The 52,888-nt window shown below is 69.5% G+C and carries 49 protein-coding genes and 5 pseudogenes (1 of these 54 running past the window's edge); 24 read left to right on the top strand and 30 right to left on the bottom strand.

The features are described from left to right. Positions 1–394: 394 nt before the first annotated feature. Positions 395–1,399, bottom strand: coding sequence for a DMT family transporter (locus tag ADL29_RS18855; protein ID WP_211274348.1), 1,005 nt, complete (start codon positions 1,397–1,399; stop codon positions 395–397). A gap of 74 nt (positions 1,400–1,473) precedes the next feature. Between ADL29_RS18855 and ADL29_RS18850 the strand changes: the two genes are divergently transcribed. Then, positions 1,474–2,385: a LysR family transcriptional regulator gene (locus tag ADL29_RS18850; RefSeq protein WP_053924820.1), complete on the top strand. Its 912-nt coding sequence runs from the start codon at positions 1,474–1,476 to the stop codon at positions 2,383–2,385. A gap of 172 nt (positions 2,386–2,557) precedes the next feature. Here ADL29_RS18850 and ADL29_RS18845 read toward each other — a convergent pair whose 3' ends face one another. From ADL29_RS18845 to ADL29_RS18835, 3 genes are all read right to left on the bottom strand, one after another. Beyond that, positions 2,558–3,955 (bottom strand): carboxyl transferase domain-containing protein, encoded by a 1,398-nt coding sequence (locus tag ADL29_RS18845; RefSeq protein WP_245689512.1) that lies wholly within the window; start codon positions 3,953–3,955, stop codon positions 2,558–2,560. Further along, positions 3,948–5,408 (bottom strand): acyl-CoA synthetase, encoded by a 1,461-nt coding sequence (locus ADL29_RS18840; RefSeq protein WP_053924818.1) that lies wholly within the window; start codon positions 5,406–5,408, stop codon positions 3,948–3,950. The genes ADL29_RS18845 and ADL29_RS18840 overlap by 8 nt, the downstream gene beginning before the upstream one ends. 192 nt (positions 5,409–5,600) lie before the next feature. Further along, positions 5,601–6,065, bottom strand: coding sequence for a pyridoxamine 5'-phosphate oxidase family protein (locus tag ADL29_RS18835; protein WP_053924817.1), 465 nt, complete (start codon positions 6,063–6,065; stop codon positions 5,601–5,603). Positions 6,066–6,185: 120 nt separating this feature from the next. Here ADL29_RS18835 and ADL29_RS18830 point away from each other — a divergent pair, with 120 nt between their 5' ends. The 3 genes from ADL29_RS18830 (at position 6,186) to ADL29_RS18820 (ending at position 9,064) form a co-directional block, all read left to right on the top strand. Beyond that, positions 6,186–6,830: a cysteine hydrolase family protein gene (locus ADL29_RS18830; RefSeq protein WP_053924816.1), complete on the top strand. Its 645-nt coding sequence runs from the start codon at positions 6,186–6,188 to the stop codon at positions 6,828–6,830. Positions 6,831–7,633: 803 nt separating this feature from the next. After that, a complete protein-coding gene (locus ADL29_RS18825) occupies positions 7,634–8,134 on the top strand; it encodes an RICIN domain-containing protein (protein WP_053924815.1) in 501 nt (166 codons plus the stop codon). Positions 8,135–8,323: 189 nt separating this feature from the next. After that, entirely contained in the window at positions 8,324–9,064 is a 741-nt protein-coding gene (locus ADL29_RS18820) for a class I SAM-dependent DNA methyltransferase (RefSeq protein ID WP_053924814.1), read from the top strand. Positions 9,065–9,106: 42 nt separating this feature from the next. Here the strand turns inward: ADL29_RS18820 and ADL29_RS18815 are convergent, their stop codons facing one another. From ADL29_RS18815 to ADL29_RS43545, 3 genes are all read right to left on the bottom strand, one after another. After that, positions 9,107–9,550 (bottom strand): Rieske (2Fe-2S) protein, encoded by a 444-nt coding sequence (locus ADL29_RS18815; RefSeq protein ID WP_078971115.1) that lies wholly within the window; start codon positions 9,548–9,550, stop codon positions 9,107–9,109. A 119-nt stretch (positions 9,551–9,669) separates the two neighbouring features. After that, entirely contained in the window at positions 9,670–11,790 is a 2,121-nt protein-coding gene (locus ADL29_RS18810) for a S9 family peptidase (protein WP_053924812.1), read from the bottom strand. Positions 11,791–12,027: 237 nt separating this feature from the next. Beyond that, positions 12,028–13,008: an SCO2400 family protein gene (locus ADL29_RS43545; RefSeq protein ID WP_157878536.1), complete on the bottom strand. Its 981-nt coding sequence runs from the start codon at positions 13,006–13,008 to the stop codon at positions 12,028–12,030. 274 nt (positions 13,009–13,282) lie between these two features. Between ADL29_RS43545 and ADL29_RS43540 the strand changes: the two are divergent. After that, positions 13,283–13,396 (top strand): annotated as a pseudogene (locus ADL29_RS43540) (HipA family kinase); the annotation flags it as partial. A 65-nt stretch (positions 13,397–13,461) separates the two neighbouring features. On the opposite strand, the gene ADL29_RS18800 reads toward ADL29_RS43540, so the two are convergent. The 7 genes from ADL29_RS18800 to ADL29_RS18780 form a co-directional block, all read right to left on the bottom strand. Beyond that, the gene (locus ADL29_RS18800) at positions 13,462–14,235 is read right to left on the bottom strand and encodes an ABC transporter ATP-binding protein (RefSeq protein WP_053924810.1); all 774 of its coding nucleotides are present in this window, start codon (positions 14,233–14,235) and stop codon (positions 13,462–13,464) included. A gap of 24 nt (positions 14,236–14,259) precedes the next feature. Beyond that, the gene (locus ADL29_RS18795) at positions 14,260–15,600 is read right to left on the bottom strand and encodes an MFS transporter (protein WP_157878534.1); all 1,341 of its coding nucleotides are present in this window, start codon (positions 15,598–15,600) and stop codon (positions 14,260–14,262) included. 5 nt (positions 15,601–15,605) lie between these two features. Next, the gene (locus ADL29_RS18790; protein WP_053924808.1) at positions 15,606–17,558 is read right to left on the bottom strand and encodes an FtsX-like permease family protein; all 1,953 of its coding nucleotides are present in this window, start codon (positions 17,556–17,558) and stop codon (positions 15,606–15,608) included. A 97-nt stretch (positions 17,559–17,655) separates the two neighbouring features. After that, complete coding sequence (locus tag ADL29_RS44585) at positions 17,656–17,748, bottom strand: class III lanthipeptide (protein ID WP_211274347.1); 93 nt, start codon at positions 17,746–17,748, stop codon at positions 17,656–17,658. A gap of 52 nt (positions 17,749–17,800) precedes the next feature. Then, positions 17,801–17,893 (bottom strand): class III lanthipeptide, encoded by a 93-nt coding sequence (locus ADL29_RS44580; RefSeq protein ID WP_206740163.1) that lies wholly within the window; start codon positions 17,891–17,893, stop codon positions 17,801–17,803. A gap of 61 nt (positions 17,894–17,954) precedes the next feature. Further along, positions 17,955–20,570 (bottom strand): class III lanthionine synthetase LanKC, encoded by a 2,616-nt coding sequence (gene lanKC, locus ADL29_RS18785; protein ID WP_078971114.1) that lies wholly within the window; start codon positions 20,568–20,570, stop codon positions 17,955–17,957. Positions 20,571–20,613: 43 nt separating this feature from the next. Then, entirely contained in the window at positions 20,614–21,672 is a 1,059-nt protein-coding gene (locus ADL29_RS18780; RefSeq protein ID WP_078971113.1) for an ArsR/SmtB family transcription factor, read from the bottom strand. Positions 21,673–23,466: 1,794 nt separating this feature from the next. Between ADL29_RS18780 and ADL29_RS46635 the strand changes: the two are divergent. Next, positions 23,467–23,577 (top strand): annotated as a pseudogene (locus ADL29_RS46635) (HipA family kinase); the annotation flags it as partial. An 896-nt stretch (positions 23,578–24,473) separates the two neighbouring features. Here ADL29_RS46635 and ADL29_RS18775 read toward each other — a convergent pair. Then, positions 24,474–25,607 (bottom strand): tyrosine-type recombinase/integrase, encoded by a 1,134-nt coding sequence (locus ADL29_RS18775; protein WP_245689510.1) that lies wholly within the window; start codon positions 25,605–25,607, stop codon positions 24,474–24,476. A 634-nt stretch (positions 25,608–26,241) separates the two neighbouring features. Between ADL29_RS18775 and ADL29_RS18770 the strand changes: the two are divergent. Both ADL29_RS18770 and ADL29_RS18765 read left to right on the top strand, forming a co-directional pair. Continuing rightward, a pseudogene (locus tag ADL29_RS18770) lies at positions 26,242–26,397 on the top strand (DUF6445 family protein); the annotation flags it as partial. A gap of 311 nt (positions 26,398–26,708) precedes the next feature. Then, positions 26,709–27,077, top strand: a complete 369-nt coding sequence (locus ADL29_RS18765) for a type III PLP-dependent enzyme domain-containing protein (RefSeq protein ID WP_245689509.1) — start codon at positions 26,709–26,711, stop codon at positions 27,075–27,077. A gap of 110 nt (positions 27,078–27,187) precedes the next feature. Here ADL29_RS18765 and ADL29_RS18760 read toward each other — a convergent pair whose 3' ends face one another. Further along, positions 27,188–27,781 carry a TetR/AcrR family transcriptional regulator gene (locus ADL29_RS18760; RefSeq protein WP_053924802.1) on the bottom strand — a complete coding sequence of 198 codons (594 nt, stop codon included), beginning with the start codon at positions 27,779–27,781 and terminating at the stop codon, positions 27,188–27,190. Between the two features lie 136 nt (positions 27,782–27,917). On the opposite strand from ADL29_RS18760, the gene ADL29_RS18755 reads away from it, so the two are divergent. From ADL29_RS18755 to ADL29_RS18735, 5 genes are all read left to right on the top strand, one after another. After that, entirely contained in the window at positions 27,918–28,661 is a 744-nt protein-coding gene (locus ADL29_RS18755) for an SDR family NAD(P)-dependent oxidoreductase (protein ID WP_053924801.1), read from the top strand. A 28-nt stretch (positions 28,662–28,689) separates the two neighbouring features. Further along, entirely contained in the window at positions 28,690–29,133 is a 444-nt protein-coding gene (locus ADL29_RS18750) for a VOC family protein (RefSeq protein WP_053924800.1), read from the top strand. Further along, positions 29,130–29,876, top strand: a complete 747-nt coding sequence (locus ADL29_RS18745) for an SDR family NAD(P)-dependent oxidoreductase (protein WP_053924799.1) — start codon at positions 29,130–29,132, stop codon at positions 29,874–29,876. Before ADL29_RS18750 ends, ADL29_RS18745 begins: the two co-directional genes overlap by 4 nt. Before the next feature lie 49 nt (positions 29,877–29,925). Beyond that, entirely contained in the window at positions 29,926–30,222 is a 297-nt protein-coding gene (locus tag ADL29_RS46325; protein WP_053924798.1) for an alpha/beta fold hydrolase, read from the top strand. Between the two features lie 299 nt (positions 30,223–30,521). Continuing rightward, a complete protein-coding gene (locus tag ADL29_RS18735; protein ID WP_053924797.1) occupies positions 30,522–30,923 on the top strand; it encodes a nuclear transport factor 2 family protein in 402 nt (133 codons plus the stop codon). Here the strand turns inward: ADL29_RS18735 and ADL29_RS46055 are convergent. Then, positions 30,846–31,133 (bottom strand): MmyB family transcriptional regulator, encoded by a 288-nt coding sequence (locus ADL29_RS46055; RefSeq protein WP_157878532.1) that lies wholly within the window; start codon positions 31,131–31,133, stop codon positions 30,846–30,848. The two genes, ADL29_RS18735 and ADL29_RS46055, sit on opposite strands and share 78 nt — an antisense overlap. 269 nt (positions 31,134–31,402) lie before the next feature. Between ADL29_RS46055 and ADL29_RS46050 the strand changes: the two genes are divergently transcribed. The 4 genes from ADL29_RS46050 (at position 31,403) to ADL29_RS18715 (ending at position 34,520) form a co-directional block, all read left to right on the top strand. Further along, entirely contained in the window at positions 31,403–31,528 is a 126-nt protein-coding gene (locus ADL29_RS46050; protein ID WP_281181886.1) for a hypothetical protein, read from the top strand. A gap of 262 nt (positions 31,529–31,790) precedes the next feature. Beyond that, positions 31,791–32,765, top strand: coding sequence for a zinc-dependent alcohol dehydrogenase family protein (locus ADL29_RS18725; protein WP_053924795.1), 975 nt, complete (start codon positions 31,791–31,793; stop codon positions 32,763–32,765). Positions 32,766–32,837: 72 nt separating this feature from the next. After that, complete coding sequence (locus tag ADL29_RS18720) at positions 32,838–33,455, top strand: NADPH-dependent F420 reductase (protein ID WP_053924794.1); 618 nt, start codon at positions 32,838–32,840, stop codon at positions 33,453–33,455. 57 nt (positions 33,456–33,512) lie between these two features. Continuing rightward, positions 33,513–34,520: a zinc-binding dehydrogenase gene (locus tag ADL29_RS18715; RefSeq protein ID WP_053924793.1), complete on the top strand. Its 1,008-nt coding sequence runs from the start codon at positions 33,513–33,515 to the stop codon at positions 34,518–34,520. Positions 34,521–34,621: 101 nt separating this feature from the next. On the opposite strand, the gene ADL29_RS18710 is transcribed toward ADL29_RS18715, so the two are convergent. Beyond that, positions 34,622–35,338: a TetR/AcrR family transcriptional regulator gene (locus ADL29_RS18710; RefSeq protein WP_053924792.1), complete on the bottom strand. Its 717-nt coding sequence runs from the start codon at positions 35,336–35,338 to the stop codon at positions 34,622–34,624. A gap of 116 nt (positions 35,339–35,454) precedes the next feature. On the opposite strand from ADL29_RS18710, the gene ADL29_RS18705 reads away from it, so the two are divergent. Further along, on the top strand, positions 35,455–36,162 hold the full coding sequence (locus ADL29_RS18705) for an NAD(P)-dependent oxidoreductase (RefSeq protein ID WP_053924791.1): 708 nt from the start codon (positions 35,455–35,457) through the stop codon (positions 36,160–36,162). Positions 36,163–36,957: 795 nt separating this feature from the next. Here the strand turns inward: ADL29_RS18705 and ADL29_RS18700 are convergent. The 7 genes and pseudogenes from ADL29_RS18700 to ADL29_RS43530 all read right to left on the bottom strand — a co-directional run bounded on the left by ADL29_RS18700 (position 36,958) and on the right by ADL29_RS43530 (position 43,582). Continuing rightward, positions 36,958–37,161 (bottom strand): hypothetical protein, encoded by a 204-nt coding sequence (locus tag ADL29_RS18700; protein WP_053924790.1) that lies wholly within the window; start codon positions 37,159–37,161, stop codon positions 36,958–36,960. A 29-nt stretch (positions 37,162–37,190) separates the two neighbouring features. Further along, positions 37,191–38,369: pseudogene (locus ADL29_RS18695) on the bottom strand (PP2C family protein-serine/threonine phosphatase); the annotation flags it as partial. Positions 38,370–39,063: 694 nt separating this feature from the next. Then, positions 39,064–39,675, bottom strand: coding sequence for a carbamoyltransferase C-terminal domain-containing protein (locus ADL29_RS18685; protein WP_053924788.1), 612 nt, complete (start codon positions 39,673–39,675; stop codon positions 39,064–39,066). A gap of 110 nt (positions 39,676–39,785) precedes the next feature. Further along, a complete protein-coding gene (locus ADL29_RS18680) occupies positions 39,786–40,136 on the bottom strand; it encodes a UBP-type zinc finger domain-containing protein (protein WP_053924787.1) in 351 nt (116 codons plus the stop codon). Next, on the bottom strand, positions 40,133–41,593 hold the full coding sequence (locus ADL29_RS18675; protein WP_053924786.1) for an ATP-binding protein: 1,461 nt from the start codon (positions 41,591–41,593) through the stop codon (positions 40,133–40,135). Before ADL29_RS18675 ends, ADL29_RS18680 begins: the two co-directional genes overlap by 4 nt. Then, positions 41,590–43,266: an NAD(P)/FAD-dependent oxidoreductase gene (locus tag ADL29_RS18670; RefSeq protein ID WP_053924785.1), complete on the bottom strand. Its 1,677-nt coding sequence runs from the start codon at positions 43,264–43,266 to the stop codon at positions 41,590–41,592. The genes ADL29_RS18675 and ADL29_RS18670 overlap by 4 nt, the downstream gene beginning before the upstream one ends. A 142-nt stretch (positions 43,267–43,408) precedes the next feature. Further along, complete coding sequence (locus tag ADL29_RS43530) at positions 43,409–43,582, bottom strand: hypothetical protein (protein WP_157878531.1); 174 nt, start codon at positions 43,580–43,582, stop codon at positions 43,409–43,411. A gap of 222 nt (positions 43,583–43,804) precedes the next feature. On the opposite strand from ADL29_RS43530, the gene ADL29_RS46630 reads away from it, so the two are divergent. Further along, the gene (locus ADL29_RS46630; RefSeq protein WP_053924784.1) at positions 43,805–43,996 is read left to right on the top strand and encodes a hypothetical protein; all 192 of its coding nucleotides are present in this window, start codon (positions 43,805–43,807) and stop codon (positions 43,994–43,996) included. A 305-nt stretch (positions 43,997–44,301) separates the two neighbouring features. On the opposite strand, the gene ADL29_RS41185 is transcribed toward ADL29_RS46630, so the two are convergent. The 3 genes and pseudogenes from ADL29_RS41185 to ADL29_RS18655 all read right to left on the bottom strand — a co-directional run bounded on the left by ADL29_RS41185 (position 44,302) and on the right by ADL29_RS18655 (position 46,277). Then, positions 44,302–45,018, bottom strand: coding sequence for a phosphatase PAP2 family protein (locus ADL29_RS41185; protein ID WP_078971110.1), 717 nt, complete (start codon positions 45,016–45,018; stop codon positions 44,302–44,304). Beyond that, on the bottom strand, positions 45,015–45,617 hold the full coding sequence (locus tag ADL29_RS18660; protein ID WP_245689508.1) for a phosphatase PAP2 family protein: 603 nt from the start codon (positions 45,615–45,617) through the stop codon (positions 45,015–45,017). The genes ADL29_RS41185 and ADL29_RS18660 overlap by 4 nt, the downstream gene beginning before the upstream one ends. Next, positions 45,614–46,277 (bottom strand): annotated as a pseudogene (locus tag ADL29_RS18655) (DedA family protein). The gene ADL29_RS18660 and the pseudogene ADL29_RS18655 overlap by 4 nt, the downstream one beginning before the upstream one ends. A 134-nt stretch (positions 46,278–46,411) precedes the next feature. Between ADL29_RS18655 and ADL29_RS18650 the strand changes: the two are divergent. The 4 genes from ADL29_RS18650 to ADL29_RS18635 all read left to right on the top strand — a co-directional run bounded on the left by ADL29_RS18650 (position 46,412) and on the right by ADL29_RS18635 (position 50,274). Beyond that, complete coding sequence (locus ADL29_RS18650; protein WP_053924782.1) at positions 46,412–46,792, top strand: BlaI/MecI/CopY family transcriptional regulator; 381 nt, start codon at positions 46,412–46,414, stop codon at positions 46,790–46,792. Then, positions 46,789–47,736 (top strand): M56 family metallopeptidase, encoded by a 948-nt coding sequence (locus ADL29_RS18645; protein WP_053924781.1) that lies wholly within the window; start codon positions 46,789–46,791, stop codon positions 47,734–47,736. The genes ADL29_RS18650 and ADL29_RS18645 overlap by 4 nt, the downstream gene beginning before the upstream one ends. Positions 47,737–48,223: 487 nt before the next feature. Further along, positions 48,224–48,886, top strand: coding sequence for a response regulator transcription factor (locus tag ADL29_RS18640; RefSeq protein ID WP_053924780.1), 663 nt, complete (start codon positions 48,224–48,226; stop codon positions 48,884–48,886). Beyond that, positions 48,883–50,274 (top strand): sensor histidine kinase, encoded by a 1,392-nt coding sequence (locus ADL29_RS18635; RefSeq protein WP_053924779.1) that lies wholly within the window; start codon positions 48,883–48,885, stop codon positions 50,272–50,274. Before ADL29_RS18640 ends, ADL29_RS18635 begins: the two co-directional genes overlap by 4 nt. A 16-nt stretch (positions 50,275–50,290) precedes the next feature. Here the strand turns inward: ADL29_RS18635 and ADL29_RS18630 are convergent, their stop codons facing one another. Beyond that, positions 50,291–51,169 carry a COG4705 family protein gene (locus tag ADL29_RS18630; protein WP_211274345.1) on the bottom strand — a complete coding sequence of 293 codons (879 nt, stop codon included), beginning with the start codon at positions 51,167–51,169 and terminating at the stop codon, positions 50,291–50,293. 255 nt (positions 51,170–51,424) lie between these two features. Next, positions 51,425–52,267 (bottom strand): COG4705 family protein, encoded by an 843-nt coding sequence (locus ADL29_RS18625; protein ID WP_053924832.1) that lies wholly within the window; start codon positions 52,265–52,267, stop codon positions 51,425–51,427. A 163-nt stretch (positions 52,268–52,430) separates the two neighbouring features. On the opposite strand from ADL29_RS18625, the gene ADL29_RS18620 reads away from it, so the two are divergent. After that, positions 52,431–52,888, top strand: partial view of a bile acid:sodium symporter family protein gene (locus ADL29_RS18620; RefSeq protein WP_053924778.1) — the 5' end (the start) only. 586 nt of this gene lie beyond the right edge of the window; only the first 458 of its 1,044 coding nucleotides appear in the window; it begins with the start codon at positions 52,431–52,433; its stop codon lies beyond the right edge, outside the window.

Genomic DNA, 52,888 nt, shown 5'->3' with positions numbered 1-52,888 from the left:
GCCAGCAGCAGCTGCGTGCCGGTCATGGCGAGGGGGGAGACGGGGGAGGCCTGTTCGTAGTGCCGGTGCCGCGTGAGTGCTGACCTCGCTGGGGCGCTGCCGAGGGCCAAGAGCCGACGGCTCGATGTCGTCACCGGCCCGTTGAAGTGCTGTACCTGCCGGGCGACTTCCGCTTCGGGGCTGGGGTCGGGGTGACGACGGTCGATCCCGTGGCGCCCCCCCCGCGGCTTTCGCCGTACGGCGGTGGCGGTGGGGCGCCGGTGTCTCGTACGCCGGAGGGCAGGGGCCAGTGGCCCGGCCTCGTGTCCTCGAGTGAGGAGCGAAGGTGACGAACGGCAGGGGAAAGCCCCCGAGTTGGGGCTCGGGGGCTCTCCAGGGGAGTGGCTTGGCGGGGTCAGGACGTGCGTCGGGGTTTGCTCTGGGTGAGAGCGGCGCCGGCGAGGACGATCAGGGCACCGACCGGGGTGTTCCAGCTCAGCTGTTCGTCCAGGAGGGCCACGCCGGCGGCGGTGGCGATCACCGGGATGAAGTAGGTGCACATCATGGCCGTGGTGGGGCCGACCTCGGCGACCAGGCCGTACTGGAGGACGAAGGCGAAGCCGGTGCCCAGGGCGCCGAGCGCCAGGCAGGACAGCAGCGGAGCGAGGGGGAAGGAGGTCGGCATGGAGGTGAACAGGGGGGTCACCACGGCCAGTTGGAGAGTGGCCAGCAGCAGCTGCGTGCCGGTCATGGCGAGGGGGGAGTGCTCGCCGTCGGCCAGCGTACGGCGGACGTAGATCCAGCCGATGGCGTAGCAGAGCGAGGCACCCAGGGCCATCGCGGTGCCCGCCATGTCCGTACCGGCGAAGCCCTGCCATGCGCCGAGGACGGTGAGCACGCCCAGGAATCCGACGCCCAGTCCCGCCACACGGCGCCGGGTGGGCCGGTCCTCGGAGAGTGCGACGAGCGACAGCACCATGCCCCACAGCGGGGAGGTCGCGTTGCAGATGCCGGCCAGGGTGGAGGGGATGGTGGTCTCGGCGTAGGCGTAGAGGGTGAAGGGGAGGACGTTGAGGATGAACGCGGCGACCGTCAGATGTCCCCAGATCCGGGCGGGGCGCGGCAGCCGCTCACGCTTGACCGCGAGGACCAGCAACAGGACGAGCGCACCGCAGGCCAGCCGGCCCAGTGTGAACTGCAGCGGGTTGAAGCCCTCGGTGCCCACCTTGATGAACAGGAAGCTGAATCCCCAGACCAGGCAGAGAACGGCGAAGCGGATCGGCCAGCCGATGACGCGGCGGGCGGCGCCCTCCCGGACCTCTGCGGAGACCGGGGCATCGGAGACCGGGGCATCGGGGGCCGTGGGCGAGGGGGACGCGGTGCGGGTGGCGGCGGTGGGGCGGCCGGTGGCGGTGCTCATGCCCTCTACGATGCTGAGCTCGACTTCGTAGCACAAGAGAGAATTCGTGGGGGGTATCGCGTAGCATTGCTTATGTGTTGAATCTTGATCGCCTTCGGACGCTGAGCGCCATCGCCCGCCACGGCTCGGTGAGCGCGGCCGCCGAGGGGCTGCATGTCACCACCTCGGCCGTTTCGCAGCAGATCGCCAAGCTGGAGCGGGAGACCGGGCAGCAGCTGCTGGCGAAGAACGGCCGCGGGGTACGGCTGACGGATGCCGGACGGCTGCTGGCCGATCATGCGGCGCGCATCCTCTCCCAGGTCGAGCTGGCGCAGGCCGAGCTGGAGGCGCACCGCGGCCAGGCCGTGGGTGAACTGCGGCTCGGCGCGTTCCCCACCGCCGCCCGGGGGCTCCTCCCGGCCGCGCTGGTCGCCCTGCGCGCGGAGTATCCCCAACTCCGCGCCCGGCTACGGGAGTTGGAGCCAGACGATTCGGTACGGGGCGTGGTGCGCGGCGACCTCGACCTGGCGGTCGTCCTGGACTGGTACAACCGGCCGCTGCCGTTGCCGGACGGGCTGGCGAAGGCCCCGCTGCTCGACGATCCGGCGGATGTGGCGATGCCGTCGGATCACCGGCTCGCCCACCGTGACACCGTCGACCTGGAGGAATTCGCCGATGACGAGTGGATCTCCTGGCCGCAGGCCGAGTTCTGCCATGACTGGCTGATGTTCACCCTGCGCAGCAGCGGAGTGGAGCCCCGTATCGCGCATATGGCGGAGGAGCATCACACCCAGCTCGCCCTGATCGCGGCCGGGCTGGGCGTCGCGGTCGCCCCGCGCCTGGGCCGGGGCCCGGTCCCCGAGGGCGTGAGCGTGGTGCCCGTACGGCATACGATGCGCCGTCATGTCTATGCCATCTGGCGCGCGGACGCCGACCGCCGGCCCTCGATCCGGGCCGCCGTGGCGGCGCTCCAGGAGGCGGGCAAGGGCGTGGCGGGGGACCGCTGAGCCGAGGGCCCGTCCCGGGATCCGGGCGGACGATCCCGGAGAGACGCGACCAGGGCGGTCGTGACTCAGGCGGTCGTGACTCAGGCGGTCGTGACTCAGGCCGGGGCGCACCGCAGGCCGTCGCTACTCAGGCCGGTGCACTGCAGGCCGGCGCGGCTCCAGCCGACGCGGCTCAGGCGCCCGTGTCCCGGGCCGGCGGCACGATGTCGCGGATGATGCCCAGGGCCAGCAGGTCCTGCGGCCGGACGCGGAGCTGGTCGGCGGTGTGGTGCACCTCCTGGGGGTCGCGTTTGAGGATGGCGGCGGCCAGTTCCGGGGCGATCACGGAGAAGTAGCTGTCGGGTGTCGCCCACAGGCGGCCGGGTGCGGCGAGGGCCAGCGCCCCGCCGGAGCCGCCCTCGCCGATGAGCAGGGACGTGACCGGCACCCGGGCCGAGGCCAGCGCGGCAAAGGCTTCGGCGAGCGCCGCCCCGGCGCCCGCCCGCTCGGCCTCCGCGCCATTGGCGGCGCCCGGCGTGTCCACCAGGGTGAGCACCGGGATGCCGAGCCGGTCCGCGAGCCCGACCAGCCGGGCCGCGGTACGGAATCCGGCCGGGCGGGTGGCCGTACCGCACTGCGCCGCGAAGGCGATGGTGCGGCCGTCGCGCCGGCCGAATCCGCAGCGTATGCCGTCGTCGACACCGCCGCAGCGGTCGCCGCGGAGCTCCTCCCAGTCGTCGAAGTACGCGCGCAGATAGGCCTCGGCGCGCGGGCGCCGGGCATCGCGGGCACGGACCACCGCCCGCCAGCCGGTCTCCGGCAGACCGGACCCGCCGAGCGCGGCCGGCGGCACCGGATCGGGCGCGGCCGCTCCCGGCTCCCGTACGCCGCCCAGGAGCCGCAGCCACCGCTGCAGTGTGCCGCGCAGCCGGTCGGGCGGGACGACGGCGTCGATCTGCCCGGCCGCGAGCTGGCCCTCGGCGGAGTAGGCCACCGGATCGGCATCCGCCGGGCGCACCCGCGAGCCGGCGAAACCGATCTGTGCACCGGGCAGGGCGAGGAGCACATCGGCGCCCGCGCCGAGCGTCGCCCAGCCGCCCCCGGTGGTCGGATCGCGCAGCACGGCGATATGCGCCAGCCCCGCGGCGCGGTTCCGCGCCGCCTGCCCGGCCACCCGCTGGAGCTGGGTCAGCGCGCGCATCCCCTCCTGCATCCGGCTGCCGCCCGTGGCGATCAGCGACACCAGCGGCAGCCGGCGCTCGCGGGCCTCGGTGTATGCGGCCTCCAGGCGGTCGCCGGTGCGTTCGCCGAGGGAGCCGCCCAGATAGCCGAACTCGAAGGACAGCAGGACGGCTTCGGTGCCGCCTATCGTCGCCAGGGCGGTGACGACCGACTCGTCCTCGCCGGTGCGGGCGTGGGCGCGGGCCCGCGCCGCGTCGTAGCCCTGCCAGCCGAGCGGCCCGTCCGGTCTGCCGGGCCCCGGGTGCTGCGGCGGCGGCAGCTCGACGTAGGAGTCCGTCACCGCCGCCATGGCCTGGCGGGCCGTCAGCCGCATGCTCGGCATCGGGGCCGAGCGCTCGGGATCATGCATGGAGGTCTCGCTTGAGGATCTTGCCCATGTCGTTGCGCGGCAGGGCGTCCAGGAAGTGCACGACACGGGGGCGTTTGTGCGGCGCCAGCTGGCGGGCGACGTGGTCGGCGAGCTCCTGGCCACTGGGGGGCGGCCCGGCGTCCGGGCCGGTCTCGGCCACGACCCAGGCGACGATCCGCTCGCCGAGGTCCTCGTCCGGCTCCCCGGTGACGGCCGCCTCGGCGACGCCGGGGTGCGCCAGGAGGGCGTTCTCGATCTCGCCCGCGCCGATTTTGTAGCCGCCGCTCTTGATCAGGTCGGTGGCCTTACGGCCGACGATGCGGTAGTTCCCCGCGGCGTCGCGGATCGCCATATCGCCCGTACGGAACCAGCCGCCGTCGAACGCCGCGGCCGTGGCATCGGGGCGGTTGAGGTACTCGGTGAACACATTCGGCCCGCGGACCTGGATCTCGCCCACCGTCTCGTCGTCGCTCGCCTCGATGGCCTGCCCGGTCTCGTCCACCAGACGGACGTACACCCCGGGCAGCGGCACCCCGACCGTCCCGGCGGCATCCGGCCCGTCCGCCCGCACACTGGTGTTCATCAGCGTCTCCGTCATGCCGTACCGCTCGATCACCCGCCGCCCGGAGGCCGCCGCGATCCGCTCATGATCGGTCAGCGGCAGCGCGGCCGAACCGGAGACCAGCAGCCGCGCCTGGGAGAGCGCCTTGGCGAGGGCGGGGTTGTGCCCGGCCTCGACGGCCAGCCGGTGGTACATCGTCGGCACCCCGAACAGCATCGTGCCGTCCGCGGACAGCTCCCGGGCGACCCCTTCCGTGCTGAAGCGCCCCAGGTGGTGAACGCTGCCACCGCGGCGCAGCGGGCCCAGGATGCCGAGGATCAGGCCATGGACGTGGAACAGCGGCAGGGCGTGGACCAGCACGTCGTCGGCGGTCCACTGCCAGGCGTCCTCCAGCGCGTCGAGGGTGCGGGCGATGGCGCGCCGGGGCAGGACCACGCCCTTGGGCGGCCCGGTCGTGCCGGAGGTGTAGACGATCAGGGCCGGGGCCTCGTCGACCGGTTCGTGCGGCAGCGGGGCCGGCTCGGCGTCGGCCTCGGGCCCGTCCACCTCGACGTCCGTCCGGGGGAGCGCGGCGAGCGCCGCCGGCAGCTTCTCGCCCGGCGCGGCCAGTACGCGCGAGGGCGCGCTGTCCGCCACGATGTGCGCCAGCTCGCGCTCGCCGATCCTGGGATTCACCGGCACCGCGGCCACCCCGGCGAGCAGCGCGGCGACGGCGCCGACCGCGGTCTCCAGCGTCGGCGTCGCCCAGAGCGCCACACGGCTCTCACCGCTGATCCGCCCGGCGAGCGGCACCGCCACCGCGGCCAGTTGGCGGTAGCTGAGCGCGCGGTCGCCGAAGCGCAGCGCGGGGGCGGGCGACGCCTCGTGCAGCGCGGGGAAGAGCACGTTCACCGGGTCTCCTTCGTCCTGGTCGGCGCCCGGCCCGTGACGGCCGGATCGCCCGCCCCCGCGCCCGTGACGGCGCGGAACGGGCTGACTCCACCACTCTCGCAGAGACCACTGACAATCACCGACACGGCGATCCGAAGAGGCGATCCGACGAGGCGATCCGGAGAGGTGACCCGGCCAGGCGGTCCCGGCCCCTCAGCCCGGGATCTTGCGGAAGTCCCAGGAGACGACGGAGTCCGGCGTCAGCCGCAGCCACGCATGCCGGCCGTCGTGCGGCACCGCGTCCATCCCGAAGTACTTCGCCGCGAACAGCCGCTCCGGGCCGTCCAGTTCGGGGCACGGCCCGCCCGTACGGGGCGCCTCGCCGACGCACACCGCCTCGCCCGCCAGCTCGACGCCGCGCAGCTCGCCGTACTCGTGCCCGTCGTCGACGACCACCGCGATCCGCGGGTCCTTGCGCAGCTGTGCCCACCGCTTGCTGCGGGTGATGGAGTACAGCCACAGGGCCGTGCCGTCCCAGGCGAACCACAGTGCCCCGACATGCGGTGCGCCGTCGCCGCCGACCGTCGCGACCCGGCAGGTCCGCTGCGCCGCCAGGAACGCGTCGAGCTCGTCCTGCGTCATCATGATCCGGCGCCCGCGCCGCTGAGTGTCCGCCATCGGTCGTCCCCTCCGTTGCCGCACATCCCGTATCTGACTAGTCGTCAGAAATCATGGGGGCTCTTCCTGACGGGCGCAATGGCGGCTAGCCTCGCGCTTCTGGCAGAGGAGGAGATCGCCATGCCGTCGGACGTGCGACTCGCCGGGCAACTGGACCCGGCCGGCACGGTGCTGCTCACCGTCGAATGCCAGCGGGGTGTGGTCGGCACGGACAGTGCGCTGCCCGAACTCGCCGATGCCGCCCGCACGTCGGGAGCACTGGCCAATATCGCCCGTCTGGTGGCGGCCGCCCACGGGGCCGGCGTCCAGGTGCTGCACGCCATCGCCGAACGCCGTCCCGACGGGCGCGGCGCCAGTCGCAACGCCCGGCTGTTCGCGGCGGCCGAGCGGCTGCCCGTCCAGCAGATCACCGGATCCACCGCGGTACGCGTCGCCGACCCGATCCCGGTCTCGGACGAGGACCTGGTGGTGCGCAGACTGCACGGTCTGTCCCCGATAGCGGGCACCGAAACCGACGCCCTGCTCCGCAACGTCGGCTGCCGGACGCTGGTGGTCACCGGGGTCTCGGCGAACGTGGCGATTCCCAACGCGGTGTTCGACGCGGTCAATCTGGGCTATACGGCCGTCGTCCCCGCGGACGCCATCGCGGGGGTGCCCGTCGAATACACCCCTGCGATGGTCCGCAACACCCTCGCCCTGGTGGCCACCATCGCCACCACCGACGACGTGCTGGCCTGCTGGAAACGGCCCCGCCGCGCCCGCTGATCCGGGGGCGGGGAGGCCGGTCGGCCGAGGGTGGCCGAGCCGCCCCTGACGCCCGCATGGCCCGGCGCCCCCATCCGGGTGTGACAGAGCCCGGCTGCAGCGCCCGCCCGCACCTGCCGACGAGCAGCACCTCGCTCTCGGCCGGGTCGTCACCCGGTTGTTCCTGCAGCGGCACGTCGATGCCGAGTCCCCTGGAGCAGCGCCCCCCACTCGAAGATCTCCATGCGGCCCATGCCGGCAGCCGGCAGCCGGCACTGACATCGGATCGGCACCGCCGTCCCGGCAGCGGGTGAAGTGATGGATCTGTGGGGATCCTGTGGAGATTCAGCCATGCGGCGGCGCGCTCAATCGCGCCGAAGTGCCGGGTGAGCAGGAGGGGAGACGTGGCCTGATGTGGAGAACGGGGGATGGGCGGCCGTGCCCCGGAGGTACGGCCCGGCCCTTCTGCCGCCCTGTGTCCGCCACCGTTCGTCACAGCCCCCTATCGGCGTCCCGGCGTACCCCTCTACTGACGCGCAGGTAATGGCGGGAAGTCCCGGATCTTTGGCCGGACCCCCTCGGTCATTTACGGACACCGCGTAAGCGGTCTCATTGGTTGCTTGACCGCGGCTCGATCCTGCGGGAATGCAAATCCCTTGAAAACCCATAACGTCCGGGTCTGTGCAGCGTCCGGATTCCACCTTCCAGAGGGATATGGCCGGTCGTAGGTTGCTTTGCGAGGCACACGCCTCGGAGAAGTGCAACGACATTGCACAGTCAACTTCTTCTGTGGCGTCCAGACGTCACAAAGCCAGGAGGAGATCGTGGCAACTCGCAAGGCCATCGCTGCCGTTCTGTCCGTATCGGCCCTGCTGGGCACGGGGCTGCTGACCAGCGGCAGTGCCCAAGCGGCGTCCCCCGCAACATTCCGTCCGGACGTGCGGTACACATTCCAGAACGTCGGGAGCGACCGGAATCTCGACGCGTTTGGAAACGACACCGTCAAAGCCTGGTCGGCGGACGCCTCCGGAACTCAGGACTTCTACCTGCGAGTCGGAAGATTCCCGGGTTACCAACTGGAGAGCGCGCATCACGCCGGCCGGTGTGTGACGGCCAAGGGCATAGGGCAGCAGGTGACGCTGGAAAACTGCAACACTGCCGTTCAGGCGCAGTACTGGGACTACGCCAACAGGGACGAGGGCTCCACGTTCATCAGCCGTAAGTACGCCCGGGGCTGCATTGCCGATGAAGGCGAGCGCAATAGCGTGGCGCTCGCGCGGTGCTCCGGGTCCGACGGCCAGCGGTGGATTCCGCTGATCGGTTAGGCAGCAGAGCCCGGCAGGCAGGCGGAAACCGCCGGATCCGCCGGCGGTGAACGCGCAGACGGGCAGGAGCAGTAGGCAGTGGGCAGGGGTGGGCCCCGGGTCGGCGTCGGCTCGGGGCCTGCCTCGGTGCCGTGCCGCCGGGGTAAATCAGTCGACAGCGCCCCACGACGCCCGGCAGGGTGGCGGACCGTGACGAGCAGTGAGCCGTGGACACGTGCGACCGCCGACCGCTACGACGCCGAAGAGAGCGAGAGGTTCTCGGCCCCCGTTCTCGTACCGACCGTCGCCTTCCTCGCCGAACTCGCCGGAGACGGCCCGGCGCTGGAGTTCGCCATCGGCACCGGACGAGTGGGCATCCCGCTACGGCAACGCGGCGTGCCGGTAGCGGGCATCGAACTGTCCGAGCACATGGCAGCCGTCCTGCGCCACAAGATCGACGAGGACACGCTCCCGGTCGCCATCGGGGACATGGCCACGACCACCGTTCCCGGCGAGTTCACCCTGGTCTATCTCGTCTACAACACCATCACGAACCTCCTCACGCAGGACGAACAGGTCGAGTGCTTCCGAAACGCCGCACGCCACCTGACGCCCGGCGGCCGATTCGTCATCGAGCTGGGCGTGCCGCCGTTGCGGTTCCTGCCGCCCGGACAGGTCGCGGTGCCGTTCGACGTCTCCGAAGGGCATCTCGGCTTCGACACCTTCGACCTGGTCGGGCAGATTCTCGTCTCGCACCACCTCACGCGCGACGGCGACGACGGTCGCTACCGCCGGGGCAGGTCCCGGCACCGGTACGCGTGGCCTGCGGAGCTCGACCTGATGGCACGGATCGCCGGGCTCGAACTGGAACGGCGCGTCGCGGACTGGGACGGGGCGCCGTTCACCCAGGACTCCGCGAAGCACATCTCCGTGTGGCGCAAGCCGGCCTGAGGTCAGCCATTCAACGGAGTCGCCCGGCAGGCGGCCGGGCCCTCATCCGAGGGTGACCGAACCGCCCTTGACGTTCACCTTGGCGGGCTCCAGCGGCTTGGTGGCGGGACCGTCCTCCACGCTGCCGTCGGTGATGTCGAACTTGCTGCCATGGCACAGGCAGTTGATGGTGCCGCCGGCGACCTCTCCGACGATGCAGCCCGCGTGCGTGCAGACCGCGGAGAAGGCCTTGAACTGCCCGTCCTCCGGCTGCGTCACCACCACCTGCTCCGCCTTGAAGATCTTGCCGCCGCCCTTGGGTATCTCGGAGGCCTTCCCGAGGACGCCGCCCCCGCCGGACCGGCCGCCTGCGCCGCACGCCGTCAGGGCGGCGGTCAGCCCGGCCGCGCCCGCCGCCACGACGACGGTCCGCCGCGCGGTCCCGGGCGTCCGCCCTGCTGCCGTCCGCTCCGCTGCCGCCTGCTCCGTTGTTTCCCGTCGAGCCATGGTGTGCCTCCGGTTCCGGTGCGCTCGGTGGCCCCCGTGTTCCATACGGCTGTACGGACGGGCCACCGCCCCCGTTCAACTCCCTTCGCCCCCCGTTCACACCCCGTCGCGCCCCCGGCTCAATTCCTTGGCCCGGCACCCAGCGCATCGAGCAGGAAATCGCGCTGGAACCGCAGCAGGTTCTCGTTGACCACGTCGTCGGACGGGGCATGGGTGGCGCCCGGCAGCGGCAGGACGGAGTGCGGTCTGCCCGCCGCGAGCAGCTCCGCCGAGAAGCGCAGGGTGTTCGCGACCGCCACGTTGTCGTCGGCGAGCCCGTGGATGAGGAGGAGCGGGCGGCGCAGCCGGTGGCCGTGGCCGACCAGAGAGGAGCGCGCGTAGTTCTCCGGATGCTCGTCCGGGTGGCCCAGGAAGCGCTCCTTCCAGTAGGTGTCGTACAGCCGCTGGTCGGTGGGCGGGGCGCCGGCCACCGCCGCGTGGAAGACCTCGGGCCGGTGCAGCACGGCGGCCGCCGCCAGGAACCCGCCGAACGACCAGCCGCGGATCCCCACCCGCTCGAGATCCAGATCGGCGAAGCGCTCCCCGGCGGCCCGCAGCGCGTCCACCTGGTCCTCGAGGACGGGCCGGAGCAGGTCACCGTGCACGGCCTTCTCCCAGGCGGGCCCCCGCCCCGGTGTCCCGCGCCCGTCGACAACGAGGACCGCGAACCCCTGCTCCGCGAACCACTGCGACACACACGAGGGCCAGCCGCGGTCCCGTCCCACCATCTGCAGGCCCGGCCCGCCGTACGGGTCGAGCAGCACCGGCAGCTTCCCCGCCCCCTCCGTGTGCCAGGACGGGAGGTGGAGGGCGGCGCGCAACTCCCGTTTGCCGAGGGTGAGAGGGGACGCGCGCGGGGCGATCACCGGTTCCTCGGCCAGCGAGGCGACGGCCTGAGGGGACGCGTCCGCACCGGCCTCGCCGCGTACGACCGTCACCTCGGGGCCCCGCGCTGTGACGCCCGCCAGGACGAGCGTGCCGCCCCGCGCCGCGCCCCCGTACCTGCCGGGCTCCCGGCTCAGCCGGCGGCTGCCGCGGCCGGGCTCGTAACGCCACACATGGGTCTCGAGGGGGTCGTCGCCCGCCGTGAACAGCACCCGTTCGCCCTCGACGCCGAGGACCGCGCGCACCTGCAGTCCATCGGGGGTGACCCGGAGGCCGCCGACGGTCAGATAGCGGGTGTCGGCCGAGTCCTCGGGCAGCACCAGGGCCCCCGATGCGGTCCGGGCCGGTGTTCCGGCCATGAGCTCCACCCAGGCGTGGTCCGTCCGCTCGTGCAGCACCTCGGTGGCGCCGGTCGCCGGATCCACTGCGAGTGTCCGCACCGTCCGCTGGTCACGGTTCTGTACGGCGAGGAACGGACCGTGCGCGTCCCAGCCCGCGGCGACCAGATACTCGTACGCCGCCCGGTCCCACACCACGTCCACCCGCTTGCCGTCCAGCGCGAGCAGCTGCACGGTGACCTCCGCATTCGCGGTGCCCGCCACCGGATAGCGGATCGCGCGCGGCGGCTTCGCCGGGTCGGCGGGGTCGCTGATGTAACGCCGTTCCACGGGGGAGGTGTCGACCCGGGTCACCAGGAGACGGCGGCCGTCCGGCGCCCACCAGTAGCCGCGCGGCCGGCCGATGGACTCGGCGGCCGTGTAGTCGGACAGCCCGTAGGCGATCTCCGGCCCTTCGCTGCGGGCCACCTGCCGGTCATTGCCGTCCAGGTCGGTGACGTGCAACGACCGTTGGCTGACATAGGCGATATGCCGCCCGTCGGGGGAGGGGCGGGGGTCGACCACCGGGCCGGCGGCCGGTACGGGGAACGGCGCGCCGCCCTCCGTACGCACCGCCCACAGCGCCCCGGACAGCGCGAAGGCCACCAGGCCGACGGCGGCGTCGGCGGCGTACGACACCACCCCCACCGAGCGCTCGCGCGCCCGCTCCCGCCGCAGCCGCTCCTCTTCGGGCACCGCCTCCGCACCGGTCCCCACCAGCGCCACGGGGTCCGCCAACAGCCGTTCCGCGCCGTCCTCGTGCTGCCACAGCCGGCCGACGGGGTCCGAGCCCGACCCCGTACGGACGAAGAGCACCCGGCGGCCGTCGGGGGAGACGGTGAAGTGCCTCGGCACGCCGAGCGAGAACCGGCGGGTGCGGGCGAACTGCCGGGGAAAGTCATCGGAGTTCGGGGCGGCGGCTGCCGTGGTGCGGTCCAAAGCGGTCCTCCGGTGCTGTCGTGAGCCTGTGATCCTCCAAGGCTGTATAGGCACAAAGGAACGCGGAGCGAAAGGGGTCCTGTCGCACGACCGACGACCGACGACCGACGACCGACGACCGGCATCCGACGACCGACGAGCGACCGACGAGCGAAGGCCCGCCGGCCGTAGGTGTACGGCGGCGGGCCTGTCCCCGTCAGCGTGGTCGGGCGCCGCTGTGCGGCGCCGGCGGAGCGATCAGCCCACGCACACAACTCCCAGGAGGCACAGGTTCGCCGGCGAGGTCGGCTCTGCAGACGGTGCCGCCGGTCCGGACTGCGCGGGCGAGGTGCCGCTGCCGGAGTCCTGGGAGGAAGCGGGGGCGGTCTTCGCCGGAGCGGTGGTGTCGGCGGTGTCGGCAGAGTCGGCGGGTGTCCGCTGGGCCGGTGCGTGCGCGGTGTGCGACCCCGCGCTCGGTGCCGTGCTCGGGGCCGCGAGGGTGTGCGCCGGGGCGGCGGTCTCGGGCTGCTGGTTCGTCGTCGCCTGTCGGTGGGTGGCGGCGGGTGCGGCGTCGGTGGTGTGCCGCTGTCGGTCGGCTCTCACGGGCGGGCGCATGCCGTGATGCTGCGAAGCCCGTTCGTCCGGCTGCTCCGCGGGTGTCTTGGAGGGCGACGTCCGGGCCGTGTTCTCGGTCTCCGGGTCCTTCGGCGCCGCGGCCGCGTGCGTCTGGTCGGTGGACGGCTTGTTCGGCAGCAGGGCCACCGTCAGGGCGCCACCGGCAAGCGCAAAGGCCGTTGCGGCCGCGGCCCGGCGCCGGTGCTTCTTCCACCGCGCCAGCTGCCGCCGCCGCGCCGCCCGTCCCTGCCCCGTGGCGGCGCCGCTCTTGGAGTCAGCGGACGAAGCCGCGCCCGGCGTATCGGTCACCGCCTCGGCGGCCGCGTCACCGTCGGCCGCCGCCGCGCCGCGATGCGCGCCACGGCGAACCCCGGGAGCGGGCGCCTCCGCCGGCTGCCACGGATCCCATGCCGTCGCGTCGGCGGCCGCCGCGCCGCGGTGGTGCTGGGCGGGCGGGGCTATGTCCGGAGCGTAGTCACCGCACCCGGGGCACACGAGGGCACCGTTGAGGTTCCGGCGGCACGACGAGCAGTAGTCCATCTGCGATCTTTCTGTGCTGTCTGCGCCGCCAGGGGTGCCGGCGACCTGATGCGCGTACGCGCGCGGGATCGAGCGGCCAGTCACGCTAACGGCCTCCACCGAGGTCGGCACGGAGATCGTGTGATGCTTCGGTGAAGATTCCCTGATGAACGCCCGAGCACTCTGGACATGTCGCGACGAATACGCTGATGGGCCGCCGCACCCGGCGGAGCTCTCCGTGCTCCGCGCGCCGACTCATCGTGACGCCGCCCGGCATGCGGCAAGCGCGGCCCGGGAAGGATCTCAGGTCGTCGGCAGGCGGGCGGGAGCCCGAAAAATCCTTTGATCTCCCCTCTCGGGTGCCCGTTAACCCAGGGAAATGCTGACCGAAGTGATAGCGACCCGCTATGTCACGCCCTTGCGTGAGGGCGGATCGCTTCCGGGAATCGTCGAGGCCGGCGATTTCGGTACGTACATCATGGAGTTTCCGGGTACTTCCCTTGACCTGCGGTGTGGCGCCTGAGCAGGCCACTGACCGGCACGGCCTGGGCTGCTGCTTCAGGCGTCGCCCATGGGGTCGAACATCCGCATACAGTCCAGCACCCGGTCCGCCGTTGGCTGCTGCAGTTCGTCGACGATCCTGCCGTCGGCGAGGAACACCACGCGGTCGGCGTAGGAGGCGGCCACCGGGTCATGAGTGACCATGACAATGCTCTGCCCGAGCTGTCGGACCGACTCCTGAAGCAGCCGCAGCACCTCGGCGCCTGCCCGGGAATCGAGGTTCCCGGTGGGCTCGTCCGCGAAGATGATCTCCGGCTGGTTCAGCAGCGCGCGGGCGCAGGCGACTCGCTGCTGCTGACCGCCGGACAGCTGCGGGGGCCGGTGGGCCAGCCGGTCCCGCAGGCCCAGCGTGACGATCACTTCGGTGAGCCACCGCTGGTCCGGGCGCTTCCCGGCGAGGGTCATCGGCAGCGTGATGTTCTCCATGACGGTCAGGGTCGGCAGCAGATGGAACGCCTGGAAGATGAAGCCGATCCGGTCCCGGCGCATCAGCGTCAGCTGCCGGTCCGACAGTTCGGCGAGATTCACCTCGCCGATCCAGGCCGCACCGGAGGACGGGGAGTCCAGCCCGGCCAGACAGTGCATCAGGGTGGACTTGCCGGAGCCCGAGGGGCCCATGATGGCGGTGAAGTGCCCTTGGTGGACGTCTAAGGACACTCGGTCCAGCGCGGTCACCTGGTGGCCGCCCATGTCGTGGATCTTGGTCAGGTCGCGGGCAGTGGCTGCCGGGTGATGGCCGGGGCGGCCCAGCGGGGGGTGCGCCGGGATCATGTGCGGCTCCTCATCTGTAGTTCCTTACCGTCGGTTTCTGATCGCAGGCTCCGAGCTGCCGACCCGTCGCTGCTGCCGACCCGTCGCTGTTGGCTCGGCGTCGTCGGTTCCACGGGCGTCAGCCCTGTCTGCACCGGCTCCGTCGGCCGCGGCGCGTCCACCCGTGGCCGGGGGTGAGACATGGAGGTGGCGGGCGGCGACGGCGCCGCCGACGAGGGCGAGGAGCACCACCAGCAGCGCGGCTCCCAGCACGGTCGGGAAGAGTCCGAAGGCGTGGGTGCACACGGCCACGAGGGTGGGCCCCAGCGGGGAAACGGCCTGGGCGAGGAAACCGGTCCCGCTGTTCACCCGCCCCTGGAGCTCAGCCGGTGTCATCCGCATCTGCGCGGTGGCCAGCAGGACGGTGACCACCGGTCCACAAGCGGAGGCGAGAGCGAGCAGGAACGCGGCAGCCCCGCTGTCGTGGACGGTTGCAAAACCCACCAGCGCCACAGCGACCACACCGGTGGACAGGGCGATGCCACGCGCCGCTGGGAAACGCCGGGCCGCCGGAGCGGCGATCAGGGAGCCCCCCAGGGCTCCGGCCCCGATCGCCGCGGTCTGCGCCCCAATGCCCAGTCCGGCCTGCGCCCCGCCATCAGCCGAGGCGATGACGACGATCAGCAGGCCGTTGAAGACCAGGTTGAGGACGGCTGCGTTGACCGCCGCGTACCGCAGGAACGGCGAGCGCCACAGGAAGCGGACGCCCTCGCAGGCGGCCTTCAGTGTGGGCTGCCCGTCGCCGACGGGGCCCGCCCCCGACGGCAGGGCCGCCATACAGACGGCTGCGACGAGATACGTGGCGGCGTCGAGGGCGAAGACCCACACCGGTTCCGTGGCGAGCAGCGCGCCGCCGGCCGCCGGCCCGGCGATCAGGGCCGCGGCCGTCCGCGCCTGGATCAACGACAGTGCCCTGGCGAGGAGATCGGGGTGGACGAAGCTCCGGACGGCGACGTTCTCGGCCGGGGACAACATGCTGCCGACCATGCCCAGAAGCAGCGCGGCAAGTGTCAGCACGGGCAGGGAAAGGGCATCCCACGCCTGGAGCAGCGCCAGAGTTCCCAGAATTGCTGCGCCGACCAGATTGCCGCCGAGCAGCAGTGCCCGGCGGTCGAAACGGTCCGCAAACACCCCGGCAGGCAGCCGGGCCAGGAGAACGCCCGCGGACAACGCCGTACTCGCCAGCCCCGCTTCTCGTACGTCCCCGGATGCCTGCAACGCCACCACCGGCAGCGCGACGATCGAGGCGGACGTCCCGAATGCCGATGCCGCCTCCCCGCCGAACAACAGCCAGAACGGTCTGCCCAGAGCCGGCCTCGACGGCACCGGCGTCACTGCCCTCTCCGGGCGAACTGCCGCTGGACGGCGAGCAGCGGATGGGCGGTCATGGCCGCGGGAACGCCGAGCGTCAGAATGGCACCCGCCAGTACGCCTACGGTCCACGGGCCGTCGAACGTGGGCAGCGGGCCGAGTCCGAGCGTCACGGACAGTGGGACCAGGCACACCACGGCGACGAGGCCGGACAACACCACCCCGATCGCTCCCGCGCCCAGTGCCTCGTAGAGCACACAGCGCAGCATCTGGAACCGACTGAGCCCCAGGGCCCGCAGATGGGCGCGCTGCGCCACCCGGTCACGCTGCGCCAGAGCACTGGTATTGGCCGCCGCCAACAGCGCGTACGCCGCGACCACCGCCACTATCAGGCGAGTGGCCAGATCGTCGGCGGGACTGCGGGTGAAGGTCTGCGCGTAGTCGTCGCGCGAGGCGACGGTCTGGCCTTCTGTCACTGGCCAGGCGCTGCTCGGTCCGGTGAGGAAAATGCGGTCGGCGGTGGGAGATGCGGTGTGCGCGAGTGCGGTGGCGCGCGGGAGAATCATGTGGGGAAAGGCCAGGTCGCGCGTGTAGATCGCGACGAGAGTGAGCCGCTGTGGCGTCCCGTCGGCCAGGGTCAGTTTCACGGACTGGCCGACCTTCCACTTCCCCTGGTCCGCGAGTTCCGCGCCCGCGGCGAAGGTGCCCTCGGTCATCTTCGTGATGTCGCCCTCTCGCTCGGAAAGGTCCAGCACTCGCGACAGCACACGTCCGTCCACCCCCCAGGCACGGGTCGGCTTGGGCGGTGAACGGCGTTTGGGGCCGGGCACGGTGGCCTTGGTGGCTATCACAGGGGTGGCGGTGGCTCCGGAGAGCGGGCGAGGGGTGGCAGGAAGCCGGGGGCCGGGTTCCGCGCTGATCACAGCGTCGGCTCGGAGCGCCACCTCGACCTCGTGCTGGGTCGCGTGCCCCATCGTGGTTCCGGCGCCGAGCAGGCAGGCGGTGACTCCCGCGGACAGCAGGACGGGAACGGCCAGGGCCGTGGTGCGCGCGGGCGTTGCCCGCAGGCCGGCGGCGGCGATGGTGCCCACGCGTCGGTCCAGTGCGCGTAGAACCGCACACACCGGGCCTGTCAATGGCGGGATGACCCATGGGGCCAGCACGGCCAGGGTGGGGATGACGAAGAGGGCCAGCCCGGGGGCGACGCCGGCGCGTACCTTCGGAGGCAGCCCCGGGAATGCCATGACGAGCAGCAGAGGGGCGCAGAACAGCACCGCCATGCACAGACCGGTGATCAGCCGGGCCCGGCTGCGCCTGGTCCCCGGCGCACCCTCGTGGTCCTTGAGGAGATCGATCGCGTTGACCCGCCCGGCGACCCGCACACTCAGCAGCGCGGCGAGCACGCTGATGCCGACGGTTCCCAGGCACACGGCGGCGCAGGCGCCCCAGGTCTGGGCGGGCGGCGGCAGCTCGGTGGCGGCGGGGAACAACTTCTGCTCGATGAGGATGTGGCGTCCGAGTGCTGCCAGCGGCAGTGCCCCGGCCGCGGCGCCGACAGCAGCCGAGACGAGGGCCAGGCGCGCCACGTCCATGGCCACCATGCGCCGCAGCCGTGCAGCGGTCATCCCCAGGGCCCTGAGGACGGCGAACTGCCGCAGCCGCTGCCCGGTCCATAGTGAGACGGTGGAGCCGATGACCAGTACCGCGCACATCAGCAGCAGGGACATCAGCAGTGCCATGATGTTCTGGGTGCTTTCGGCGGCGGCCGCTTCGGGAGAGTTCACCGGGTGGTCGGCAAGGCTCGCGCCCAGGAGCAGAAGTAGGCAGGCCCCGACGCCCGCCGCGGTGGCGCAGCATGCTGCCGCCGCGCCGATGACCCGCCCGGGGTAGGCCCGCACCTCCGACAAGAGGAGGCGGGTGGGGGTGGCGCGGGTGATGGTCGGTGGGGGCGAGGTGGGGAGCGCTGCAGACACGGATTTCTGTCCTCCACAGGGCGATACGCTGGAGACAGTGCGGGGAGGCCACCCTCATTGTGGCCTCCCCGCACGTGTCTCTCATGAATGAGAGCTATCAGGTGTCGCAGGCAATGAAGCTGATGGTGCTCGGCATCTCCTCGAGGCGAGTCTCCTCGGCAAGCTCCTGCAGCGCGAGAACATTCGTCATAATCAGTCACCTCCCTCCGCTTTTAGGCGAGTTGCAGCCACTCAGTGGTGGCTCAGGTGTCGCAGCCGATGAAGCTGATGGTGCTCGGCATCTCCTCGAGGCGAGTCTCCTCGGCAAGCTCCTGCAGCGCGAGAACGTTCGTCATGGTCGGTCACCTCCTTTCAGGGTGTCGGTGAGTGGGCCCGGCGGACCGCTTCGTCCGGTGCTCACCCCTGATCGGGATGGGCGCCGGGGAGCAGACGCCCGCCGGAAGTCTTGGCTGCCTCCATTGCCAGCAGGAGACCGGCGGAGCCGGTGGCCAGGTCGGCAGACAGGCGCAGGAGTTGGTCACCGTAAAGGACCTGTTCGCCGCCGTGGTCGGCCACATGCACTGACAGGAGGCGCAGCTGGTGCTCGGCCCACGAGCGCGCTTGCGGGACGTGCGCCGCGGCGTGGGAGAGGAAGTAGACGTTCCCGGCCCGGCCGTTGAACAGGCCGCCCTGGACCACGGTTTGGACTGCTGTGGCGCGCGCCGCCCCCGCCACGATGTCGTCGGCGCCGATCGCGGTGGCTTGGGCCTCGGGGAGCGCCATGGCCGCCAGGGCGACTCCGGCCGAGCCCTCGGCGAGGTAGGGGAGCAGCCGCTGGGAACTGCTCATCTGGAGTGTTCCGTCCAGCTGCCGTGCATGCCTGAGGTCGGCGCGTACGGCGAGCGCGGCAGCCTCGGCCCAGTCGCCGTCGCCGGTCAGCCGGGAGCAGCGGGCGAGCAGTACGGCCGGTCCGGACCAGCCGTACATCAGGCCGGGGCGGTCCAACACTCCCTCTTCGCCGATGCGTTCACGGACGGCCGCGGCCAGCTTGAGTGCTTCGTCGCGTTTGCCGGCGTCCAATAGGAGATGGGCGATGCCGGTCAGGCCGTTGAACAGGCCGGGAGAGGAGGGAAGTTGGCTGGAGAGGATACGGTCGATGAGCTCCTCGCCCAGTGGGTTGTCGAGTCGGTGCAGCAGCCATGCCGTGCCGGCCAGCCCGTCGTACAGGCCGAGCGGGGTGCGGGCCGGGGCCCGGCGGGCTGCGTGCTCCAGCCACGCGAGGTGTTCGGGGTCCACGGAGGAGCCTGCGCTCAGCTGGGCCAGGAGGATCCCAGGGGTTCCGTAGGCGAGCCCCAGCGTCGCGCCTTCCCGATGCCCGGCGATGTCGCCGGGGAAGAGGCGGTCGGTGCGAGTGGTGTCGGCGGACCGGCCGATGCCCCGCAGCAGGGAGTCGGCGCGCGGGGGCGCGAGCGTGGGCACCGCGTCGGACCGATGTCCGGGTAGGTGGGGACGCACGCTTGGGGACAGCGCCAGGCGCTCTACCATCCGCTCGACGTACGCCGCAGGCAGTGCGGGGAAGGCGGTGGTGGCCATCTCGATCAGGTGGCCGATGACCGCCGGAGTGCGCTGTACCAGACCGGTGAGCGGCACGAACGCGGAGAGTTGGCAACAGCCCAGGGAGAACAGATCGCTATCGCGGGCGTTGGTGAGCGACAGGTCGATGAAACCGGGGGCGCCGAGCACAGCGGTGCGCTCGGTATCGACAGCCGTGGCGATCTCGAAGTCCACCAGGGCGACGGTGCCGTCGTCACGGATGAGGATGTTGTGCGGGTGAAGGTCGCCGAAGGCCATCCCCGCCTTGTGCAGGGTCTCGATCGCGGCCTCCGCCTGCCCAAGGTGGTCAAGGGCCAGCGTGGTGTACTCGGCGCGTGCCCGCTCGTCCGGTGCGTGGCGGGTGAGGGGATAGTCACGGCCCATCCACGTGCTGAGGGACTGCCCCTGGATGTGCTCCATGGCCAGGTAGTGATGCTCCCACGCGGTGAAGTACTCGATGGGGCGCGGGACGAACGGCAGGTGGCCGACGGTTTTCAGGGCCGACCATTCGTTGCGCAGCCGGTCCACCGCGTCAGCACCGCCCGCGTCCAGGCCCGCGTGCGGCCGTGCCTCCTTCAGGACGACCTGAGTGCCGTCGGATGCCTTGGCCAGGTACACGCCGCCGCCGTTGGAGAAGTGCAGGGCTTTGAGGACCGTGTAACCGTTGAGTGTGGCGGCGGTGTCCTCGTCCGCGGCGGCGAGGCTGGCGGCGAGGAACTCCGGGGTCTCGGCCCACTCGGGAACGGTGAAAGCCGGCCGTCGCCGGTCGGGAACAGCGTTGCCCTGCGGATCGCGCAGTGCCGGCACCCGGGAGCCGTCGGGCAGTTCGCACCACATGAGTGCGAACGCCCCGTACCGGACCGACACCGGCCCCTTGTTCCAGCGGTGGTCGGAGAGGACGTACGGGCCGGGTCGGCCACCGAGTACCGCATCGAGTTCGGTGAGGGCGGTGTGCAGCTCTTCCGCGTCGCGCGGGTAGACGGTGACGACCTTGCCGCTGGCGGCGCGGTTGGCGTACTTGCTGTTGAGTACGGTCGCGATGCGGCGGCTGCGCAGGAACTTCCAGGGGAGGTTCAACCGTCGGCACACTGCCCAGGTCTGCTCGATAACTTCCTCGGCGGTATCGGGCGTGGCAGTGATGTGAATCTTCCAGCCCTGTTCGGGTAACTGCTGCCCGCCGATGGGAGCGAGGACTTCCCAGACGCCGTACTGGCCCCGTTTCCATTCAACGGGCAATTCCCGATTGGCTAAAGAGAACTGCGAGGCGGCATCGTCACAGCGCTCCAGTGGCTCGTACCAATTGGAATCGGCAACGATATACGGCCCATACTTCGGGTCCACTTCCCCCCCATTGTCCCTTGCCCGTGGGGAGTCTTCGTTCAATGGCGCGCTGGGCGCCAAGTGAGCTCGGACTCCCGTGCCCCTATCGACATAGCTCATGATTCAGGTCGATTCTGCGGAAGACAACCTTTTTAGGTTCAGCTTAAGCGGAGCGGGGCATTACGGGTGTCGGCGTACGTATGGCATCGGGGGTGAGGGGGCAAGGCGCGCCACTCGGAAACGAATGGCCTGTCGCGTGAGGGCCGGTTGCCGCGTGGCCGCGCAGCTCGGCGGACTCCGGTCCGTCGCGCAGCAAGTGGCGGCCGAGCGCGGTGACGGTGTGCACGACCTGGCTGCCGCTACGGCGGGTCGAGATCAGTCCGGCATTCCGCAGTGTGGCGGTGTGCTGGCTCACCGCTGCCGGGGTGACCCCCAGCTTCTCGGCGAGTTCACCGTTGCTACAGCCGTCCCGCAAGCCATTGAGGACCGCTGCCCGGGTCCTGCCCATCAAGGCGGCCAGGTTCTCCTGCGACCGGCGGGTCGCGGCAGGCATGGACAGGAGGCCCTCGTCCGAGAGCAAGCCGCAGTGGTCATGGGGACGGTCGGGGAAGACCAGGACTGGACTGCCCTCCACTGTCCCCGGAGGCGACGGGACCAACACGCCGGCGTCCTGCAGGAAGAGTGAAGGAGACAGCAGCAGCCCGCGCCCGTTCGGCTCGACATACGGGGTGCCCTCGGAGTCGATTGTCAGTACGGGCGCGTGCCACCGTATTCCCGGACCAAGACTGTTCAGCAGGGCCTCGATTCCGTCGCCGCACATGATATCCCGACGGAAATTCTGAGCCGAGGCGAGATGGGAGTAGACGCGACTCCAATATGGCTGAACGGCCACCTGGCACATCTCGTCAACGGCAGCCAATAACTGCGACTGGCGCAGCCCGGGGATACTGAAGCGGGCCGTATCCGACGTTTCTGTGCCACCCGACCACGCACGCAGGATCTCCCGGGCACCACCGCGCACCCTCACCAGTCGCCGAACCCCATCGAGCCCATTGACTGAACGTGACATTCTCGCAATGACTCTTCGGCGCCAGGTCCGGAATAATTCGCTCTTCGTGTTGCGTAAGGCATCAACGGCGAAAATTGCCTCGGCGTACCGACCGAGGGGGCCGGCGATTCTGATACGTGCCAGGTCGTCAGCGCAAAGGATTATGCGTTGCATGAGTGACACTTCCGTTCTGTCTTGTAAGAATTAGACATGGAAGGAGATGGAAAAGGTTTGCTTTTCTCTCGCCGAAGGGGCTGAGGGGGTGCGCCTTCAGTATTTGTGTCATGCCGCTCTGGCTTAGATGGCAAGCGCTTCACGAAGACGCGAACCTGCACTTGATATGGCTTGCCTTCCGCACATGACCAAGACCTCGCCGAATTACGCAGATCGCCAGCGCAGCCTAGGGTCACAGATCACCGGCTCGACTGAATCCACCAGGAAGGTCACCTCGGGCGATGCACCGATTCCCTGTAATGCATACAGCTCCACCCCGCCTGCCTCCGTGCGCTCCCATTTTCGGAGACCTCTGTAATGAGCCGTTAATACTTCCACAGGCGCATTGCGGCAGTCGACGCCATGAGAAGAGAAGCGTCTGATCCGACGTGGCCTGAACCGATGCGTGTCAAAGACGCCCGGAAGCCACTTGAACATCCATGAAGCGGAGCGGAATGCTCCCATTCGACTATTACTTGGCCACACTACTCAGAGTGGTCAAGCCGTGGCGAATCCTTTCTTTGGCGCCCCCTTGAACTAGGGTGCATTCAGGTCACGCGTCCAGGGAGCCTCGTTGGGCGTGAGTGATCAACGTGGCTCGAAAGTTCGTTTCATCCGCATGGGTCAGCCGGTGTGGGTTCCGCGGGCGGAGCGTCGACGGCGAAGCTGCTGCCGCAGTTCGCGGAGCCGGCGGACGAAAGGGCCAGGCAAGGGTCTGGGGTCGTACGCCTCCGTCATTGCCTGATAGGGCAACCCACCCGCCCCGCACCGCAACCGACCGATGACGCAGGCCGCCTGAGGCCGCTGTTCATGGAGCGGATACAGGGTCTTGCTCCGGGCTGGTCAGCCGCCGCCCCGGGGATGGGTCAGACCGCCCAACTGGCCTTTCTGGCCAAGCATGTTGTGCCACAGCAGGCCGCCCGAGCTGTGCGCTCCAGGCGCCGCCCCTTCGCCCCTACAGCCATCGAGCCCCGCACTGAGCGGCGTATCGTTCCGTATTTGGGTCAGTTGCCGCTCAGGAACAACACCTCAGCCGAACTTCCCGCGTGCACAGCGAAGTTGGCTTCCACCATCTCCTCGGTCGATTACCGGCGCGGCGTCCTGTCCGAGTTGTCCAGCATTCTGGAGGCTGCCGTTGATGACAAGCGGCTCGCCCGGAATCCTGTGCATGCGAAGTCTCTGAGTCCGCAGGACATCGACTTTGCGAGAGGCGTACTGCACGTCCGTCGTCAAGTCCAGTCGGCCAACGGGAAGTTGCACTTCGCCCTTCCAGAAGCACGGAGGAAGCTCTCCCTTCGGCTTACCGCGCGACTCGGTAACGCTGTGGCTGCGAACACATGGAACACCTGCACCTGGAAGCCGGCGCAGTCCGAGGCCGACATCATCCCTCCGCGTCCCAAGGGGGCGAAGTCATGGCAGCGGGAGGCAGCACCGAAGGACGGCTTCCACGTGCTGCGGCACACCTACGCCTCGATCATGCTGGAGGCGGGGGGGGGGGGCCGTGGTGACTGTGGCGCGGTGGCCCGGGCACTCCTCGCCGGCTGTCACGCTCGGTTACTACGCTCACTTCATACCGGAGGCTGGAGGCAAGGGGCGCACCGCCGTTGACGGATTGCTCGAGACGATGAGGGATCCACCGTGCCGGTAGCAACTCTCCAGATTCTCTCCAGGGCTGACCGTGGCGGATTCCCCGGCTTGTGCGCGTCTGGATTTAATCGTTCTTTGTAAGGCCACTGGGTCGGATAGCCTGGGAAAATGCTGACCGAAGTGATAGCGACCCGCTATGTCACGCCCTTGCGTGAGGGCGGATCGCTTCCGGGAATCGTCGAGGCCGACGATCTCGGTACGTACATCATGAAGTTGTCTACCTAGCTGCCCTGACCTGGAGTGATGCGGCTGTGCGGGCCTCTGATCTGCGGAGGCAGATCTTTCAGCGCCTTTCGGGCTCGTGCCGCGTTACGCAGTTGATTCTCCCCACGCGCTCCCCAGCGCCGCCCAAACTCCCCAGATTCTCCCCAGGGATGGCCCGTGCCGCGGGACGGGGCGCCGTCGGAAGCCAGACCAAATGAGGCGCTGCGAACTACGCTGCGTGACTGCCGCAGGTCAGGCAAGAGGCCCACCAGCAGGTTCTTCGTCTGCTGGTGGTACAGCGCTCATAGTGGTGCTGGCCTGCTGTAATGGCTGCTGTAATGGCCGTCTGTGAAGCGTCGGTCCGTGCATGGTCCGGATCTTGGCGTCAGCTACCTGATTGCCAGGCCACGGCGGCGGCAGCGCCAAGAAGGGCCCTGGAGGCTGGTCGCCGGCGCGTGATGAGAATCAGCGAGGCGTGGGGAGCGGCCGGGAACCGCTGAACGTGCATGGGCACGGCGGTCTGGCCATGTGCTGAGCGCGGTGCCTCTTCGGCTTCCACTGGCACCGCGATTTGCAGTCAGTTTGCAGACGGCGTGCTGACCGGCGTTTTTGCAGGTGGCGAAGGGGAGTGTACGGATTCGCCAATGTGCAGGTGTGCTCATGTGTGGGCGGCTTCGGCAGTCTTCATGCTGACCTCCTGCTGACTTTTCTGACGGTTCGTCAGTGGATCTTGTTTGTAGTGGCGGTGCCGTTGCCGGAGGGGCTCTGGTCGGCGCTGGTTGCCCTCTTGCGGGGGAGCGGCGGGTATTTCGGTGTCGAGGTGATGGCACCGCCACCGGTATTCCGTCGATGAGGCGGTGCCCTGGCCTGCGGGGGGGGGCGGGGTTCGGAATGCGGTGGCGGGTGGGTGATCAGGTTGCGAGGGTGTGGTCCAGGGCTTGCCTGGCCCGTGCGAGCGATCCGGGCATCACGTGTCGGTAGGCGCGGTAGGTCGTCTCGATCTTGCGGTGACCCAGCCATTCGGAGACGTCGGTGATGGGGATGCCGTGTTCCAGGCAGACGGAGGCGAACAGGTCGCGGTAGCCGGAGAGGGTCATGCCGTCCGGGGGAGGCAGTACGGTGTGCAGTTTGGCTGCTCGCGTGCTCTCTATCCGGTAGGTGAAATAGCCGTTCGGTCCGCGCAGCAGGTAGCCCTCGTCCGTCGTGCCGTGTCGCTGTTCAAAGCGTTCGATGGCTTCCTTTACGGATCGCGGCAGGGGGACGTCGCGGAATTCTCCTGGCCGGCGGTGTTTCAGGGGTGCGGGCCTGTAGGTGTTGTGGTGGATCTGGCAGGTCACCCGGTATACGTCGTCGGAGATCACGTTGTTGACGTTGACGGCGCGGGCCTCGCCGTTGCGCAGTCCGCAGCCGCGCATCATGGTGATCATCAGGCCCAGCTGGAAATCCGCCGTGCGGGCCGCGGCTGTGGCGTATTCGACGGTCGGGATGATGGATCGCGGGGGAAGGTAGTCGCGGGTTTTGATGCCGAGGGTGGGGTCGGTGGCGATGGCTCCTTTGCGGACCGCGTCCAGGAGGACGGCCCGGAGGAGGCCATAGACGTTGCGCTGTGTTCCAGGCTGGATGTTCCGGCGTTCCATGCCGGTGATGAAACGCTCGGTGATCATCGGGCTGATGGATTCCATCCGGTGTTCGCCGAGTTCCGGATAGAGGTGTGCGGTGAGATGGGAGCGGTGTTTTCGGCCCGTGGAGTAGTCCACGAGGTGGCGTTGCCGCGTGCGCCAGTACTCCGCGTATTCGGCGAAGGTCATCCGCGCCAGTCGGCGGCGCTCTTCGAGCAGGGCGGCGGGAGCGTTGCATTTGGTGGTGTAGAGGTGGACGAGACGGTCCCGGGCGGTTTGCTGGGTGGCATACCCGCTCTCCTCGCGTTGTCGGCCCGATAGATCCCGGTAGCGGACCGTGTAGTTGTGCGGGCATCTCGCAGGCCGTCCGCACGCGCATTTCTTGAAGAAGCTCCCCATGCCGCGCGCAAGTAGTGCTCCGCCCATATCCAAGGCACCGCCTTCTTGGTTGCCGACGGCTTGGCTGTTTCGTGTGGGATGGCCGCCTCGGCTGGCCGGGACGGGCTCTGCGAAGGGATCTCCGCCCGACTGCGGCTCTGCTGGCGGCTCCCCCTCTCACGAACTTCTGCCCCTACTGCTTGAGGGCATGGTTGGTATCACCCGGATCAGCGAACGCGCACCTAGCGGAGCACGGTGGCGGAGCTGCGTGCGCCGGGGCGCGTCCTCGCTATCGGTTGTCCGCCGGCCTGTTTGTCGTTTGCTATGAATCTGTCAGTACCGCCGCCGCGAAGTGTCAGTGGTCACTTTCCGGTTGTGCGTACGGCATCACGAATTTTCAGCGGAACAGCGTCGTACTTCTTGATGGCCTGGGGGGCCATCACCTTTCCCACGTTCACAAGCCAGTCATCGCTTTCGATCGGGGAGCTGCATGAGCTGAGAAGCCGTTGTCGTAACGATCTTGGTGGACGTGGGTTCGACTGGAACGGTTCGGTCGGGTGATCTTGCCGCCTGGCCGGCATGAAGACAGGGCCTCTGGTGCAGCTCGAGGTTGTCGAATCTGCCTTCTCCGGGACGGGGACGTAGCCGCGTGAGGGGGCCGCGCGCACCGTGGAGGGGGATCGTCGCGCCGGGCTCCTTTGTCGAGGACGTCCGCGTCCCCCATCGCGCCAATCGGCTGCTGCTCTACTCCGCGAACCTGATCCACGCGGCCACCGGTTACTGCGGCACCACGTTGGAGGAGAAACGGATGACGGCGGTTTTCTTCTGGATGGCCTGACCGCCCGACGCCTCGCGGGCTGTAGTCGATCTGGCGAAGAGCTTCCGCATCAGATCACCATGCCCTGTCCGGTGGATCACGCCGGGCTCGCCGTCAGCCCGCTTGCGGCACTGCCCGGGTGGCGCCCCCGTACTCGCGTTTGAACCTGATAGGTCAGCGGTGGCCGGGCCGGTTGTCGCGGTGAAGGGCGGGTGAACGCGGCGCGGGGCAGGCCCCCTTCAGGGCCCCGAGATGGACTCCGGCGCGGCTGTCCCAAACGGTCTGAAAGGCGAGTCGTAGGCAGCTTGCGAGCGCCGGGTGACGCCACCCAGTTGGCCATCGGCACATGCGGTGTGGAGGATCTGGCGCTGGTCGCTGCGGCGACGGTGATCAGCGTTCCAGTCCCTGACCGCTTTGTGCTTGATGTCGGTAGCAAGGTCCTCGGCTCCGACCGGTCGCCCTGGGTGACGGGTCACGGCTACCTGCCCCAGTTCCCGCAGGCAACCATCGCTGGGTTGTGGGAGCGCCACGCCGTTGTCCGGCTTCCGGAATGGGTGCGGGGGCCACGCCTCGGGGCGTTGGTCGCTGTCGTCCCCAACCACGTATGCACGCCGGTAAATCTCGCCGATGAGCTACTGGTCGTCCGAGACCGCGAGGTGATCGACCGCTGGCAGGTAACGGCACGGGGCGCCAATACCTGAGCGCCGTCTCAGGTGGAGAGCCGGCGGTAGCAGATCAGAGTCGCGGCTATCCCGGCGAAGGCAAGGAATTCGAGGTTTGGTGATCGTGGTCGCCGTGGGGTGGTTTCGTCTCAGTCTGGGATGGCGGCGTCGACCAGGGCTGCGGCTACGGTGCGGGCCGCTGTTTCGGCGGTGGGGTCGCGGTCCAGCCAGGCGCTGATGCCGGCGCCGTCGTAGAGGATGACCAGTTGGTGGGCAAGTGACTTCGCGTCCTTGGCGCCTGCCTGCTGGGCGAGGGCGAAGAACAGCTCATGCAGCCAGGTGCGGTAGTCCTGCGCGGCCTGCTCGACAACGCCGCCGGGTGGGGCATCGGCACTCGCGCTGATGAACGCACAGCCACGGAAACCCGGCTCGGCGAACGACAGACCCTGCACCTCGAACGCGCCGACCAGGCGCTCCTTCGGGCTGTCGTAACGGGTCTCGAGTTCGTGTGCCATGCGCTCGGCGGTCGCGGCGTGCCGTGCCTGCAGGTAGGCGCGGACCAGGCCGTCCTTGCTGCCGAATGCGCTGTACAGCGTTGCTTTCGCGACTCCGGCGTGCTCGATGACGCGGTCGATCCCGACCGACTGGACACCCTCGGCGTAGAACAGCTCGTTGGCGGCGGCCAGCAGCCGCGCCCGCGCTGCCGCGCTGCGTTCCTTTGGTGACAGCACCTTGTCAGACATACGCGCATAGTAGCAGACAGGTCTGTCTGTCTTTATTGGTCGCGCATTCCCCTTGACATATCCAGACAGGTCTGTCTAGCTTTGAAAGTGTTACCAGACAGACCGGTCTGGATGACAAATTTGGAAGGTGCATCCCATGTCTGTGGAGCACGAAAACCTCGACCTGCACCCCATTACTGCCCTGGTCACAGGGGCCACGTCCGGCATCGGCCGGGCGGTCGCCAAGCGGCTCGCTGCCGATGGAATGTCCGTTGTCGTGGCCGGCCGCAACGCTCAGCGAGGCGCCGAGACCGTCAATGAAATTACCGCGGCAGGCGGCCACGCCTGGTTTGTCGAGGCGGACCTTGAGGACGCGGCCGGCATCGACCGACTCGCCGGCGAGGTCGGCGAGATCGACGTCCTGGTCAACAACGCGGGGCAAGCCATCTGGGCACCTACCGAGGAGATGAAGGTCTCCGAGTACGACGCGATGTTCGCCAGCAACGTCCGCGCGCCGTTCTTCCTCGTCGCCGCGTTCGCCCCGGCGATGGCGGCGAAGGGATCGGGCGCAGTGATCAACATCGGCAGCATGGCCGGCAGCCTCGGCCTGGCCACCGGCGCCGCGTACGGCGCGACCAAGGCCGCGCTGGCGTCACTGACCCGGGGCTGGACCGCCGAGTACAGCGGCCGCGGCGTCCGCTTCAACACCGTCGCCCCCGGACCGGTCTACACCCGGCCCGAGGCCCGCGACCTGTTCGACGCGCTCGCCGAGACCACCGCGATCAAGCGCGCTGCAGAGCCCGAAGAGATCGCCGAGGTCGTCGCCTTCCTCGTCTCGCCGAAGGCCGGCTACGTCACCGGCGCGACCATCGCCGTCGACGGCGGCCGCACCGCCATCTGAACCTGCCTGCCCTGAGAGGCAAACGCTCATGAGCAACACCGCGTACGGACTGAGCGTCGACGCCGCCCACGCCGAGAAACTCGCGCACTTCTGGGCCGAGGCACTCGGGCAGGACGTCGCCCCGGGCGCGAATCCCCCATTCGCCACACTCGCCCCGGACGGAGCCACCCCGCGGCTGAGCATCCACCAGGTCCCCGAGCCGCAGTCAGTGAAGAACCGGCTCCACCTCGACCTCATCAGCCCCCTCTTCGAGGCCGAGCCCCAGCGGCTGATCGTGCTCGGCGCGTCCCGGATCCGCGACGTCACTCAGGGCTTCGCCCGCTGGACGACGTTCGCCGACCCCGAAGGCAACGAGTTCGACCTCATCACCGGCCGAGACATGAAAGGCAGCCAAGGAGAATGCACCCGCGTCCGAGCGAACGCGTCTGCGACCAGGTCGCCCGGCAGCACAGAAGCACAGGAGTTGAAATGAACAAGCCCGTCATTCTGATCACCGGAGCGCTCAGCGGCATCGGCCGCGCCACCGCCGTCGCCTTCGCCAAGAAGGGCGCGAAGGTGGTCGTTGCCGGTCGACGCGATGAGGCCGGCAAGGCGCTCGCCGAGGAGCTGAGCTCTTTCGGTTCCGAGGCCGAGTTCATCAACGCGGACGTCCGCAAGGAGGATGACATCCGCGCTCTGGTCGACGAGACCGTCGCACAGTTCGGCCGTCTCGATGTCGCGGTGAACAGTGCTGGCACCGAAGGCCAGGTCGGCCCGATCACGGAGCAGACCGCGGAAACCTATGCCGCGACGTTCGACACGAATGTTCTCGGCGTGATCCTGAGCATGAAGCACGAAGTGCGCGTCATGCAAGGACAGGGCAGCGGAGCCATCATCAACATCTCCTCGACCTACGGGCACGAGGGTGCGGCGGGAGCCTCCCTCTATGTCGGCAGCAAGCATGCCGTCGAAGGCATCACCAAGTCCGTGGCGCTCGAGGTCGCCAAGTCTGGAATCCGCGTGAACGGCGTGGCGCCTGGTCCTACAGATACCGGCATGCTGACCCGCTTTACCGGCATACCGGAGAACAAGGCGGCTCTGGTGGCGGATGTTCCGTTGGGTCGCCTCGGCCTCCCTAAGGAGCTTGCCGACGCGATCGTTTTCCTTGCATCGGACGAAGCTTCATTCATCACCGGGCATATTCTCAACGTGGATGGCGGTCACACCGCCAACTGACCTGTCCGGGCGCGGAGGTTCGCTCCGCGCCCGGTTGACCTGGCCGTGAGTGGAACTGTTCTTCAGGCTTCTAGCGCACGCAATCAGCAAGGTGAGACGCGCTGCGTCCCAGCGAGGTTCACTGATCCACGCCGATCGGCGATGCCGGTCTCGCAGGGCCGCCGGCGTCGCCTCCAGCGGCGGCCGGACTCCCGACACCATCGAGCAGATGGCGCGGGACGCCGAGGCGTTCATTGATGCCCTCGGCCTTACCGTCATCGACGTTCTCGCCCACTCCATGGGTGGTCTGGTGGGGCAGCAGGTCGCCCTCGACCGTCCCGAACTGGTGCGCAAGCTGGTGGTCTGAACCGCGCCCCGCGGCGGACTGGGCCTGGGAGCCATGCCCCCCGAGACCGAGGCGCTCTTCTTCGAGACGTACACCGGCAGGAGGAATCGCCCAGCTCATCCTCTACCCCGACGCGAACCACGGTGCTCATCACCAGTACCCCGAGCTGTTCGTCAAGCACGCCAAACTCTTCCTCGATTTCGAGTAGGAGTCGGCGAGGATCAGCCGCGTGCGCTCTGCGGCGCGGCGGGTGCAGAAAACCATGTCAATCGACATGATGATGGGCGAGGGGATGCAGGGGCTACCTCGTGGAGGACCACATGACTACTCCCGAACAGAACAAGGCACTGGTGCTGGAAGCGTTCGACGCGCTGTTCAACAAGCGTGACTACGTCGCCGCCGAAGACTTCTGGTCCGAGCGCTACATCCAGCACAGCGCGCACATCGCACCAGGACGCGCGGGTCTGTTCGGCCTGGTCCGCTCGCTGCCGGACACCCTGCGCTACGAGCACCAGTTCGTCCTCGCCGAAGGCGATCACGTCATGCTCTACGGCCGCTTCAGCGGCCAAGGCAGCCCCGCCGCCTCGGTGGCGGCCGACGTGGTGCGCATGGAAAACGGCAAGCTCGCCGAACATTGGGACGTCCTACAGGATGAGGCGACCCACGCCGAGTCCGCCAGCGGCCTGCCGATGTTCGGTGACCACTTCCCGCCCGACCGCTGACCGGCTCCGGTGTGGCCGAGCTGCCGGGGGCAGCGCGCCGAAGTCGGTGAGTACGACGATGGCCGCTGTGTTCCAGGCCAGCAGGTCCTGGCGCCGGCCCGAAATCATCGCGGGGATGTCATGCATGCCGTCGAACAGCTGCCGCAGCTGCTGGTCCACCGAGGTGGCTGTGGAGTGGTCCCGTGATGGCTCGGTGATGTTTGCGCTCATGCCACTGCCACCGCACCCGACCCGGACCACTACCTCGCCACACACCACCTTGAGGGCAACTTCCCTGGCGGGGCAGTGGACCTGCACTACTGCTTTACCCTCAGCGACGGCCTCATCGAGAACCTCGTCATCGAACCCTGACCTGCACCCACGCATGCCCCAGTCGGCAGCACAGCACGCGCCGCGCAGTTCCGCAGGAACAACTTGCCGCAGCGCCTGACCATTGCGAAATCGCCGGCGGCTTCGCGGCCGCCCAGTACGTCACTGACATGGAGGAAACAGACGGCATCAAGTTCCCGACCAAGCGTCGCGCGTATCTGCGCGGGCCCGAGGGAAGTCCCGACCACGATCACGTCATGGTGAGCATCGACCTGAGTGACGTGCACTTCTCATGACGTCCTCTGACGCACAGCGGCGCCCATGGCGACCACGTCGACATCGGCACGGCCTGTATCCATGACGCTCAGCAGAGATTCGACGCAGGACGGTCGGCGCGCTCACCTCCCGCCGTCGCCCGGTGAGCCTCTCCCGGCAATTCCGTGGAACAGGTGCGAGCCTGAAGAGCCGCCGAGACGGGAGGTTCAAGCTGCGATGAGAGCGCGTCACTGAGCCATGTCTTCGTCCGCACCGATGTCTCGTAGCAAGGAGTCGTGTCCCATGCTCGCCATTCACCTCACCCAGTTCGGGGAGCCGGAGAAGAGCCTGAAGGTTGTGGACGTGCCCGCGCCCCCGGCTCCCACCGCCGGGCAGGCACTGATCCAAGTCGAGTATGCCCCGCTCGACCACCACGACCTCCTCCTGGCGCAGGGCATCTACCCCCTCCGCCCTGAGCTGCCCACCGCCATCGGCAACGAGGGCGTCGGCACGGTCGTGTCCGTAGGGCCCGACGTCACGGAGGTCCGTCCCGGCGACAGGGTCCTGCTTCCCTTCGGCGTCTTTTCCTGGTCCGCGCAGGTCATGGCCAAGGCAGCAGACCTGAGCGTCTTGGACAAGTCCATCAGCCTCGATCAGGCCGCGATGCTCAGCATCAATCCCGTCACCGCGGGGCTCCTGGTCGGCCTGCGCGACCTTCCGGCCGGTTCCTGGGTGGTGCAGAACGCGGCGAACAGCGGGGTCGGCCGGTCCGTCATCGTGTTCGCCAAGGAGCGCGGGCTGCGAACGATCAACATCGTGCGCCGTGCGGAACTCGTGAACGAACTCGAAGACCTCGGCGCCGACGTCGTGGTCGTCGACTCGGCGGACGCCGGCGCGCGCGTGCGGGAAGCCATCGGATCCGATCCGGTACTACTCGGCCTCGACGGCGTCAGCGGAACGGCGACTGCGCTGCTGCTGGACGTGCTGACCGACGGCGCCTTGCTGGCGATCTACGGGTACCTGAGCGGCCGGCCGTTCACGCCCGCCCCGGACGCGCTGAAGACGAAGAACATCACCACGACGGAGTTCTGGATGTACCAGGACGAGTTTCTGCCCCGCTTTCCGGCTCTGAACGCGGAGTCCGCGCGGCTGGTTGCCGAGGGAAGACTCGTCCTGCCCTCCGCGCCCGTCTACAAGGCGGCGGACTTCCCCGAGGCACTCGTGTACTTCCGGAAGAACGGCAAGGTCCTCCTGGACTTCAACCCGCATCGCGCGTAGGCGCCGCCGCACCTGCCGCTGAGGCCGGGACCACCCCGAAAGGCCCCCGAAACACGATCAAGGATGAGCAGCATGACAGCACACAGCACCATCGGCATTCTCGGCGCGGGAGAGGTCGGCCGGGCCGTCGCCGACAAGGCTGTCCGTCACGGACATGAGGTACTCATCGGCAACAGCCGGGGACCGGAGACACTCAAGGCCGTCGTGGCGCAGCTGGGGCCGAAGGCCCACGCGGTGACAGCCGAGGAGGCAGCGCAGCCGGACCTCGTCTTCCTCGCGGTGCCGTTCTTCGCCGTACCGGACCTGACTGGCCTTACCGACTGGTCCGGGAAGATCGTCGTCGACACGACGAATCAGTTCGCCGCGGCCAACCCCTGGCGGGGCCGGTACGACGTCGGTGACCGCACGGGCAGTGAATGGGTCGCCGAGCGCCTTCCCGGAGCGCGGATCGTGAAGGCGTTCAACACCCTGTTCGCCGCGTTCATCGCCGGGAACCCCCGGCACGAGGAAGGCCGCCAGGTGGTCTTCTACGCGGGCGACGACGCCGACGCGAAGGCGGCCGTGGCCGCTTTGCTGGACGCGTTCGGTTTCGCCGCACTGGATCTCGGTGGTCTGCGAGAGGGTGGCCGGCTGATGCAGCTCGACGGCCCGCTCAGCGCACGGCACTTCCTGCTTCAGGATGCCGGCTGACGACCCAGACCTCGGTCACCCCGGACGCGAATGCCCAGCACACACAGGAGGAGCGTCATGAGCCGTCGTGTCGTCTACACCCGCGGCGGGCCGCCCGCCGACGTCCTGACCGTCATCGAGGAGCCGGAGCCGGCAGCGCCGCAGACCGGTCAAGTACTCGTCCGCACCACCGCGTTCCCCGTGCACCCTGGTGATCTCCAGGCCGTCGAGGCGTATCCAAGGAACAGCGGACAACCGGCCCCCGCCGGCATCGAAGCCACCGGCGTGGTGGAGGCCATCGGCCCGGACACACCGGTGGCACCGGGGGTCGAACCCGGCGCGCGGGTGACGGTCTTCCCGCACCCGGGCGCCTGGTCCCAGTGGATCATGGCGGCCGCTCGGGTGGTGGTCGCCGTACCAGCAAAAGTGCCCGACGAGGTCGCCGCGCAGATGCTCGTGAACCCGATCACCGCAGTGATGCTGCGCCGCGAGGCGGAGGCACATGCCTCCATCGGGTACGACGGTGTTCTGTTGCAGACCGCGGCCGGCTCGTCGGTCGGACGACTGCTGACCGCCGTGTGCCTGGCCCACAGCATCTCGATCGTCGACGTCGTCCGCAGCGAACGCGGTGCCGCGGAACTGCGTAAACGTTTCCCGGACGTGCCGGTGGTGGCGACGGAGCATGCAGGCTGGGCCGATGACGTCCGCAGCGCGGCGGACGGCCGTCCGGTGAGTGTGGCTCTAGATCCGATCGGCGGGAAACTCGCCGAGAGCCTTCTGGACCTGCTGACGCCGGGCGGAAAGCTCATCTGCTACGGGCAGATGGCCGCGGAGCCGATCTCACTGCCCGCGTCGACGCTGCTGCACAAATCGCTGACGCTGCGCGGCAGGAGCATCGGCCGCTGGATGTCAGACGCCTCCGCCGAGAGGCAGGCATCCGACGTCGCCGCCGCGAAGCTGATCGCGATGGCGTTCAAGGACCAGTTCGATGTGGCCGCCACCTACGGTCTCGGTGACCTGGCAGAGGCTGTGGAACACGCGGTACGGCCCGGCAAGGTCGGCACCGTCCTCATCCGCCCCTGGTAACCACCCCTGCGGGCATCACTGCGCCCATGGGAGAGAGCCTCCGGCATCAGCGGCCGGATCGCGCCGCCGGCGTGGCCGGCGGCGGTCTGTCGGGCGAGTCGTCAGGTGCGCTCGGGGATCCCCAACGCTCGTACCACCTGATCGAGTTCCTCCTGGTAGAGCTTTTGCGGGCTGCCGGTCTGGGTGCGCAGGTGGCCGTACACCTCGAGCGATACCAGGCCGTGCAGGCGGGCCCAGAGGCGAAGTGCGAGGGCGACGCCGGCCGGCGGCAGCGCCGGGAAGGCCGGACGGACCTTGTCGAGCAGGCCGGGGTCGAAGTCGGACCACTCGAACCGGCTGTCCCGGTGGAGGTGTTCGGTATGGGGCCAGGCTGCCGCAGCCAGCGCGGTGACGCCGAGGCAGACCCGGCGGGCGGCGTCCGGGGCGGCCCCGCCCTCCGGGGCCTGATAGCCGGCGACGGGGTCGCCGTAGACGAGCCGGAATCCCTCGGGGTTGGCCAGGGCCCAGCCGCGGAAGGCGTCGGACCAGGCCCGGATCCGGGCGGCCGGATCGTCGGGAGGGGCGGCTTCCCACGCGGCGTCCACGACGTCGGCGAGAGCGCCGTACACGTCGCGGATGAGTGCGGTGACAAGGTCGTCGCGGGTAGCGAAGTAGCCGTAGATGGCGTTGGCGGTCATGCCCATCTCGCGGGCGATCGCCCGGAGCGTGATGGCGTCGGGACCACCCGTGGCCATCAACGCCAGTGCCACGCTCTTGATTTCGGCCGTCGTCTCGGCCCGCAGCCGCTCGCGCCGTCCCCGGCTTCCACTACCCGTCACATGAACACAATACAGCGTCACGATTCATGGTGCCGTAGTGAAACTTCACGGCGTATAGTTACTGCACGCCGTCGCCGCACAGGGTGCGGTGACCTTCGCATGACCTAGGGGAGACCATGCACATTGGAGTCATTGGAGCCACCGGAACCATCGGCAGCCGGGTTGTCACCGAAGCTCTCGACCGAGGGCACCGCGTCACGGCATTCAGCCGCGACGTTGCACGCCCGAGGGCGGAGGAACGCAGGGAGAACGTCACCTGGGCGAGCGTCGACGCCCTCGACCCGGCGACCATTGCTGCCGTTCTCCCCGGCCTGGACGTGCTGATCAGTGGATTCCAGCCTGGGAACGCGGCCAAGGACTTCTCGGACACCGTGGCGCGCTCGATTGCCGACCCCACGGTGTACGCCACCGCGGCGCGAGCCCTGCTGACAGCCCTGGCCAGCCACCCTCGAACCAGGCTCATCGTGATCGGCGGCGCCGGCAGTCTGGAGATCGAGCCGGGAGTAGTACGCGCCGACTCCGATGAACTGCTGCACGAGAGCCTCGACCAACTCGGACTGCCCCGCGACTACGCGGCAGCGGTGCGCGGCCACCGGGACGCACTGAACGTGCTGCGCACCTCGAACCGGCTGTGGACGTACTTCAGCCCGGCCGAGGAGATCGCCCCCGGCGAGCGCACCGGCCGCTTCCGCATCGGCGGTGATCAGCCCGTCCTGGACGCCGACGGCCGCAGCCGCATCTCGGCGGAGGACGCCGCGGTCGCCCTGATCGACGAGGCCGAACTGCCGCGCTTCGTCCAGCGCCGCTTCACGATCGGCTACTGAGCGAGCTGGTGGGGACGGCCGCCGACACCGGCCGCCCCCACCGTCCAGCGCGGAGAACTCTCAGGTTGGGCGGCATCCATGAACGCCTCCTTGCATGACACGGGCACTGTGCCGTCTCTGAATGCCCCGGCTCGATCACACGCACGACAAGCCGGATCTGAGAGGCGGGCTGTAAGGACCCTGTCCCGTGCGGTCATGAGTGGTCCGCAGAGGACGCCGACGCCGATCGGCATGAGGCACGGTCAAGGGCGTGGCCGCCGGTGTGCTGTCCGTCGAGACCGGCGTCCGAATCTGATCGATGCCGGATATCCCATCGACGAGCCCAAACGGAGATCGAGCGAATCCAGGCCGCACCTTCGGCGCCGTAGCCCGCCTTGCCGATGCAACGGGCGACAATGCCGCCGTCTGCGCATACCTGGGATTCCCAAATTCAGACCGGGACCTACCAAATGCGCCGCTGATTCCAGGCAGTGCCCACGACGAATGATCAACTTGGGAGAGGGGCGGGGGAACATCCTGGTCCAGTGCGTGCGCGGTCGGTCGCTCGGCCCACGCTCGTGCGGATGACGGTGGCGCCGTGGCCGTCGCCACGGCGGGCGTGACCGTACGGGGGTGGGCTGCCTCGCCGGCGGAGGGCAGCGTCGTCCCGGTTGCGCCGGGCACGACCGACATTGTTGCCATGGGGTGCGCGCTTGGCGCGCGTGGTGCATCAGGCCGTACGCGGTGCCACTCCTGCCCCATGACTCGGCTCCTGGCTGCGCCGGCCGTGGCGCCGTGGTTCGCGTGAGCCAGCAGTCACGGCAGGTCCTTCTGCGTGACTCCACCGCTCGGGGTGCCGCCCTCGTCACCGGGCTTGGTGAAGTCGTCGTCGGGTGAGGTCCTGCGGATCGGGTATGCCGGCCGCCCGTCACGGCGGTACGCGGCCGGTTCGAGTGGGTTGGGTAGGGACGTGTCAGGCGTGATCCATCCGATGGTCTTCAGCCCTGTGTAGATGATCATTCTCGCGATCTGCCGGACTGGGGCGTACTTCAAGAGTCGGATGCGAAGGGTTGCATGCATGCGATGAGCACGGCGACATCATCCGGATCAGCGGGAAGCCGGAGTTCGCGAAGGAGTCGGTCGCAGGTTTCCTCCAACGTGCGGTCGGGTGCGTCCAGCAGGCGCAGGAGGGTGTTGAGGCGTTCGTCGATGGGGTGATGACGGACCTCGACGAGGCCGTCGGTGTACAGGACCAGCCGATCACCAGCGCCGACGGGGACGGTCGTGGTCACGAAGGGCACGCCACCAACCCCGAGTGGGGTGCCGGTCGGAAGGTCGAGCAGTTCCGGGTGCTTGCCATTGCGCACCAGGACCGGCGGCAGATGGCCTGCGGTGGAGATGTGGCACTCCGCGCGGTGCGGATCGTAGACGGCATAGACGCAGGTGGCTATGTACTGCTCAAGCCCTGAGGTGATCTTGTCGAGGTGATGGAGGACCTGGGCAGGGTCCAGGTCGAGGTCGGCGAAGTCGCTGGTGCCGGTGCGCAGGCGGCCCATGGTGACGGCGGCGTCGATACCACTGCCCATGACGTCTCCCACAACCAGCACGGTCTTGTCGCCGTCGAGCGGGAGGACGTCGTACCAGTCGCCACCGACCTCGTAGGCCGCCTGTGCAGGCCGGTACCGGGAAGCGACCTCAAGGCCGGGGAGGTGCGGCGGGTGATCCGGGAGCAGGCTGCGCTGAAGGGTCTCGGCTGCATTGCGGACCGTCTGGTGCGAGCGGGCGTTGTCGATGCACACCGCGGCGCGGGAGGCCAGCTCACCGGCGAGGGCGAGGTCGTCCTCATCGAAGGGCTGCGGGTTACGGGCACGGCTCAGCCCCAGGAAGCCAAGGATCTGGCCGCGAGCGGTGAGCGGGAGCAGCATGTAGGAATGCACGCCGGCGCGGGCCAGCACCGTGGCGGCGCGGTCGTCCCGGGCGATGCGGGCCATGGCGGCGTCATCCATGTGGGAGATCAAGATCGGCCGGCCGGTGCGTACGCATTCGGTGGGCAGGCGGTCGGCCTCGTAAGCAGCGATCTCGCCCGGCGGATCCGCGGCCTGGACGGCTTCGGTGACATAGGCGGCCTGCACCGCGAGGGCGCGGAAGAGCGCGGGACCGTCGCCCAAGGGCGGACAGTGCTCGTCGAGGACGGAATCGAGGACGTCGACCGTGGCCATGTCGGCGACCCGACTTGGCGGTCCGGTGCGAGTATCTGTGGTCCCGCCGCGCCCTTTTCCTCGGCGCACAGGCGTCCTCGGGCCGCGAGGCAGTCGAGCCGTCGCTGCTCCGCCGTCGCCCAGTGTCCTACTCGCTCAGGGTCGAGGGGCGTGGCGTTGCCGACGCGGAGCTTGGTGGGGCCGAGGGCCCGCATCGTGCGCAGGCTCTCCAGGTTGCCGAGCCTCCCATCGTGGAAGGGCGGGTTGGCTGCCCGCCCCTTGACGACGCCCATCAACGGTGTGGCCACGAAGTCTCCGGCCATCAGGTCGCCATTGCAGGAGAGGGCGGAGGTCTACCGCCTCTTCGCCGAGGAGCTCCCGTACCTGCCCGGCTATCAGCACGCCCGAGTCCATCTCGTCAACGCGTTCACCAAGGAGAGCGGCATGATCTTCCGCCGACGGCAGGCCCGCACGGCTGTCTGCGCGCGCTGGCCCGGGCAGGCGTCGGCCCGGAGCAGCGTCACTCTCACCCATTTCCTCTTCCGGCGTACAGGACGGGGCGGGGGAGCTCTCGGCCGTTGTGGGCGGCGGTTGGCCGGTCACGGCGACGTGCTCTCAGTTTGCGCTGCTCGCCATCTGCTCCAGTTCGAGCCGCCAGCGCTCGCTGAAGCTGTAGGCGCCATCCTTGGTTGCCCGGAAGTTGACCGATTCGGCGGCGGGTGCATTATCGCCGCGGGGTAATGAAGGTGCCATTGACGGCATATCCATCCAGCCCGTGGAGTTCGCCGTATGCAATCAGGTCGCTGGTGCGGTTGATGAACCCGCGTCCCGAATGGTTGAGCGAGGTGTGGCAGAGGACGCTGAATCCGGTCAATTCTCCGAAGGAGGTCAGCAGTTCGGCCATTTCCGGGTTCGCCGTCGGGTCGACGGTCTGAGTGCGAGCTGTTCCGTCGACGTGCGTCACTGCCTGCAGTTCGCTGGACTCGACCTGGCTGAAGTACAGCATGTAGGGATCGGGGACCCCTCCACCGAACCAGCGGCCCGCGTCCTGCTCCAGACAGATCGGGGCGATGGGGCGGTATCCCTCGCGCTGCTTGATCTTGTTGAGCCTGCCCGTCGTCTCCTCGGTGAAGGAAGCGGCGAGGATCGACCGGTTCCCGAGCGCGCGGGGGCCGACTTCCCAGCGGCCCCGCGCCCAGCCGATGATGTTCCCGTCGCGGAGGTAGCGGGAGCGCAGGTCAGCCCGGCGATGCCCTCTCCCACGACGGTGACTCGCATCGGCCGTCCCTCCGTGCGGCTGCGGAACACCCGGCCGACCAGGTGCCACGAGGTCCATCGCCTCGCCATCTTGGCCAGTGCTCGGTTGGGCGGTGCTCGGCTGGGGCACCGGACTGATGCCCTGTCCTCGGCCCGTGTGCCCGCGCGATGAGATCTCAGCCCTTCTGCCTATCCCAGCCGGTCGGCCCAGTCCTCCGGGACTCGTCCCGCGGGGCCAGGGGTGGGCTGATCGGCCGGGTGGCTCTCAGGGGGAGCCAGGGGCGGGCCCGAGGCGTACATCTCCGAGGTCTCGTAGTTGTAGAACCAGGTTTCGCCCGGTTCGAAGCTGCGGATCAGCGGGTGCCCGGTGGCCCGCGCGTGAGCCGTCCCGTGCTTGGCCGGCGAGTCGTCGCAGCAGCCGATGTGGCCGCACTGTGCGCAGCGTCGCAGGTGGAACCACCAGCCGCCGGCCGCGTCGCACTCGGCGCATCCGGTTCCGCTGGGTGGAACCGAGGGGTCGATTCCGTCGGGAGAACTCATGAGGTCTCCTCCTGTGGGGGAGGGGGGTCGGCGGAGGCCAGCGGGAGGCGTACCTGGAAGCGTGTGTCGCCGGGAACGGACTGGAACCGCAGGTCCCCGTTGTGCTTGTTGACGACGATGCGCCATGAGATGTCCAAGCCGAGACCGGTGCCCTCACCTACCGGTTTGGTGGTGAAGAACGGGTCGAAGATGCGATCGCGGAACTCCGCGCGGACTCCTGGACCGGTGTCGCGGAATTCGACGAGTAGATGGTCGCCATCACGCGCGGTCCGTACGGTCAACGTGCCGTCGCCGCCGGTGCTGTCCATCGCCGAGACGGCGTTGTCGATCAGATTCGTCCATACCTGGTTGAGCTCGCTGGGGTAGCCGGGGATCTTCGGCAGGCGGCGGTCGTAGTCCTTGACGACGGTGATGTGGGGACCGATCTTCGCGGAGACCATCAGCAGGGTGCTGTCGAGCAGCTCATGCACATCTGCGACCTGGTGGGGTGCTCGATCGAGTTGCGAGTACTGTTTGGCCGCGGTCACGAGGGCCGAGACGCGGGTGGTCGACTCCTCGATTTCGTTCATCAACACCTCGATTTCGACAGTGCAGTTGAGCCACCGCACGGCATCTTCGAGGGTGTCCGCGTCCACCGCTGCGGCGACCTGGTCCAGCCAGTCGGTGTCGAGGCCGGCCTGTACGAAGGTCGGCGCGAGCTGCCATCCGTCCCCGATGCCGTGGTCGTCCAGCCAGTCGGAGAGGGTGTCCTCCCGGTCCGAGGCTTCCAGCGGGCTCAGGGCGGTGGCCTTGGCGACGCGTTCGGCGGTGCGTTCTTGGACGTCGATGAGCGTCTCCAGAGTGTCGCGCCGGTACGGGCGTGCCGCGAGGATGCCGAGCTTGTGGCGCATCCCGGCAACACGGTCACGGAGCGCGGACGTGGCGCGCACGGCCGCGGCGGCGGGGTTGTTCAGCTCATGGGTCAGCCCTGCGGACAGCGATCCGAGAGCCAGGAGCCGTTCTCGCTGGCCGACGGCCTCCTGGGCGCTCTTGGTGCCGAAGAAGAGGCCTTCGAGGAGGTGCACGGCCATGGGAAACCACTCACGCATGATCGCGGCGAAGGTCTCCGCGGGCAGTACGAAGAAGCGTGTGGGCTCAAGAACACGGAGCGAGCTGTTGTAGACCTGCCGCAGGCGGTCGCCCAGATAGGCCTGGAAGGCTCCCGCGTACACCCCGCGGCTGGAGCTGCGGGTGATCTCCACGTCGTAGTCCCCGATCCGGCGCGAGAGAACGATGGTCCCTTCGAGCAACACGTAGAAGCACGTGGCATCGTCGCCCTCGGCGTACACGGGCCCGGGCTCGAACTCCTCCACACGGCCTTCGCGGCAGAGCCGGGCGATCTGGTCGGGGTCCAGCTTCTCGAACAGGAACAGCGAGCCCAGTTCCTCCCGGCTGCACGGCAGCGGCCGGCCGTTCATGACTGCTCCAGATACCGGTGGGCGAGCATGACCGCCATGGCTCCCTCGCCTACCGCGGAAGCGACACGTTTGGCGGACTCGGCGCGGGCGTCCCCGGCCACGAACACGCCCGGGACGTTGGTCTCCAAGTGGTACGGCGGCCGGTCCAACTCCCAGCCGGCCGGCGGGCGCCCCTCGGCGGTCAGATCGGGGCCGGTCAGGATGAACCCGCGGGAGTCCCGGAGCACCGTGCCCTCCAGCCAGTCGGTCAGCGGGGCTGCGCCGATGAAGACGAACATCCACTGGGCGTCGACGAGTTCGGTGTGGCCGGTCGCGATGTCGCGCAGGGTGAGCCGTTCCAGTTGCCGCGAGCCGTGGGCGGCGTCGACCACCGTGTTGGTCCTTACGGAGATCGCGGGTGTCTCGTCCACCTGCTGGATGAGGTAGTGCGACATCGACGTGGACAAGGACGGCCTGCGCACCAGTACGGTGACCGACTTGGCGCTCCGGGCCAGGTATATCGCGGCCTGGCCTGCGGAGTTCGCGCCGCCCACGATGTACACGTCATGGCCCTGGCACGCGGCTGCTTCGGTCAGGGCCGAGCCGTAGAACACTCCGCAGCCGGTCAACTCGGCCACGTGGGGTGCATCCAGTTGTCGGTACGACACGCCGGTCGCGAGAATCACGGAGTGCGCGGCGACAGCGGAGCCGTCCGAGAACCGGACGACGCGCGACGCGCCATTGATCTCCAGCCCGGTGACCTCGCACGCGGTCAGTATCTCGGCACCGAACTTCGCCGCCTGACGCCGAGCCCGGTCCGTGAGCTGTGCCCCGGAGACTCCGTCCGGAAATCCGAGATAGTTCTCGATGCGCGAGCTCTGGCCCGCCTGGCCTCCGGTCGCAGAGCGTTCCACGAGGACGGTCCGCAGGCCCTCGGAGGCCCCGTACACCGCCGCACCCAAACCGGCTGGTCCGCCGCCGATGATGACGAGGTCGTAGACGTCGGTTGCCGGGGTCGTCGCCAGGCCGACCCGAGTGGCGAGCTCCCGGTCCCCGGGTTCGATGAGGGCCGTGCCGTCCGGAGTGATCACCAGCGGGAGCCGCAGGCCCTCCTGGCCCGCGGCGCACAGCAGCCGCCGGCCTTCCGGGTCGTCGGACGAGTACCACCGGTACGGCACCTGGTTGCGGGCCAGGAACTCCCGTACGGCCGACGAACGCGCCGACCAGCGGTGTCCGACGACCTTGGTGAGGGGCACCGGCCGGTGGTCGGTGGCCCGCCAGGCCGACAAGAGATCGTCGATGACGGGGTAGAGCTTCTCCTCGGGCGGCTCCCAGGGCTTGAGGAGGTAGTGGTCGAGGTCGACGACATTGATCGCGTCGATGGCCGCATTGGTGTCCGCGTACGCGGTCAGCAGGACCCGCCGGGTGTCGGGGTAGATGTCAAGAGCCTGCTCGAGGAACTCGATGCCGTTCATGTTCGGCATCCGGTAGTCGGCCACGATCACCGCGACGGGGCCGCCGCGCAGCTTCAGCTCGCGCAGGGCGGCAAGAGCGGACTCGCCGGACTCCGCGCGCACAATGCGGTACGACCCGCCGTAGCGTCGCCGCAGATCGCGGGCGACAGCACGCGACACGCCCGGGTCGTCGTCCACGGTCAGGATCACGGTCCGCGCCGGACCGGCGGCCCGATCCATAGGCATCCCGTACCCGAGTCGATGGCCCTTCCGCACCGACTTCACGTGCCTGTCTGGCACGCCAGTGCGCCAGCAATATCCATCCTATGGGTGAATGCCATGCTTTGCTATACAAGATCAAGAATGCGGCTTCCTGTCGCACTCATTCGACCCGGTAGTCGACGTCGCACGCCGATCGCAGTACGGCACTGACCATCGCGTCAGCCGTCGCGGCCTCGGTGATCTCGTCCAAGAGGTGCGGTCCGCTGCTGACCGCCGTGGCGACGGCGCGAGAGATCCCGTGTCCTGCGGCCGAGGCGGTGAGCAGTGCCCGCATGTGGGCCCCGTGTCACGCGCCTGTCCCACGGCTGATGACGCCGGCACTTAAATGTCGGAGCGTGACTACAAAGCCGCGGCGTTTCACGATCTTGTTGGTTCCCGAACATGCGGAGGGCAGGGGCGGTGCCGTGGCGGAGGACTCAGCCGTCAGATCGGCGGTCGTCGAGGTGACGGGGGAGACGGGTGCCTCGGGCTACCCCGCTACGCCAAGCACGGGATCGTGGGCGACATCGACCCCAGTGCGCGCACGGTCGAGGTGCACGGCATCCTGCAAGCGGCTCAGCATGGCCTGAAAGTGCTCGGCGTCGGGGTCCCGATGGAGGGGACCGCGCCGTCGGTGTGGCGGACGATGCGCCGGTCGCCGCCCTCGGTGGCAGTGCTGCTGCGTCGTCAGCAGGACGAGACGCTCTGAACACCAGCATCAGCGCGGTGGTTTCCCCTGTCGAGATGAGGAGTGGGTCCTGCTGCTTCGCCCAGTACAGATCACCGTCGCACCGGCTTCCCCCAATGCGGCAGCGATCCCGCGGCCGGCTCCCCGCGTCGCTCCAGTCACCACCGCGATGCGGCTGCGGAGGGCGTCCTGCTGGGGCAACCATACTTGAGGGCAGTGTGGACACCTCGGAAGTAGTCCTGCGCTGCGGAATCTGCTGTCCTCGACCGCCCGCTGCCCGCCGGGAGTCGCCATGTCCTGAGTGTCGTCAGCCCGGGCGGCACTGCTCAGCCCGTGCCGCGAGGCGTTCGCGGGGGCCTGGGAACGGGCAGCCGGCCTCTGGTGAGAGCAACCATGGTAGCCAGGTAGGCAGCGGCCAGCAGCCAGCCGGTGACGACATCGCTCGGCCAGCGAACGCCCAGATAGATCCGTGTGAGACCGACACCGGCCGCCCACAGCACAGTCGGCCCCCAGACGCACCAGCGCAGGATTCGCCGTGCGGCGTGGGCGGCGGCCCAGCACACGAGTCCGGCGACGAGGGCAGAGGTGGTGCTGTGCCCGGAAGGCATCGAGAAGCGTGAAGCGTGCGTTGCCCAGTCGGCATGCGGTGGCCGTGGCCGGGCTATGACCAGCATCAGGGCAAGTCGCAGCCCCTGGCCGAGCAGGAGTACGGCGAGGGCGGCGACCGCGCCGGCTGTCCGTCCTCGTGCGCCGCGACCCGTGAGGAATCCGGCGAACGCGACTAGGAGATAGGGCCAGATACCGGTGCCGGAGTCGGTCAACGCCCGGGCCGTCGCCACGGCCGCGTCCGGTCGGTGAACCAGCGTCCAGTCGTGCAGCGCTCGATCGCCGGGCAGCGCCCCCTTCCCGCCTCCCGTGAGGGCGGTGGTCACGAGTGCGGCGAACAGTGCGGCGCAGACCGCTGCCATCCGCAGCGGGCCGGGCCAGGAGCGGCAGGCAGGCCGGGGCCCGCGCACCGGGCCGACGGCATCCGGCGCACTCATTGCGCCGACACCTGTCGGGGAGCGCGCCCCCGCCCGAACAGGGTGGCGCTCCGCTTGGCCACGTGGATCAGCAGGGTGCCGAAGACGGCCCCGACCAGGAGACCGGCAAGGGCATCGTGCGGGTAATGCGCGCCGATCCAGACCCTGGAGGCGGCCATCAGTAGCGCGGCCGAGGCGGCAACCCACCCCAGGAGCCGATCGATGCCCCACAGACCGGCGGCCGCCGCCGCGGCTATCGCAGCGTGGTTACTCGGGAATGACCAGTCACCCAGCGCCGGACAGGGATCCAGCGGCTTTACCGGCAAGACCTGGCAGGGACGCTGCTCTGCCACCTGGCTCTTGAGGGCGTCGTTGGCCGCGTAGGCGAGCACGACCACGGCCGGCACCGCCAGCGCGGGCAGTTGCGGCAGCCCGGCCGTGCGCGCCCGCCACCACGCGATGATCATGAGGACGGCGAACAGCCCGAGGCCGTACTCGGACCACGCGGAGATCACCGAATCCACTGCGGCGGGTGTGCGGTGAGCGAGGCGTGTCACGGAGGCGTAGAGGCTGTCGTCATAGAAGGCCGGGTGGGCGGAAAGGGGTACGCGGTTCATCATGCCTCGCCCCCGGCAGTGCCTCGGTCGCGGCGGGTGCGACGGCTCCGCAGAACCTCTCGTGCGAGGGGGAGAAGGGAAAGGAGCACGATGAGGGCGACCAGGGGCAGCAAGTAGCGGTCGACGTTGGGGATGGAGGAACCGAGTGCGTACCCGGCGAGCACCAGGCCCACGGTCCACGCCAGGCCGCCGATGACCTGCCACAGGAGGAAGACCCGTGCCGGGACCTTGAGCGCTCCGGCCAGGGGGTTGAGAACGGTGCGGACGACAGGGACGAAGCGCGCCAAGACGATGGCCTTGGCGTGCCCATAGCGCGCCAGCAGTTCCTCGGCGCGTTCGGCTCCCTCATGCAGGTGCCGGGACCGGCTGCGGGCGAGGAGCGCCCGGCCGCCCCGGCGACCGATCCAGTACCCGGGCCTGGGCTCCGGCCAGCGCCCCGCCGACCGCCGCGAGGAGAACCTGCGAAAGAGATAGATGCATCCCCGTTCCACTGGGCACGCACAGCAGCCCCGCGGTGAAGAGCAGGGAGTCGCCGGGCAGGAAGAAGCCGACCAGCAGACCGGTCTCGGCGAAGAGGACGACAGCCACGCCCAGCGCGCCGAAGGCGGTCAGCAGCGACCCGGCGTCGAGGACGTCGACCGCAAGCTGGCCGTGTGCGGTCAGAGCGCAGAATTGTGGACACCACGGCACGCCGGGCACCTTCCGAGAGGGGCATGGGGCGGCGGGCCGCCCGGTCTGTCTACAGCAATGTAGTCGGTCTACATCACTGTAGACGATGTCATGGGATAATCCGTTCCATGACTGAGGAGCGCGGCGACCGCCGGCCGTCCGGCGAACTGGAAGCGAGTGTGCTGGCCGCGCTGTGGGCCGCAGATGGCGGCCTCACTGCCGGGGAGGTCCGCACGGCGCTGGGGTCCGAACTCGCCCGCACGACCGTGACGACGATCCTGGCCAGGCTGCACGAGAAGGGCATCGTCACCCGCTCGCGGTCCGGACGCGGCTACGCCTATCTCCCGGCGTCGGACGCTCCTGGACTGAGCGCTCGTCGAATGCGCGCCGAACTCGACCGCGGCGAGGACCGCGGCCGCATCCTGGCCCGGTTCGTCTCCGACCTGAGCGACGAGGACGAGAAGACGCTTCGGGCCCTGCTGAACGGTGGCGAGGAGGCCGACGCATGAAATTCGTGGTCTGGGTCCCGCTGCTGATCCCGCTGCTCGCGGTCCCGGTCGCCCGCCGCGTCACCGCGCGACTCAGCCCGCGCACCGCCGCGTGGACGCTGGGGGCGTGCTCGGCCCTGCTGGGCGTGTGCAGCACCGCGGCCCTGGGTGTCCTTGCCCTGGGCGGTGCCCTGCAGATCGCCCCGGTCGCCGCGCTGGAAGGCATCTCGCCAGGCTTGCTGGACGACCGCACGCAGCTGACGCTGCCCGTCGGGATCCTCGCTGCCGGCCTCCTCGTCGGCGCAGCAGTGGCGGCCGTTGCCGTCGTCGCACGCAACTGGCGGGAGCTACGGGCGGCCCGGCAGGCCGCCGGGACCGCGAGCGGTGAGCTGTCCGTACATCCCGACGAACGCCCTTACGCCTACGCCCTGCCCGGCCCCTTCGGCCGCCGGGGCCGCATCGTGGTCAGCAGCGCGATGCTGCGGTCGCTGAGCGCCGAGGAGCGCGAAGTCCTCTTCGCCCACGAGCGCGCACACCTCGCCGGAAGGCACCACCTGTTCCTGAGCTGCGCGCACCTGGCGGCAACGCTGCACCCGCTGTTGCGCGGCCTGCGTGAGCCGCTCACCTACGCCCTGGAGCGGTGGGCGGACGAGGTCGCGGCCGAAGCTGTAGGAGATCGGCAGCTCGCGGCCCGGGCGATCGGCAGGGCAGCTCTCGCGGCCGTGGCACCCGAAGGCCGCCCGAGGCTCGTGCCCGGAGCCACGTGCGGACCCGTACCTCGACGTGTCGCGGCTCTCATGGATTCCGGCACCACCCGGGCGACCGGACCGCGCGGCTCACGCCGCCGGCTGGTTGCGGCCCTTCTGGTCGGCTGTCTCGCCCTCTCGGCCGCCTCCACGCTCCACGCGGCGAACGAACTGCACAGCAGCGTCGAGATGGCCGAGAGCCGAACCGACTTCCGGTAGCCGGCTCGATCCCGCGCAGGGGCGTGGGGTGGCGACGTTCACGGCAGATGCAATGCGACCGGTGGGTTGGTGTCGCGCTGTCCACTGGGTGGTGGACCGGCCCTGCGGAGCGCATCACCGCCTGAGCGACGGCGAGCCGAGTTCCGGGCCCGCGTCGGGCACCACGTCCCGCCACATGAACGCAACGGAGTGGACGAGGCGTGTCCTCGATCACGAACTTCCCCCACTCTTGTTCGTCTACAGTGCAGTAGACCGTCTACCCGGTTGTAGTCGCTGGGGGCATGGTCACCCGGCTGCCCCCGCAGTGCGACCACGGCAAGGGGCGACCCGTCCTAAAGCGGTCTGGGGAGCAGCCCCGGGATCCGGACGTCCACGCCGTGTCCGCCACGGGCGCTGCGGGCCGCCGCCCTCGGCTGTCGGCCTGCCCGGCGAACTGCGGCCGGCCCTGTACCCCGGGACGAGTGCCCGAGCCAGTGAGGTGATGTTGTTGCGTCTCACCATCATGGTCGTCGAGGACGACCATGCCCTGCGCGATGTGCTGGTGCGCGGACTGCGCGACGAGGGCTTCGAAACGCTGGCCGCCCAGGACGGCGCCACCGCCCTGCGGCTGGTCGACGACGGTGTGGACGCGGTGGTGCTGGACGTCGGGCTGCCCGACGCGGACGGACGGGACGTGTGCCAGGCGATGCGGGCGCGGGGGTTCGTCAGCCCGGTCGTCTTCCTGACCGCGCACCACCAACTCCACGACCGTCTCAGCGGGTTCTCCGCCGGGGGTGACGACTACCTTCCCAAGCCGTTCCACCTCGCCGAACTCGCGGCCCGACTGCGTGCTGCCCTCAAACGTTCCGGGCCCACCGCCCCCACGACCGCCGGGGACCTGGTCCTGGACCCGGTGCACCACAGCCTGTGCGTACGGGACGTCGACGTGGCGCTGACGCCCACCGAGTTCCGCCTGCTGGCCACGCTGATGGCCGGCCTGGGAGCGGTGGTACCCAGAAAGGAGCTGGTCCGGGCCGGTTGGCCGGAGGGCGCGCAGGTCAGCGACAACACCCTCGACCAGTACCTGAGCCGGCTGCGTCGCAAGATCCGGGATGCAGGCAGCGGCCTGACGATCAGCACCCTCAGGGGGATCGGACACCGGCTGTCATGAGTACCGTCCCCAACCTCCTCGCCACGCTGGCCGGCCGCTGCCGACCCCGGACGCTGCGAGGCCGCCTGTCCCTGATCGCACTGACCACTGCCGCTCTGGTGATGGTGATCCTCACCGTCGTGTTCAACACGATCGTTCGCCATCGCCTCCAGCAGCAGGCGGACAACGAACTGCGCACCCGTGCCACCACCGTGGCCGCGACCGTCGACACCCGCCACCACCCGGTACGCGTCCTGGAGACCCCGGACGACGCCGCCCTCGACACCAACGTATGGATCTACGCGGGGACCCGGCTGCTGGAGCACCCCGCCTCCGCCCCGGTCGGCGACACGATCACCCGCGCCGCCGCCGGTCTCGCCGCGTACGGTGACAAACGCTGCGCCGAGGTGACGGCCGGTGATCGGATACGCCTGTGCGCCGAGCCCGTGGGCGGGGTCCGGCCGGGTGCCGGGCCCGCTGCCGTCGTCGTCACCGCCATGGACCTCGCGCCCTACCGTGCCTCGGCCGACACCCTGATCATCGCCTCCCTCGCCTTCGACGCCAGCGTCCTGGCCTGCACCTACGTCCTGACCCGGCTGGCGGTGGGACGCGCCCTGCGGCCAGTGCGGGCGATGACCGAGCAGGCCACCCGGTGGAGCGTGGTCGCCTCCGAACAGCGCTTCGGCGCCGGGGACCGCCCCGTCGAGCTCACCCGGCTCGGGGCCTCGCTGGATGAGCTGCTGGACCGGATCCGTGCCGTACTGCGCCACGAACAGCAGCTCACGCGGGAGCTTTCCCACGAGCTGCGCAACCCCCTGGCACGGATCACCGCCGAACTCGACTGGTTGCAGGCCCGCCCCCGCTCCACCACCGAAACCCGCGCCACCCACGCCGCCATCGCCGACGCCGCCACCTCGATGCGCACCATCTGCGAGACCGTCCTCGACGACGCCAGGGCCGGCGCACACACCGTTCCCGGCACGGCGGACGCCATGGCCGTGCTGCCTCGACTCGCCGCCCGGCTCGAAGCCCCGGGGAAAGCCACGATCACAGTTTCCGGTGCGGACGCCCTGGTGGCCGGGGTGCCCGCCGCACTTCTGGAGCGCATCGTCGCCCCGCTCGTCGACAACGCGCTGCGATACGCCCGCACCCGGGTCGCGGTCCGGGTCTCGCCGACGGACGACGGCATCTGCGTTGCGGTCGTCGACGACGGTCCCGGCGTCCCGGCCGCCTTCACCGCGCGCCTCTTCCAGCCGGGGCAGCGCGCCGACCCCGAGGACGGACACGGCGGAGCGGGCCTGGGTCTGCCGCTCGCGCGACGCCTGGCCCGCTCCGCCGGCGGTGAGGTGCGTCATGACGCCGGGCACGTCCCGGGTGCGCGCTTCGTGGTCAGCCTGCCCGCCGGATGACCCGTCCCGGTGGTGTTCAGGAAACGCCGGTGAGGGTCTTGTCCTGGGAGGCCGCGGTCCTGCGCTCCTGAACCTGGGCGTAGGCCATGAGGCCGAGCAGGACCGCGAGGAGGACCGCCGACGAACCCGCCGTGCCGAGGTCGAGGCCGCCCTTGGCGAGCGGCTTGGTGAGGAAGTCGCCGGCGGTCGCCCCGAGGGGCCGGGTGAGCACGAAGGCGATCCAGAACAGGACCACGTTCGGCACGGCCGGCACCCGCATCAGGGCGACGAGTACGGCGAGTACGCCGGTAACGAGCAGGGCGCCGCCCGCGTAACCGAGTCCGGAGCTGTCGGAGAGGAAGTCGCCCATCGAGGTGCCGAGCGTGTTCGACACGAGGATCGCGGCCCAGAAGAGGGCCTCCGCGCGGAAGGAGACGATGTCGCGGATGGCGAACGTCAGCCCGGTGGACTTCCAGATGACGAAGATGGCGATCAGCAGCGAGACCAGGATGGCGGCCCCGGTGGGGTAGCCCAGCCCCAGGCCCTGCGGTCCCCAGCCGAGCGACTTGGCGCCGTCGGTGAGGAACTTGGCGCTGGCGTCCCGGTTCATGAAGTCGGACATCGTGGTGCCCGCCATGCTCGTGGACAGGATGACGGTCCAGTAGAAGAACGGGTTGTAGCGTCGGGACCGGAGCTGTACGACCAGCGTGACCACGAAGATCAGGAACAGCGCGATGGTGGTCAGGAAGTAGCCGAGCTTGAGGGTCTGGGCGAAGAGGTCACCGGCCGTCTCGCCGAGGGTCGTCGCGGCGGTCTTCATGACCCAGAAGGCCAGTGTGACCTCCGGGAGCTTCCGCATCGCGTTCCTGTCGGTGCCGGCGACGTCCATGTCGGTCAGGACTTCGGGCTCAGGCAAGATCAATCCCCTTCTGGGAGGCGCCCCGCATCACCCCACGGCGTGCCGTGGGGGCCTTATGGAGTGCGCACAGTGGCGACAAGTGACGAGTACGACGTGCACTGCGCGCAGCGATGACGTCGCCCACCGCCCGACGCTTCCAGCCGCAGCCTGAACGCATCCTGAACGCCAACGGCCGCACCCGCGAAGCAGCCCGGACGGGTGAGGCCGGTCCCCGGAACCCGGGGACCGGCCGCCGTCCGGGGCGATCCGCGCTCAGCTCGTCTGCGGGGTGAGCCGCTCCGGCTCCGAGACGTCCCGCCGGGTGACCGTCAAGAACACCACCAGGCCGAGGATGACTCCCAAGAACAGCACACTGGTGATCACCGTGCCCAGGCCGAGTCCGCCGTCGGCGGTCGGCTGGGACAGGTAGTCGCCGATCGACGCGCCCAGCGGGCGGGTCAGGATGTAGGCGATCCAGAAGCTCCACACCGCGTCCAGGCCAAGGGCGAAGCGCGCCACCGCGACCGCGGCGATCGCCAGGGCGAACAGGCCGGCGGAGATCCAGTATCCGAGGTCCATGCGCTCGGCGACCAGGTCACCGGCTGCCGTGCCCAGAGCGAAGGTGAACAGGACGGCGAGCCAGTAGAAGGACTCGCGTCGGGTGGTGTCGACGTGGTGGATGGAGAGCGTGCGCTCGCTGCGGTACCAGGCCACGAACACCACGACGAGGGCCACCGCGAAGGCCACGGTGCTGGTCTCCAGCGGTACGCCCAGGTTGTCGGTGAGGTTGTCGCTGATCAGCGTGCCCACGACGCTGATCAGCGCCACGGCGAGCCAGTAGATGCCGGGCCGGTAGGCGCGGGTGCGGAACTGCGCCACCAGGACCGCGACAAGCAGGACGCTCATCAGCAGCGACACGCCGGTCAGGCCCAGGCCCAACTTCTCGTTCAGCAAGTCCGCCGCGGTCTCGCCGACCGTGGTGCACAGGATTTTGATGACCCAGAAGTACGCCGTGACTTCGGGGACCTTGTTCCAGCGGAGGCGCTGGCGGGCGTGGGCGGGAGCGGGGCCGGACGCCTCGTGCGTCTCCGTGACCCCAGGGATATCAGCTGTCATGGTGCCCGACCGTGCCACCGGCAACCTGAACGCATCCTGAGCAGCGCGCTGCGGCGCCCACGGAGGGACGGCCCACGCCGGATCATCACTGTCATGTGTCTCCCCGCACTCGCGATACAGGCGCTCGACCGCGATCTCATGCCGTCGACGAAAGAGCGCCCTCATGAACCCCCTGCCGCCCGCATCACTCACTCCGCCGCGAACGACCGCGTGGCTGCGCCGACACCTGGGGTGGGCCATGGCCATGGCTTATGTCGTCGCCACAGCTCTGCCCGCGCCCGGCCTGTGGCTCCGCCACTCGCACACGCTGCCCGGTGTCAACGGTGCGTTCTCCGTGGCCCTGCCGCCGCTGTTGTTGTCGCTGGTGCTGTTCGCGGCCGGACTGCAAGTCCCCCTTGACGAGCTGGGCCACCTCCTGCGCAGGCCCGTCGCCCTGCTGACCGGACTCACCCTCCATCTGCTGACACCGCTGCTGGTCATTCCGTTGATCACGTTCATGTTGCACCGCTCTCCGGACTCCGACGGCGGCAGCGGTCTGACCGCCGCGATGATCCTCATCGTCGCGATGCCCGTGGCGGCCGGCGCCACGGTCTGGACCAGCAAAGGGCGCGGCGAGCAGTC

It is taken from the genome of Streptomyces chattanoogensis (assembly GCF_001294335.1).
Lineage (GTDB): Bacteria > Actinomycetota > Actinomycetes > Streptomycetales > Streptomycetaceae > Streptomyces > Streptomyces chattanoogensis.
The sequence above is the reverse complement of the archived record's forward strand: the minus strand, read 5'-3'. Positions and strand labels throughout refer to the sequence as shown.

What these genes read in the sequence shown, in the direction of transcription:
- ADL29_RS18625 (WP_053924832.1), bottom strand. Translation starts at nt 52,267, where the DNA reads ATGACAGCTGATATCCCTGGGGTCACGGAGACGCACGAGGCGTCCGGC.
- ADL29_RS18830 (WP_053924816.1), top strand. Translation starts at nt 6,186, where the DNA reads ATGCCGTCGGACGTGCGACTCGCCGGGCAACTGGACCCGGCCGGCACG.
- ADL29_RS18705 (WP_053924791.1), top strand. Translation starts at nt 35,455, where the DNA reads ATGCACATTGGAGTCATTGGAGCCACCGGAACCATCGGCAGCCGGGTT.
- ADL29_RS44580 (WP_206740163.1), bottom strand. Translation starts at nt 17,893, where the DNA reads ATGACGAACGTTCTCGCGCTGCAGGAGCTTGCCGAGGAGACTCGCCTC.
- ADL29_RS18725 (WP_053924795.1), top strand. Translation starts at nt 31,791, where the DNA reads ATGCTCGCCATTCACCTCACCCAGTTCGGGGAGCCGGAGAAGAGCCTG.
- ADL29_RS18670 (WP_053924785.1), bottom strand. Translation starts at nt 43,266, where the DNA reads ATGGATCGGGCCGCCGGTCCGGCGCGGACCGTGATCCTGACCGTGGAC.
- lanKC (WP_078971114.1), bottom strand. Translation starts at nt 20,570, where the DNA reads ATGAGCTATGTCGATAGGGGCACGGGAGTCCGAGCTCACTTGGCGCCC.
- ADL29_RS18715 (WP_053924793.1), top strand. Translation starts at nt 33,513, where the DNA reads ATGAGCCGTCGTGTCGTCTACACCCGCGGCGGGCCGCCCGCCGACGTC.
- ADL29_RS18635 (WP_053924779.1), top strand. Translation starts at nt 48,883, where the DNA reads ATGAGTACCGTCCCCAACCTCCTCGCCACGCTGGCCGGCCGCTGCCGA.
- ADL29_RS18775 (WP_245689510.1), bottom strand. Translation starts at nt 25,607, where the DNA reads ATGGGCGGAGCACTACTTGCGCGCGGCATGGGGAGCTTCTTCAAGAAA.
- ADL29_RS18835 (WP_053924817.1), bottom strand. Translation starts at nt 6,065, where the DNA reads ATGGCGGACACTCAGCGGCGCGGGCGCCGGATCATGATGACGCAGGAC.
- ADL29_RS18755 (WP_053924801.1), top strand. Translation starts at nt 27,918, where the DNA reads ATGTCTGTGGAGCACGAAAACCTCGACCTGCACCCCATTACTGCCCTG.
- ADL29_RS18845 (WP_245689512.1), bottom strand. Translation starts at nt 3,955, where the DNA reads ATGCATGATCCCGAGCGCTCGGCCCCGATGCCGAGCATGCGGCTGACG.
- ADL29_RS18675 (WP_053924786.1), bottom strand. Translation starts at nt 41,593, where the DNA reads ATGAACGGCCGGCCGCTGCCGTGCAGCCGGGAGGAACTGGGCTCGCTG.
- ADL29_RS18645 (WP_053924781.1), top strand. Translation starts at nt 46,789, where the DNA reads ATGAAATTCGTGGTCTGGGTCCCGCTGCTGATCCCGCTGCTCGCGGTC.
- ADL29_RS18660 (WP_245689508.1), bottom strand. Translation starts at nt 45,617, where the DNA reads ATGATGAACCGCGTACCCCTTTCCGCCCACCCGGCCTTCTATGACGAC.
- ADL29_RS18760 (WP_053924802.1), bottom strand. Translation starts at nt 27,781, where the DNA reads ATGTCTGACAAGGTGCTGTCACCAAAGGAACGCAGCGCGGCAGCGCGG.
- ADL29_RS18800 (WP_053924810.1), bottom strand. Translation starts at nt 14,235, where the DNA reads ATGATCCCGGCGCACCCCCCGCTGGGCCGCCCCGGCCATCACCCGGCA.
- ADL29_RS18780 (WP_078971113.1), bottom strand. Translation starts at nt 21,672, where the DNA reads ATGCAACGCATAATCCTTTGCGCTGACGACCTGGCACGTATCAGAATC.
- ADL29_RS18680 (WP_053924787.1), bottom strand. Translation starts at nt 40,136, where the DNA reads ATGAGTTCTCCCGACGGAATCGACCCCTCGGTTCCACCCAGCGGAACC.
- ADL29_RS18815 (WP_078971115.1), bottom strand. Translation starts at nt 9,550, where the DNA reads ATGGCTCGACGGGAAACAACGGAGCAGGCGGCAGCGGAGCGGACGGCA.
- ADL29_RS18650 (WP_053924782.1), top strand. Translation starts at nt 46,412, where the DNA reads ATGACTGAGGAGCGCGGCGACCGCCGGCCGTCCGGCGAACTGGAAGCG.
- ADL29_RS18720 (WP_053924794.1), top strand. Translation starts at nt 32,838, where the DNA reads ATGACAGCACACAGCACCATCGGCATTCTCGGCGCGGGAGAGGTCGGC.
- ADL29_RS18700 (WP_053924790.1), bottom strand. Translation starts at nt 37,161, where the DNA reads ATGATCATCTACACAGGGCTGAAGACCATCGGATGGATCACGCCTGAC.
- ADL29_RS18745 (WP_053924799.1), top strand. Translation starts at nt 29,130, where the DNA reads ATGAACAAGCCCGTCATTCTGATCACCGGAGCGCTCAGCGGCATCGGC.
- ADL29_RS18685 (WP_053924788.1), bottom strand. Translation starts at nt 39,675, where the DNA reads ATGGACCTCGTGGCACCTGGTCGGCCGGGTGTTCCGCAGCCGCACGGA.
- ADL29_RS18855 (WP_211274348.1), bottom strand. Translation starts at nt 1,399, where the DNA reads ATGAGCACCGCCACCGGCCGCCCCACCGCCGCCACCCGCACCGCGTCC.
- ADL29_RS41185 (WP_078971110.1), bottom strand. Translation starts at nt 45,018, where the DNA reads ATGAGTGCGCCGGATGCCGTCGGCCCGGTGCGCGGGCCCCGGCCTGCC.
- ADL29_RS46055 (WP_157878532.1), bottom strand. Translation starts at nt 31,133, where the DNA reads ATGAGCGCAAACATCACCGAGCCATCACGGGACCACTCCACAGCCACC.
- ADL29_RS18735 (WP_053924797.1), top strand. Translation starts at nt 30,522, where the DNA reads ATGACTACTCCCGAACAGAACAAGGCACTGGTGCTGGAAGCGTTCGAC.
- ADL29_RS46050 (WP_281181886.1), top strand. Translation starts at nt 31,403, where the DNA reads ATGGAGGAAACAGACGGCATCAAGTTCCCGACCAAGCGTCGCGCGTAT.
- ADL29_RS44585 (WP_211274347.1), bottom strand. Translation starts at nt 17,748, where the DNA reads ATGACGAATGTTCTCGCGCTGCAGGAGCTTGCCGAGGAGACTCGCCTC.
- ADL29_RS43530 (WP_157878531.1), bottom strand. Translation starts at nt 43,582, where the DNA reads ATGCGGGCACTGCTCACCGCCTCGGCCGCAGGACACGGGATCTCTCGC.
- ADL29_RS18750 (WP_053924800.1), top strand. Translation starts at nt 28,690, where the DNA reads ATGAGCAACACCGCGTACGGACTGAGCGTCGACGCCGCCCACGCCGAG.